Origin of the sequence: Streptomyces sp. NPDC007905 (assembly GCF_042959345.1) — a bacterium.
Taxonomy (GTDB): Bacteria; Actinomycetota; Actinomycetes; order Streptomycetales; family Streptomycetaceae; genus Streptomyces.
The window spans coordinates 312257-368479 of the sequence record NZ_JBIBKS010000004.1; the positions used below are offsets into that span (position 1 = coordinate 312257).

At 72.2% G+C, this 56223-nt stretch carries 48 protein-coding genes and 4 pseudogenes (1 of these 52 running past the window's edge); 19 read left to right on the forward strand and 33 right to left on the reverse strand.

Annotated elements, in window-relative coordinates; all coding sequences use genetic code 11:
- The 4 genes in view from ACFZDC_RS10130 to ACFZDC_RS10145 are tightly spaced (each overlapping or abutting the next) and all read right to left on the reverse strand, a layout consistent with a single transcriptional unit that may run on beyond the window.
- A protein-coding gene (locus tag ACFZDC_RS10130) for a hypothetical protein (protein ID WP_391322063.1) crosses the window boundary here: on the reverse strand, positions 1 to 237 show its beginning. The gene continues 849 nt to the left of window position 1, outside the view; only the first 237 of its 1086 coding nucleotides appear in the window; the start codon lies at positions 235 to 237; its stop codon lies off the left edge, out of view.
- On the reverse strand, positions 234 to 1091 hold the full coding sequence (locus ACFZDC_RS10135) for a protein phosphatase 2C domain-containing protein (protein WP_391322065.1): 858 nt from the start codon (positions 1089 to 1091) through the stop codon (positions 234 to 236). Before ACFZDC_RS10135 ends, ACFZDC_RS10130 begins: the two co-directional genes overlap by 4 nt.
- Positions 1088 to 1906, reverse strand: coding sequence for a VWA domain-containing protein (locus ACFZDC_RS10140; protein ID WP_391322067.1), 819 nt, complete (start codon positions 1904 to 1906; stop codon positions 1088 to 1090). Before ACFZDC_RS10140 ends, ACFZDC_RS10135 begins: the two co-directional genes overlap by 4 nt.
- Positions 1903 to 2244, reverse strand: coding sequence for a hypothetical protein (locus ACFZDC_RS10145; RefSeq protein ID WP_391322069.1), 342 nt, complete (start codon positions 2242 to 2244; stop codon positions 1903 to 1905). The genes ACFZDC_RS10140 and ACFZDC_RS10145 overlap by 4 nt, the downstream gene beginning before the upstream one ends.
- 1097 nt (positions 2245 to 3341) lie before the next feature.
- Between ACFZDC_RS10145 and ACFZDC_RS10150 the strand changes: the two genes are divergently transcribed.
- Entirely contained in the window at positions 3342 to 5363 is a 2022-nt protein-coding gene (locus ACFZDC_RS10150) for a caspase family protein (protein ID WP_391322071.1), read from the forward strand.
- 32 nt (positions 5364 to 5395) lie between these two features.
- On the opposite strand, the gene ACFZDC_RS10155 is transcribed toward ACFZDC_RS10150, so the two are convergent.
- The 5 genes from ACFZDC_RS10155 to ACFZDC_RS10175 form a co-directional block, all read right to left on the reverse strand.
- Entirely contained in the window at positions 5396 to 8263 is a 2868-nt protein-coding gene (locus ACFZDC_RS10155) for a CHAT domain-containing protein (RefSeq protein WP_391322073.1), read from the reverse strand.
- A gap of 98 nt (positions 8264 to 8361) precedes the next feature.
- Positions 8362 to 9750 carry a hypothetical protein gene (locus ACFZDC_RS10160; RefSeq protein ID WP_391322075.1) on the reverse strand — a complete coding sequence of 463 codons (1389 nt, stop codon included), beginning with the start codon at positions 9748 to 9750 and terminating at the stop codon, positions 8362 to 8364.
- 42 nt (positions 9751 to 9792) lie between these two features.
- A complete protein-coding gene (locus ACFZDC_RS10165) occupies positions 9793 to 10521 on the reverse strand; it encodes a cyclic nucleotide-binding domain-containing protein (protein ID WP_391322077.1) in 729 nt (242 codons plus the stop codon).
- 294 nt (positions 10522 to 10815) lie between these two features.
- A complete protein-coding gene (locus ACFZDC_RS10170; RefSeq protein WP_391322079.1) occupies positions 10816 to 12711 on the reverse strand; it encodes a caspase family protein in 1896 nt (631 codons plus the stop codon).
- 1 nt (position 12712) lies between these two features.
- On the reverse strand, positions 12713 to 16375 hold the full coding sequence (locus tag ACFZDC_RS10175) for a CHAT domain-containing protein (protein WP_391322205.1): 3663 nt from the start codon (positions 16373 to 16375) through the stop codon (positions 12713 to 12715).
- A gap of 686 nt (positions 16376 to 17061) precedes the next feature.
- On the opposite strand from ACFZDC_RS10175, the gene ACFZDC_RS10180 reads away from it, so the two are divergent.
- Genes ACFZDC_RS10180 through ACFZDC_RS10190 form a run of 3 tightly spaced genes read left to right on the forward strand, consistent with a single transcriptional unit; the run spans position 17062 to position 18892 of the window.
- Positions 17062 to 17427 (forward strand): transposase, encoded by a 366-nt coding sequence (locus ACFZDC_RS10180; RefSeq protein WP_391322207.1) that lies wholly within the window; start codon positions 17062 to 17064, stop codon positions 17425 to 17427.
- A 13-nt stretch (positions 17428 to 17440) separates the two neighbouring features.
- On the forward strand, positions 17441 to 18661 hold the full coding sequence (locus tag ACFZDC_RS10185; protein WP_391322080.1) for a cytochrome P450: 1221 nt from the start codon (positions 17441 to 17443) through the stop codon (positions 18659 to 18661).
- A gap of 24 nt (positions 18662 to 18685) precedes the next feature.
- A complete protein-coding gene (locus ACFZDC_RS10190; RefSeq protein WP_391322082.1) occupies positions 18686 to 18892 on the forward strand; it encodes a LuxR C-terminal-related transcriptional regulator in 207 nt (68 codons plus the stop codon).
- Here the strand turns inward: ACFZDC_RS10190 and ACFZDC_RS10195 are convergent.
- The gene (locus ACFZDC_RS10195; protein ID WP_391322209.1) at positions 18873 to 19160 is read right to left on the reverse strand and encodes a winged helix-turn-helix domain-containing protein; all 288 of its coding nucleotides are present in this window, start codon (positions 19158 to 19160) and stop codon (positions 18873 to 18875) included. The two genes, ACFZDC_RS10190 and ACFZDC_RS10195, sit on opposite strands and share 20 nt — an antisense overlap.
- A gap of 65 nt (positions 19161 to 19225) precedes the next feature.
- Here ACFZDC_RS10195 and ACFZDC_RS10200 point away from each other — a divergent pair, with 65 nt between their 5' ends.
- Positions 19226 to 19537, forward strand: coding sequence for a hypothetical protein (locus ACFZDC_RS10200; protein ID WP_391322084.1), 312 nt, complete (start codon positions 19226 to 19228; stop codon positions 19535 to 19537).
- A gap of 48 nt (positions 19538 to 19585) precedes the next feature.
- Here ACFZDC_RS10200 and ACFZDC_RS10205 read toward each other — a convergent pair whose 3' ends face one another.
- The 3 genes and pseudogenes from ACFZDC_RS10205 to ACFZDC_RS10215 all read right to left on the reverse strand — a co-directional run.
- The gene (locus ACFZDC_RS10205; protein ID WP_391322086.1) at positions 19586 to 19792 is read right to left on the reverse strand and encodes a hypothetical protein; all 207 of its coding nucleotides are present in this window, start codon (positions 19790 to 19792) and stop codon (positions 19586 to 19588) included.
- Positions 19793 to 19934: 142 nt separating this feature from the next.
- Entirely contained in the window at positions 19935 to 20435 is a 501-nt protein-coding gene (locus ACFZDC_RS10210; RefSeq protein ID WP_391322088.1) for a hypothetical protein, read from the reverse strand.
- 144 nt (positions 20436 to 20579) lie between these two features.
- Positions 20580 to 21129: pseudogene (locus ACFZDC_RS10215) on the reverse strand (energy-coupling factor ABC transporter ATP-binding protein); the annotation flags it as partial.
- On the opposite strand from ACFZDC_RS10215, the gene ACFZDC_RS10220 reads away from it, so the two are divergent.
- On the forward strand, positions 21041 to 21379 hold the full coding sequence (locus ACFZDC_RS10220; RefSeq protein ID WP_391322090.1) for a hypothetical protein: 339 nt from the start codon (positions 21041 to 21043) through the stop codon (positions 21377 to 21379). The pseudogene ACFZDC_RS10215 and the gene ACFZDC_RS10220 sit on opposite strands and share 89 nt — an antisense overlap.
- Before the next feature lie 136 nt (positions 21380 to 21515).
- Positions 21516 to 21652: pseudogene (locus ACFZDC_RS10225) on the forward strand (IS5/IS1182 family transposase); the annotation flags it as partial.
- A 52-nt stretch (positions 21653 to 21704) separates the two neighbouring features.
- Here the strand turns inward: ACFZDC_RS10225 and ACFZDC_RS10230 are convergent.
- From ACFZDC_RS10230 to ACFZDC_RS10250, 5 genes are all read right to left on the reverse strand, one after another.
- Positions 21705 to 21902, reverse strand: coding sequence for a hypothetical protein (locus tag ACFZDC_RS10230; RefSeq protein WP_391322092.1), 198 nt, complete (start codon positions 21900 to 21902; stop codon positions 21705 to 21707).
- A 107-nt stretch (positions 21903 to 22009) separates the two neighbouring features.
- Positions 22010 to 22528 (reverse strand): hypothetical protein, encoded by a 519-nt coding sequence (locus ACFZDC_RS10235; RefSeq protein WP_391322094.1) that lies wholly within the window; start codon positions 22526 to 22528, stop codon positions 22010 to 22012.
- 19 nt (positions 22529 to 22547) lie between these two features.
- Positions 22548 to 24176 carry an MFS transporter gene (locus ACFZDC_RS10240; protein ID WP_391322096.1) on the reverse strand — a complete coding sequence of 543 codons (1629 nt, stop codon included), beginning with the start codon at positions 24174 to 24176 and terminating at the stop codon, positions 22548 to 22550.
- A gap of 136 nt (positions 24177 to 24312) precedes the next feature.
- Positions 24313 to 26982, reverse strand: coding sequence for a LuxR C-terminal-related transcriptional regulator (locus ACFZDC_RS10245; RefSeq protein ID WP_391322098.1), 2670 nt, complete (start codon positions 26980 to 26982; stop codon positions 24313 to 24315).
- A 138-nt stretch (positions 26983 to 27120) separates the two neighbouring features.
- Entirely contained in the window at positions 27121 to 28524 is a 1404-nt protein-coding gene (locus ACFZDC_RS10250; RefSeq protein WP_391322100.1) for a hypothetical protein, read from the reverse strand.
- 192 nt (positions 28525 to 28716) lie between these two features.
- On the opposite strand from ACFZDC_RS10250, the gene ACFZDC_RS10255 reads away from it, so the two are divergent.
- The 3 genes from ACFZDC_RS10255 (at position 28717) to ACFZDC_RS10265 (ending at position 30378) form a co-directional block, all read left to right on the forward strand.
- Positions 28717 to 29442 carry a GAP family protein gene (locus tag ACFZDC_RS10255; protein WP_391322102.1) on the forward strand — a complete coding sequence of 242 codons (726 nt, stop codon included), beginning with the start codon at positions 28717 to 28719 and terminating at the stop codon, positions 29440 to 29442.
- 145 nt (positions 29443 to 29587) lie between these two features.
- Positions 29588 to 30046 carry a DUF6325 family protein gene (locus tag ACFZDC_RS10260; protein WP_391322104.1) on the forward strand — a complete coding sequence of 153 codons (459 nt, stop codon included), beginning with the start codon at positions 29588 to 29590 and terminating at the stop codon, positions 30044 to 30046.
- A 23-nt stretch (positions 30047 to 30069) separates the two neighbouring features.
- A complete protein-coding gene (locus ACFZDC_RS10265) occupies positions 30070 to 30378 on the forward strand; it encodes an SHOCT domain-containing protein (protein WP_391322106.1) in 309 nt (102 codons plus the stop codon).
- A 30-nt stretch (positions 30379 to 30408) separates the two neighbouring features.
- Here the strand turns inward: ACFZDC_RS10265 and ACFZDC_RS10270 are convergent, their stop codons facing one another.
- The 3 genes from ACFZDC_RS10270 to ACFZDC_RS10280 form a co-directional block, all read right to left on the reverse strand.
- Positions 30409 to 30954 carry an O-acetyl-ADP-ribose deacetylase gene (locus ACFZDC_RS10270; protein WP_391322107.1) on the reverse strand — a complete coding sequence of 182 codons (546 nt, stop codon included), beginning with the start codon at positions 30952 to 30954 and terminating at the stop codon, positions 30409 to 30411.
- A complete protein-coding gene (locus tag ACFZDC_RS10275) occupies positions 30951 to 32360 on the reverse strand; it encodes an FAD-dependent oxidoreductase (protein WP_391322109.1) in 1410 nt (469 codons plus the stop codon). Before ACFZDC_RS10275 ends, ACFZDC_RS10270 begins: the two co-directional genes overlap by 4 nt.
- An 88-nt stretch (positions 32361 to 32448) precedes the next feature.
- Entirely contained in the window at positions 32449 to 33294 is an 846-nt protein-coding gene (locus ACFZDC_RS10280; protein ID WP_391322111.1) for an inositol monophosphatase family protein, read from the reverse strand.
- Positions 33295 to 33713: 419 nt separating this feature from the next.
- Between ACFZDC_RS10280 and ACFZDC_RS10285 the strand changes: the two genes are divergently transcribed.
- Positions 33714 to 34181 (forward strand): cytochrome d ubiquinol oxidase subunit II, encoded by a 468-nt coding sequence (locus ACFZDC_RS10285; RefSeq protein WP_391322211.1) that lies wholly within the window; start codon positions 33714 to 33716, stop codon positions 34179 to 34181.
- A gap of 133 nt (positions 34182 to 34314) precedes the next feature.
- Here ACFZDC_RS10285 and ACFZDC_RS10290 read toward each other — a convergent pair whose 3' ends face one another.
- Positions 34315 to 34860 carry a hypothetical protein gene (locus tag ACFZDC_RS10290; protein ID WP_391322113.1) on the reverse strand — a complete coding sequence of 182 codons (546 nt, stop codon included), beginning with the start codon at positions 34858 to 34860 and terminating at the stop codon, positions 34315 to 34317.
- Positions 34861 to 35338: 478 nt separating this feature from the next.
- On the opposite strand from ACFZDC_RS10290, the gene ACFZDC_RS10295 reads away from it, so the two are divergent.
- From ACFZDC_RS10295 to ACFZDC_RS10315, 5 genes are all read left to right on the forward strand, one after another.
- Positions 35339 to 35839 carry an SAV_915 family protein gene (locus ACFZDC_RS10295; RefSeq protein WP_391322116.1) on the forward strand — a complete coding sequence of 167 codons (501 nt, stop codon included), beginning with the start codon at positions 35339 to 35341 and terminating at the stop codon, positions 35837 to 35839.
- A complete protein-coding gene (locus ACFZDC_RS10300) occupies positions 35836 to 36135 on the forward strand; it encodes a DUF6317 family protein (RefSeq protein WP_391322118.1) in 300 nt (99 codons plus the stop codon). The genes ACFZDC_RS10295 and ACFZDC_RS10300 overlap by 4 nt, the downstream gene beginning before the upstream one ends.
- Positions 36135 to 37418, forward strand: coding sequence for a WXG100 family type VII secretion target (locus tag ACFZDC_RS10305; RefSeq protein ID WP_391322120.1), 1284 nt, complete (start codon positions 36135 to 36137; stop codon positions 37416 to 37418). The genes ACFZDC_RS10300 and ACFZDC_RS10305 overlap by 1 nt, the downstream gene beginning before the upstream one ends.
- Entirely contained in the window at positions 37396 to 37950 is a 555-nt protein-coding gene (locus tag ACFZDC_RS10310) for a hypothetical protein (protein ID WP_391322122.1), read from the forward strand. The genes ACFZDC_RS10305 and ACFZDC_RS10310 overlap by 23 nt, the downstream gene beginning before the upstream one ends.
- A 150-nt stretch (positions 37951 to 38100) precedes the next feature.
- Positions 38101 to 38766 (forward strand): hypothetical protein, encoded by a 666-nt coding sequence (locus ACFZDC_RS10315; protein ID WP_391322123.1) that lies wholly within the window; start codon positions 38101 to 38103, stop codon positions 38764 to 38766.
- A gap of 7 nt (positions 38767 to 38773) precedes the next feature.
- Here the strand turns inward: ACFZDC_RS10315 and ACFZDC_RS10320 are convergent, their stop codons facing one another.
- The gene (locus ACFZDC_RS10320) at positions 38774 to 39316 is read right to left on the reverse strand and encodes a redoxin domain-containing protein (RefSeq protein WP_391322125.1); all 543 of its coding nucleotides are present in this window, start codon (positions 39314 to 39316) and stop codon (positions 38774 to 38776) included.
- 106 nt (positions 39317 to 39422) lie between these two features.
- Between ACFZDC_RS10320 and ACFZDC_RS10325 the strand changes: the two genes are divergently transcribed.
- Positions 39423 to 39917 carry a DUF3515 family protein gene (locus tag ACFZDC_RS10325; RefSeq protein ID WP_391322126.1) on the forward strand — a complete coding sequence of 165 codons (495 nt, stop codon included), beginning with the start codon at positions 39423 to 39425 and terminating at the stop codon, positions 39915 to 39917.
- 41 nt (positions 39918 to 39958) lie between these two features.
- Here the strand turns inward: ACFZDC_RS10325 and ACFZDC_RS10330 are convergent, their stop codons facing one another.
- The 9 genes and pseudogenes from ACFZDC_RS10330 to ACFZDC_RS10370 form a co-directional block, all read right to left on the reverse strand.
- Positions 39959 to 41512, reverse strand: a complete 1554-nt coding sequence (locus ACFZDC_RS10330) for an NCS1 family nucleobase:cation symporter (RefSeq protein WP_391322128.1) — start codon at positions 41510 to 41512, stop codon at positions 39959 to 39961.
- 127 nt (positions 41513 to 41639) lie between these two features.
- Complete coding sequence (locus ACFZDC_RS10335) at positions 41640 to 42659, reverse strand: TIGR03842 family LLM class F420-dependent oxidoreductase (protein WP_391322130.1); 1020 nt, start codon at positions 42657 to 42659, stop codon at positions 41640 to 41642.
- Positions 42660 to 42668: 9 nt separating this feature from the next.
- Positions 42669 to 44072 (reverse strand): dihydropyrimidinase, encoded by a 1404-nt coding sequence (gene hydA, locus ACFZDC_RS10340; protein ID WP_391322132.1) that lies wholly within the window; start codon positions 44070 to 44072, stop codon positions 42669 to 42671.
- A gap of 40 nt (positions 44073 to 44112) precedes the next feature.
- Positions 44113 to 44955, reverse strand: a complete 843-nt coding sequence (locus ACFZDC_RS10345) for a nitrilase-related carbon-nitrogen hydrolase (protein WP_391322134.1) — start codon at positions 44953 to 44955, stop codon at positions 44113 to 44115.
- 155 nt (positions 44956 to 45110) lie between these two features.
- Positions 45111 to 46694, reverse strand: a complete 1584-nt coding sequence (locus ACFZDC_RS10350) for a PucR family transcriptional regulator ligand-binding domain-containing protein (RefSeq protein ID WP_391322136.1) — start codon at positions 46692 to 46694, stop codon at positions 45111 to 45113.
- A 122-nt stretch (positions 46695 to 46816) separates the two neighbouring features.
- On the reverse strand, positions 46817 to 48100 hold the full coding sequence (locus ACFZDC_RS10355; RefSeq protein ID WP_391322138.1) for an aminotransferase class III-fold pyridoxal phosphate-dependent enzyme: 1284 nt from the start codon (positions 48098 to 48100) through the stop codon (positions 46817 to 46819).
- Positions 48097 to 48939, reverse strand: coding sequence for a nitrilase-related carbon-nitrogen hydrolase (locus ACFZDC_RS10360; protein ID WP_391322140.1), 843 nt, complete (start codon positions 48937 to 48939; stop codon positions 48097 to 48099). The genes ACFZDC_RS10355 and ACFZDC_RS10360 overlap by 4 nt, the downstream gene beginning before the upstream one ends.
- A 158-nt stretch (positions 48940 to 49097) precedes the next feature.
- Positions 49098 to 50528, reverse strand: coding sequence for a hypothetical protein (locus tag ACFZDC_RS10365; protein ID WP_391322142.1), 1431 nt, complete (start codon positions 50526 to 50528; stop codon positions 49098 to 49100).
- Between the two features lie 148 nt (positions 50529 to 50676).
- Positions 50677 to 50926 (reverse strand): annotated as a pseudogene (locus ACFZDC_RS10370) (XRE family transcriptional regulator).
- A gap of 86 nt (positions 50927 to 51012) precedes the next feature.
- On the opposite strand from ACFZDC_RS10370, the pseudogene ACFZDC_RS10375 reads away from it, so the two are divergent.
- Positions 51013 to 51479, forward strand: a pseudogene (locus ACFZDC_RS10375) (M24 family metallopeptidase); the annotation flags it as partial.
- Between the two features lie 217 nt (positions 51480 to 51696).
- Positions 51697 to 54306, forward strand: a complete 2610-nt coding sequence (locus tag ACFZDC_RS10380; RefSeq protein ID WP_391322144.1) for an AAA family ATPase — start codon at positions 51697 to 51699, stop codon at positions 54304 to 54306.
- Positions 54307 to 54316: 10 nt separating this feature from the next.
- On the opposite strand, the gene ggt is transcribed toward ACFZDC_RS10380, so the two are convergent.
- Entirely contained in the window at positions 54317 to 56119 is a 1803-nt protein-coding gene (gene ggt / locus ACFZDC_RS10385) for a gamma-glutamyltransferase (RefSeq protein ID WP_391322146.1), read from the reverse strand.
- Positions 56120 to 56223: the final 104 nt, after the last annotated feature.

Below are 56223 nucleotides of genomic sequence, written 5' to 3' on the forward strand. Positions count from 1 at the left end.
GATGATGCCGTCCCGGGCCGTCAGCTGCTCCGGCCGGGAGCGCAGCATCACCTCCAGTTTCTGGGGGAAGCGGTCGGCGTCGGGTCTGCGCTCCAGCTTGACGACGAGCCGCGGCCATTCGACGACACGCCACACACTGCCCTGAGATCCCGGCGGCCCGGCCCGCCCGCCGAGGGTGGCCCGCCGCCTCCTGCCGTCCGTCGCCTCGAGGACGATCTCCCTCGGTGTCGGTTTCACGTGCGCTCCACCGCCACGACCAGCGTCTTGTCGTCGTGCGTCAGCGCGGCGAGGCGCTCACCCGCGAGGAGGCGCGCGAGATAGGCGTCGTCCTCCGCGGCCTTGTCGGCGTGGGCGAAGAGCGGAGTGAAGAACCGGTGGTACGGCCGTACCGCCCGGGCCTCTTCGTGGACGAGTCCGACCTCGCGCAGCCCGTCACTGCTGACCGCCACGCCGGTGAGGTCGGGCAGCCGCGCCACCACCCGGCGGGCCCGGGTCTCGGCACAAGGTGAGGTGACGAACACCGTGCGCCCCGGCTCGGCGAACCGGCCCGCGCCCCACCGCCCTGCTCCGAGCGCCGTACGGTCCTGACCGGGTGCCTCGTCCGGGGGCAGGAGCAGGTCGAACTGCGACGTGCCGCAGCGGGTCACCACGAAGCCGTCTCCGATGGCGACGGCCGCGAGCCAGGGACGGCGGATCACCACGAGGGTGAGCGTGGTCCCCCACTGGTCCAGCCGGTAGCCCTGCCGGTCGGACAAGGAGGACGACATCGCCGCCGCGGCCCTACGGAACCTGTGTACGACGTTCCGGGTGCCCCGGTCGAGGCGGTGTGCCAGGGCCGCCGCCACGGCGGCCGGGGGGAGCCCGTCCCGGACGGACGGCAGCACCCGCCGGCCCTCGTCCGCGGCGAGGGTGACGGCGAGCGACGAGGCGGTGCGGGCCAGCCGTGCCCGGCTGGCGCCGTCCGCACAAGCGAGTATCAGGGTGTCCGCGTCCTGGTGAGTGGCGAAGCTGTCCTGGCAGTCGGTGACGGACCGGGTGTGCCGGCTGCCCATCACGGACGCGGCCGAGACCAGCCATGGCGTCGTGCTCATGGTCTGTCGTCCGGCTGCGGCCCGGCGGGCCCGTCCTCGGGCGCCGCCTCGTCGGGGTCCCAGTGGGCCTGCTCCCACACGGCGGTGTAGGGGTCCTCCGCCGAGGTCGCCACCAGCACGAGGTCGAGCAGCCCGGCGAAGTCCAGGTCGGTCAGGGGTATGTAACCCCGGTCGGTGGCGAGCGTCCGCAGCATCTCCTCGTCGGCGCCCGGAGCGCCGAAGGCCAGGAACAGCAGACGTCGCTGTCGGCGGCGGGCGCCGATCAGATCGGCGACGGAACGCCAGGCGTCGGCCGGCAGTTCGTCGTTCGGTTCGCCGTCGCTGAAGAGAATGAGCCGCACCTGCCCGGTCTGCAGACCGTGCTGGTCGGCCAGGTGCTGGACTCGGCGGTCGCCCAGCCGCAGGGCGAACTCCAGGGCCTCGACCATCGGTGTCGTACCGGAGGCGGTCAGGTCACCGAAGTCCAGGTCGGCGGCGGGCACGAACGCACCGCCGTCCTGGGCGAGTTCGGCCTCCGCCCGGCGGGGGTCGCCGGTCACCGCCCGGACGCCGTCGCCGCCGAAGGTCACCACCGCGAACTCGACCGCCCTGAGAGGGCCTTCTCCCTGTTTGCGGATCTCCGGCAGCCAGGCGCGCATGCTCCGATTGAGTTCGTCGATGGGACGGGTGCCCTGCTCTGCGAACCGCATCGATCCGGACACGTCGATCAGGAGGATGACGACCCGTCGGTGATAGGTGTCCGTGCTGAACTCGATGTCGTCGGTGGGTTCCGGGGAGCCGCGGAAGATGTCGTCGAAGTCGTCGAAGACGCTCATGCCGCCCGCCCCCCTTCCCGGGGCTCCTCGAGCGGCCAGGCATCCCAGATGCCGGCGCCGCCTTCCTTCCTGGTCAGCCGCACCGTGCCACCTCGTCCTGGCGGCTGGGCCGCGCCCAGCCAGCGGGCCGGCTCCACCAGTCCGTCGACGACCACCAGCCCGCGCGGGTCGAGGAGGGCGTGGACCGTGCCGCGTATCACTCCAGGTTCTGCGGGAGTGGTCTTCGCAACTTCCCGGCTCCGTGTCCGCCGCGACAGCACGGCCAGTGCCGCCAGCGCCACAGCGGTCCAAGAGACGGCACGCAGACTCCGGCCGAACAGGCCACAGGGACGGCCCATCGCACCTCCCCCGAGTATTCAGCGGCATATCCGCCCGGCAGTAGGAATTGATGTTACCTACCTGATGTGTCTTCTAATCCCGTATTACTGCGGGAAGTTGAAGAATCATTTCTTCCCTCATAATCGTTTTTACCAACGGTTCGGCATGGCACACTGGCCGTCCGTCCTGGCCGGGGAACCGGTCGCGGGCCGAGGGAAACGGGGCGAACGTGGTCGGTACCGGACGGAGTCATGTGGTCGTCGAGTGGGAGCACCGCGGTCACCCGAGTCCGGCGGCGACCGGGTCCGCGGGTAAGCGTCTGTCCGCGCCGCGCCGGTTCCCCGTATTCGGTGAAGCCCGCCGGGGCAACCGCGGAATTCGGATTCGATCTGGCGGCCGATTCCAGGAAACCGCGCAGACACAAAGCCGCCGGCAGCGGGTTCTTCGTGGGCCCGGGGTTCGCCCAGCCCTGCGCCTCTGTGCGCGACGCCCGGTCATGGCGGAAATCATCACCCGCAGCGGCCCGCAGGGCGATGCCGGGACCACACGCGGGTCGACGCCGACGACGACCCGTACACGCGCCGTCCCGGCCGGCCACCGGTCGGTGGCTGTGAGCGTCGGGGTGAAGCCGCCGCTTCCACGCGGGCGCCAGGAGAACACGGACGGCACAGGCGCCAAGATGTCGGCCTCGGCCTCGGTCGGCAACCGGCCCGGCCGCGAGGAACGCGGCGACGAGGCCCGTACGAAGCGGACCCGGCCGCCGTATGAGGGCCGGACCCGGCTTCGGGCCCACGACCGTACGACAGTGACTGCGTCCGGGGCCGGCGCGACGGTGAACCCGGCCCGGGCCGATCCGGCGCGCGCCATGGAGACGGGGTTCCGGAAGGGCCGGTTCTTCCCGGCCCCCGTGACCACCCGGGAGAAACGCACCGACGGCAGCGGTCGGCCGTCGGTCGACCGGTGGCTCGGGGCCGGGCGCCCATGCCCGCAGGGTGCCCGCCGGCCGGGCGTCCGTGCGGTGGGGCCTCCCCTCATCGGCCACCCCCTTCACGTCCGATATGCACACCCAGGCCCGTTCACGTTCCGTCCGTCCACATTCGGAAAGCAGGTGGGATGCGTGGCCCTGTACGCGCTCCTGGTGGGAATCGACGGCTACCGCGCGCCGGTCGCACCACTCGGTGGCTGCCGCAATGACATCGATGCGGCGAGCGCCCTCCTGGAAAGCCGGCTGCCCCCCGAGGAGTTCGTGCCGCTGCGGCTGACCGACGGTGCGGCCACCCGGGCCGCGGTGATCAACGGGTTCCGGCGCCATCTGGGCCGGGCCGCCTCCGGTGACAGTGTGCTCTTCTGGTTCAGCGGCCACGGCTCACAGGCGCCGGTGCCCGCGAGGTTCGCCCACCTTGAACCGACCGGGCTGCTGCAGACGCTGATCTGCGTCGACAGCCGGCACGATGGTGTGCCCGATCTCTACGACAAGGAACTCGCCGTGCTGATCGGCGAGGTCGCCACGCGGGGAGCCCATGTCGTCGCCGTGCTGGACTGCTGCCACGCCGACAGCGGCACCCGGGGACCCGTCACGCCCCACGGACCCGGCGGTCCCGAGGGAACGCTCCTGACGGTCCGGGGACAGCCGGCGCTCACCTCACCACCGCGGGCCGAGTTCCTGCTGGAGGCCCTCCGCGCGGAACGGGGCGGCCGTGGCATGGCGCCGGCCGGCCCTTCCGCCGCTCCCCATGTGCTGCTGGCGGCCTGTCACTCGGATCAGTACGCCGTGGAGGTGCCCACCGAGAGCGGTCCCCGCGGTCTGTTCAGTCTGGCGCTGCTGGAGCAGCTGGAGAACCTCGGACCGGCGGCAACCTTCCGGGAGTTGATGACCGGCACCAGATGCCGGGTCGAGGACGGCGCCCGTGGGCAGGTCCCCGTGCTGTCCCCGGCCGCCGACGCCGTCGTTGACCGCCCGTTCCTCGGCGGCGGGGTCAGGGCGGCGCGGTCCCCGGTGACGATGCGGTGGCTGCGTGGCGCCTGGGAGGTCGATGCGGGAGCCTGCCATGGAGTGCCGTCCGGAACCCCGCTGGACCCGACGCTGTTCGCCGTGCACGACTCCGACCCACCGCTGGAGGTGCGGGTGCTGAGAGTGCAGACCGACCGTAGTGAGGTGGAGCCCGTCGGCTGGACACCGAGTCCGCGCGAGCAGTACTCGATGGTGCTGACCTCAGTCCCACTGCCCGTCGGTACGGTCGCACTGGACGGAGGCCCCGGCGACGAGGGACGGGTGACCACCCGACTGCTCGCCGCCACCCTGGACACCGCGGGGCCGGCCGGTGGTCCCTCTCCGCATGTCCGGGTCGCGGATCCGGCAGCACAGACGCGGCGGCTGCCCGATGTGCGGGTCCACGTGCCCCGCCCCGCCACCGTACGGATCACCACTGCCGACGGGAGCCCGATCGTCCCCGACGCGAGGTGTGCAACGGCGGACGAGGCGGCCCGGGTAGTCATGGACCTGGAGCACATCGCCCGTTGGCGGCGGATCAAGGAACTGCACAACCCGGTCTCCACGCTGCCCGGTGCGGTGGCCGTGGAGATCGTGGCCGTAGGAGAGGGCGAAGCCGTCGACTCCGGTGTCCGGCCCCCGCTGCGACCGGGTCCGGACGGAGCCGTGCATCTCGACTACCGGTGGGGGCCGAACGGCTGGGAGGAGCCCGAGGTGTTCGTCCGGCTGCGCAACACCACGGACCGACAGCTGTACTGCGTCCTGCTGGACCTCACGGACCGGTTCCGGATCCACCCGGAGCTCTTCTCCGGCGACTGGATCGCTCCGTGGTACACCGCCTCGGCGGCCTGGGGAAGGGCGGTCACCATGTCGCTGCCACCGGGCCGGCCCGTCGTTCCGGGGGCGACGGGCACGGACTGGCTGAAGGTGCTGGTGGCGGAGAGGCTTTTCTCCTCCGAGGCGTTCGGTCTCGGGCGCCTCGGCGAGCCGGAGGCGAGGGCGGTGCGCCGCGGCCCGAGCGGCTACCAAGGCGTGCTCGACCGGCTCGGTCTCGTGGCGCTGCGTCGGGACGCGGAGGTACTGCGCCCGGAGGCGGCCGACTGGACCACGGGCATCCTTCCGGTGGTGGTCCGGGTCCCCGGGAACTGACGGGAACCGATGGCCGGCCGCCGCCGGGCCGCTCACCGTCCGGTGTGCACGAACGCCGCCCACGAGGCGATGTCCGACTCCTCCTGCGTACGGAAGTGCCCGCGCAGCCTGCTGGGCATCTCCTGCGGCGGCCTGCGGCGGCCGACCATGCACAGCTGTGCCTCGCGCAGCGCGTCCGCCGGTGGCATGCCGGCCTCCCGCAGGAAGTGGTGGAACATGAACATCAGGACGGAGGTCGCGGCGTCGGGCACGCTCCAGTTGGCGCTCACCACCGAGCGAACCCGTCCCGCCAGCAGCGTGGTGCTCAGGCTGAACGCCTCGTCGAGGCCACGCCCGGAGCGGCCGGTGCTGCACGCGGCGAGGACGGCGAGGGCGATCTCGCGATCGGGGCCCTCCCCCAGAGTGCGCACCAGTCGTTCCGCCGCGAGGTGCTCTCCCCCGTCCAGCAGCAGATAGGAACTGTCCCCGGCCGCGGTGCTCTCCTCGACGATGCCGTGGCAGGCCAGATGGAGCATGGGGCCGCCGTCGGGGTCCGCGAGCCAGCGCAGCACTTCTTCGCGGGTGCCGGCGCCCTCCGGGCTCGGAGCGCCGTCGGGCATCCGGCCGATGTAGCGGGCGTCCGGGTAGAAGCGGTCCTTGACGGCCAGCGCTTCGAGGCGTGCGGCGGGCAGGTCCCGTGCCGCGCCGGCCGGATCGGGGTCGCCGATGACCAGCCCGCCGCCGGTGAGGGACACGGGGCTGCGCCAGGCCGACTCGCACAGCAGCCGGGCGGAGGGCGCGTAGGAGAAGACGACGTCCTCCATCGCGTACCGCCGGCTCCCGTCCTCGCAGCGGGTGCACGCCGCGTGCCACGGTACGCGCGCCAACTCCCCCACCGGGATGAGCACCAGTCGTGCCGGGCGGCCCTCGGGGAGGGTCAGGTGGCGTTCCAGCAGTGGTCCGACGGCCGCCTCCCAGGCCCACTCGCAGATCCCGTTGAGCGCCCTCGGCGCTTTGACCCGGGCGTCGCGCAGTCTGCCGTCACGGGTGGGTGCGTCCCGTCCCGCCATGCCCTGCGCGGCGTCCGAGAGGAAGGCGTCGAAGGCGGCGATTCCGGCGTCGTTGAGCTGGGGCAGCAGCATCCAGCTCGCGGGGGCGTCCGCCGGGACCACCACGGCGGCGCCGTTGCGCTCGGCGCCGGGCAGGAGATAGACCAGTGCGTCGGCGCCGAGGGACCGCAAAGCGGCACGTGTCTCGGGAGGCGCGGGTGGGTCGAGCAGCCGTGTGGTGCCCTCGGCCGGGCTGGCCGCCGGTGAGCCGTCGTCCATGAGCTGGATGCCCGCGAGCGCGCCGACGACCCGCCGCCTGAGCTCGCCGGGCTCCTCGCCGGGGGCGTGGGTCTTCTTCGCCTGCTGCCACTCCCGGGCCAGGGCCGCGTCACCCGAGGCGGTGAGCCGTGCCACGACGTCCCGGGTCTCGGTGGTGGCGTAGAGGATGAGACCGCGTCCGGCGTCCAGGGCGGTGGCCGCCCCTTCCGCGTCATTGTCCATGAGACACCAGCGCGCGGTATCCAGGGCGTCGTCGGCCGCGTGGCGGGCGACGGCCTGCATCTCGTCGGGCGAGGATTCCAGCAGCACGCTCCACGCATGGCCGCGCAGTCCGCGCAGCGCCGTCGAGCGGCACAGCTCGCGGCGGCCGGACAACCGGTAGGCGTGGGCCAGCGGCATGGCAATGGTGGTCCACAGTCCGTGCGTGGTGGACTCGGCCAGCTTCTGGGCCTTCTCCAGCAGTTCGGTGCCGGTCCTCAGATCGTGCGGACTGCCCGATGTCTCGACCCGGCGCAGATGGGCGCTGCCGGCGGTGAGCAGGTAGTGGGGGCGGCGCGGGTCGTGCTCGGAGGTGATGGACAGCACCTCGGTGAGATGGCGCACCGCGTTGTCCACGCGCTGCGGGGTGTCCGCGGCGAGTTCGGCCGTCGCGAGCTGGCTCAGCCGCAGGGCGCGCTCGGTGTCCGGCAGTCCGGGCTGGTTCGCCATCTCCTCGAGAACGCGGAAGTGGGAGTCGGCAGGCGGCTGGACGGGCTCGGTCCGGCGCCCTGCGGTACCCGCGCCGCCGGGGCGGAGCATCTCCAGGAACGGGACGAGGGAGTTCACCGCCTGCTCCACCGAACTGCGCAGCGGGTCACCCGGGTCCATCCGGTGTGCGGCTTCCCGGAGTTGGCCGATCAGCTCCATGGCACCCTGGACATCGCTCCGCAGGATCTTGGTGTGCGCCTCCTGCATCAGGGCGATGACCGTACCGTGACCCTGCAGCGGTGATTCGGGGCCGAGGCCGTCGAGGAGAGCGCGGGCGTCGCGGCTCACCTGCTCGCTCTCCACCACGCTGCGGTCCTCCTGGGCGACCAGGTGCCGCAGTCCCAGCCGGGCCGCCCGGACGAGCGTGAGGTGGGGCTGGGTGTCCCCGACGATCTCCGCGTACCGTTCCAGGTCCCGGAGTGCGGCGCGCGGGCGGAATCCAGGGCGGCTCTCCTGCCAGGCCACGAGCAGGTCGCCCGCGCGCAGTGCCGCCGAGGTCACCGGCCAGTCCGGCAGCGGAGAGAGGTCCGTGTCGGCGACGTCGGCGAGAGCGACCGCTCTGGCCATGCGCGGGGAGCCCAGCAGGGTGCCGGACCTGAGCAGGGAGGTCGCCAGGACGGATGCCAGCTTGGCCCGTCCCGGAAGCTGTGCGGGCAACGCGTCGAAGTCCGCGAGGGCGCTGTCGATGTCGGTGGGGCTCCAGCCGAGGGCCTCGTAGCGGATGGCGTGCATCCAGCAGCGTGCGAAGAGCCACGGCACCCGGTCGTCCTCGCCGACCACCTGTATGGCCTGGGTGGTGCGGGCGATGACCGTGCCCAGCTCGTTCGTCGGCGTACTGTCGGTCATGGTGGTAGTCCTTGTCACTGGGGGCGGAACCGGGGTGGACGAAGCGGAGTCGAGCGGAGTCCCAAGACGGCCGGAAGCCTTGGCGACCCGGGCCGGGGTCAGCGTCCGGCGCCGCTCTCCGGTCGTACGGCACGGATCCAGGCCACCCCGGTGAAGTTCTTGCCGGCGACCTCGATCTCGGCCCTCTCGAATCCGTCGGCGGACAATCCCTCGTAACCGGTGCCCACGAGGTCCCGGTAGAGCGGGTCGGAGAAGGCGGCCACGAGATGAGTGCCGGGGGACTTGTCGAGGGCGCTCCGTACGGGGGCGGAGTCCAGTACACGGAAGAGGTCGACCACCGCCGAACCCGCGTAACCGCTGTCCGCCTCATGGACGATGCCCTGGTGGAGACTGGCCCTCATACGAATCCTGCGTGGGTTTCCCGCACTCTCCTCGATCGGCCTCGGGGTGATCCCCTCGGTACGGTCGTTGGCCGCCGCCAGCCCCTCGGCCAGCCCGTCCAGGAGACGGGGGACGACCCTCGTCTCGTCGGTGTCGGGTTCCAGAACCAGCAGGTAGCCGTCGCCCTGGGCCTGGCGTCCGCAGCGGTCCCAGACCACACCCGCCCCTTCGCACGCCGAGCGCAAGGTGCGCAGCAGCACCCGCTGCAGGTGGACCATGTCGGCGTTGTCGCGGGCACTGTACTTCTCGATGTCGACGGCCAGGCAGAGACGCCTGAGCCCCGGGGGCAGCCCCTCTTCACTCGGCCCCGAGCCGCCGTTCCCCTCCTCCGGCACGCCGTCCGTGTGTCCTCCGCCCTCTTCCCGGCCCTCCCGGCCCTCGTATGCGGGCAGTGCCCAGGCTCCCGGCAGGGCGGCCCGGAGTGCGCGTGTGGCGGCCGTCGGCCAGGCCTCGGCCGCCGGGATACGGAACGGCGTGTCGTGGGGAGTCTGCGCCGCTCGACGCCGGAGTGGTCCGCCAAGCACCCGTTGCACGGTCGTGGTGCTCAGACTCAGCCGCCCGGACACGTCCGCGCTGATCGACGGCATCCGCACCACCGCCTGCGCCCAGCGTCCGTCGGGGCGGAGAGCGCCGCCGCGCCCCGTGGCCCGGAAGGTCCAGCGCAGTCGGTGTCCGCCGAGTCCGAAGACGGCGATCCGGGTGCCGTCGGCGGTGACCGTGCCGGCGGCCGGGTGGAGGCTCAGCGCGTGCAGGTCGTCGGCGAGCCGGACGGTGAGGGTGACTTCCTCGTAGCGGCGTCCGCCGGGCAATTCCTCCAGGTCGAACGGGAAGCAGACGAGAAGCACGCGGTCCCGCCCGGCAGGGTCATGCCCGGCTGCGGTGTCCTTGAGCGCGTAGACGATCGGCCGGCCGAGGGAGGCGCCGCCGATCCGTTCGTGGACGGGATCCTGCCCTCCCTTGGGGATGGCGCCGTCGAGGGCCAGGAGGTCCGGGGTGGCCAGCACATCGACGAAATCCGATGCGTGCTCGTGTTTCTCGGTGTGCATGTGTCCCCGTTCTCCTGGTTGTACGGTGCGGTTGGCTCGTGGTCAGGCCTCGGACTCCTCGGTCAGCCGCGCGGCCTGGCGCAATCTCTCCGGCGACAGCACGGTCGTACGGCCGTACCCGACCTGGATCACTCCTCGGTCGGCGAGTTCCCCCAGGACGTGGTGGACCCGGCGTTCCTTGGCGCCGACGAGTCCGGCGAGCTCGGCCTGCGTGAGCCGTGGCCCGATCAGCACCCCGGCGCGCCGTGGTTCCCCGTAGTCCTCCATCAGGTCGACGAGGACCCGGGCCACCCTGGTTGCCACCGGGCTGCCGCTGAAGTCGCCCCGGCGCCGTACCGACCACCGGTTCTTGCGCACCAGCATCCGGCTGACGGCCAGTGCCGCGGCGGGGCAGGAGTCGAGACAGCCGAGGAAGTCCCGCTGGCCGACGCGCCGCGCGCTCACGGGTCCGGCGGCGGTGACGGTGGCCGACCTGGGCCGGTTGTCGAAGGCCGCGAACTCCCCGACCAGGTCCCCACCGAGCCGGATGGCCAGCAGTGCGGTATCGCCGTCCTCCGAGGTCGCGGTGACCTTGGTGACCCCGCTGAGCAGCAGCAGGACGAACGTCTCCCGCAGGCCTTCGATCAGCAGATGCTCTCCGGCGTCGTAGGAGCGTGCCGTCCCCAGGGAGAGCAGGGCCTTGGCGGCGGCCGGGGAGCGCCGCAGATCGGCCAGGAGCGTGCCGTTCGCCCACCGGTCGGATCCGGCTCCCTCCGTGTGTCCCTCCGCCATCACGACCCCCCGAACATGTCGGCCTTCTCCGGTATCAGAGACTTGTGGCATCTTATCGACTGCGCGGACAACGTCCCTTTTCTTTCCCCAAGTTGGGTGCAAGACAGCGGTGCGTTCGCTGCGCGTGCGGAGCGGCGGCAGAGTCGTCGCCCGGATTCCGCACTGCTGCGACGAGTACGGTGCGCCGGTTGCCGCACTCTTGCCGTGCGGGGGACGGTTCGGGGAGCCGGCCCGGCCCCACCGGCGAGTCGGCTCCCCGTGGCCGGGAGGCCCTCCGCCGCCCTGCCGAACCGGTCATCCGTCGGCCTCCCGGGCTCCGAACTCCCGGGCCCCACAGGCACGGGGCAGCGCGTCGGCGTGCACCGTCCACACGCGGTAGTGGAACTCCTCGCCCATGTCCATCCGTTGGTCGCGGGCGCCTTCCCATACCTCCTGCAGCAGCGCCACGAGCGCGGGAGCGGCCTTCGCCTCGGAGCGGGTGCGTGCTTCGCGGGACGCCAGACCGCTGAGGTCCATCGGACGGTCCCCCACGATCACGTGCACGGTCTCGGCGCGGGGTCCCTTCTCGGGCACGTCCTGCGGCCAGTACAGCATGACCGGTTTGGTGCTCCGTTCGGTGTAGGGCTCGACCCGGTAGCCACTGGGCTGGTCGTTCGTCACCAGCGTCGTTCGGCCACTCAGTCCGACGCCGAGGACCCAGAAGTACAGCGGTGCCCCGGCACCGTTGGTGACCCGGACCCGATATCCGTCACCGTCGTACAGGCGCTCCCCCTCCGATCGGAGCGGACGCCAGTCACCGCCGTCCTGCAGGGGGTGCCTCGCCTCGATCAGCACTTCGGCCGCGGCCTCGAGCCGGGCCGCCCCCTCCGGGTCCCTCAGCCGACGCACCCGTTCCCCGCGGGCGAGTTCGTCCATGAGCTCGGCCACCTGGCGGACCCCGGCGAGGGCCGGATCGGAGGGCTTGCGCACGGCGTGTCCGTCGCGGTCGAGCACCTGGGGTCCACCGGCATGCAGGCGTACGACGGCGAAGGCGTCGACCGCCGTGTGCGCCTCGGCGAGCCGCGGTGAGCGGGCGAGTTCCTTGCGCAGCGCGCCCGCGAACGGTTCAGGCGCGTCGATCAGCACATTGCGGCGGTCGTGCACCCGTACGGCGAGCGCATGAAGACCTGGTGGCAGCAGCGCCGTCGTCAACGCCTCGGCGAGGGAAGGGGGGACGGCCGAGGCGGTCACCCTCAGCAGCGCGTCACCCCCGTGCATCTCCTCCACGGTCGCCGGCACGGTGGTCTCCCGCTCCTCGTCCTCGGAGGCGTCGCCGGGGAAGACCATGATGACGCCGTCTTCGGGCCCGAGCCCGAACAGGGCGCCGCCCGGGATACGGAACCGGCCCTCGTGCCGCAGCAGGGGCAGCCGTTCGGGCTGGGCCGGCACTTCCAGGGAGAACGGCAGCCGGCCCGAGGGCCCGCCGACGTCGGGCCGTTGCCGCACCTCCTGCTGTGTGATGCGGTCCCGGGCCCGTGCCACCAGCACCGACCACGGGATGGGGCGGCCCGTGGTGGCGTCGAGCAGGTCGGCGAGCGCGGCCGTGAACACCCCCCGCCGGCCGGCCCCGGGCTCGGGCTCGCTCTCGTACGCCGAGCCGTGCTGCTCGCACGCCGTGAGCCGCACAACGTTCGGCACCAGCGGTTCGTCCCGGTGGGCGAGCGCCTCCGCACGGGCCAGCGCCGCGTCCGGGGGGACTTCGGGCAGCCGTACGGACTTCAGCGCCCGCCGGCTCGATGTGTACACCGCCTCCCGCACGGCTCCGCCGGAGTGGCAGCAGTCGAGGATGCAGGTGACATTGGGGGTCTTCACAGTCAACGCCCGTACGGCGGCCGTAAGTTCCTCCGCGAGGTAGCCGCGGAAGTCGGTCGCGGTGCTCTCGGCCATGTCGGAGGGCACCAGATACTGCACTCGGTCCATGAGCCCGCCGTGCCCGGAGTAGTAGACCACGACGCCGTCGCCGGGGCGGGTCGCGTTCCGGAGCCGTGCGAGGCCCTCCTTGATGCCCTCGTAGGAGGCCTCTTGTTCCGTGCGGACGTCCCCGTCTGTGAAGCCGCGGCCGGCCAGTACGCGCTCCATCCGCTCGATGTCGGCGTGCACCCCCTCCAGGCCGAAGGTCTGGGCGCCGATCAGCAGGGCCCTCAAGGTCATCTCATACCCCCACGTGGATGAAGGGCGCCCAGTAGTACGGGTGCGGGGCGCCGGCGGCGTGCGCGGGCCCGACCGGTTCGATGTCGCGCGGGTTCGCGGCCCATGAACGGGCTCGGTCCCCCGACTCCGGTTCGGCTCCGGAGCGGAGGGAGAGCTCGCGGAACTCCTCGTCGCGTTCGGCACGGGACCGGGCGCGGACCTCCTGCTGAGCCAGGGACAGCGCGGTGCCGACGTCCGCGCCCGGGTCCCCCACGAGGCGGCGGTACATCCTGGTCATCACCAGGGCGCCGTCGCCGTCGTGCACCGGCCACAGCGAGACCACCGCGTGCCGGGCCCCGGTGACCAGGGCGGCCCTGCTCAGCCCGAGGACGTCCCCGCCCGCGGTGGCCCGGCCGCGGCCGGTGTCGCACGCGGAGAGCACGAGCAGCCAAGGGGAGTCGGCGGAGGACAGCAGGTCGGCGAGGTCGAGGGAGTCGTCCCCCGCCAACGGCAACCGGCTGCGGTTCGGGGCGCGTTCGTCGATCACTCCGTGTGCGGCAAAGTGCAGCACCTCGTGGGCGGGGGCTGTGGCCAGCACCTCGGCGCGGGTGGCCCCGGCTCCGGTGAGCAGTCTGCTCCCGGGCAGCAGCCGGGCGATCTCGGCGGTCTCGGCGGCGGTGCCGGGCAGATGCGGCAATCCGCGGCGTGGATCAGTGGCGGGAGAGCCGACCAGCAGGGCGCTCAGTTCCTTCCACGGTCGCTGCGGCCGACGCGCCCGGAGTCGCGGCAGCAGCCCGGCCGCGGGAAGGTACGACACGGCACGGTTCGTGCCGAGGGCGTCGCCGTCCCAGGGCAGGACGTGGAACGGCAGCAGGGCGAGCACGGCGGGCGGCACGACGATCACCCGCCGGGCGCTACCGAGTTGGCCGGCGAAGGGTTCGAGCAGCCAGGTGGTGAGCCGGGTTCCGTCGTCCTGCACGTGCTCGCCGGCGGCCGGCCTGGCGCACCGGTCGCGGAAGCGGCGGGCTGCGCCCACCACCTGGTGCATGAGTTGCCGGCGCCCCGGGCAGCCCGTCAGGGCCTCCACTCGCAGTGCTTCACGGGTCATGGCCCAGCCGACCAGGGAGTCGTCGAAGAGGTGGTACGCGAGCAACACGGTGTCCGGCGGCAGAGCCTCGGCGACGGCCGCCGCGTCCGGCACCGCCTCGCCGCCCGACGTGGCGAGCGCTCGTGGGGCCCGGCGCTGTACGGCCGTCTCGGCCTCGCCCAGCCGGCGCGCGGCGTCGTCGATGCGCCGACGCCGCTCGGCCGCCTCCACCTGTGCTGGGGGTGGCGTCACCACCGGGTCGCCCGTCGTGTGCTCGGAACGCCGGGCGGCCGCCGACTCGGCGCGCAGCACGGCCATGTGTTCCTCGAACTCCGCGGCCCAGCGGACCTCGGCGGCCAGCCAGCCCCGGACGGCCGCGCGGGCCGCCGGGTCTTCGCCCGCGGCGTCCAGGGCGCGTACGGCGCCGAGGACCCCGATCCGGCCGCGCTCGGCCTGGGTGAACGCGATGGCGGCCGCGTCCCTCTCGCCGGAGGCCAGCCGCGCGAGCACGGCGGTGTGGTGCAACCGGGCCGGCACCGGATCGTCGGCGAAGGAAGCGCGCAGGCTGTCCCGGGCGAGCCTGAGGCGGTGTTCCTCGTACGCGGCGAGTCCGCTCAGGGCGTACTCGGCTGCGTCCTGCGGGCGGGACTCGTCGGCCAGCGCGATCTCCGCCTGCAGGCCGGCAAGCTGCCAGGAGTGTTCGGCGCCGGCGCCGGCGGTACCGATGAGCGGCAGATGCCGTCGGGCGCGCTCGGGGCTGCCGAGCCGTACCCACAGCGCGGCCGCCTGCAGGGCGGGGAGCCGGGACTCCACCGCCTCGGCCTCGGCGCAGGCCCGTTCCCTCTCGCCCAGGTCGGCGAGGGCGGCACAGCGCACATGGCACCGCAGGACCTCGTCCGGGATCGACCCAGCCCTGGTGAGCGCCTCGTTCGCCAACCGGTCGGCCTCTTCCCCGAGGCCCGCCTCGCGGGCCCGGCGGGAGCGGAAGAGGGACTCCTGGGCCGGGCATGCGGCGAAGTCGGAGCGGAGCGTGGCGAGGGTTTCCCGCATCTGCTCCGCGATCCAGGGTGGGGCCTTCGCCACGACGAGTTCACCGACACGCAGGGCGCGTTCGATGCGTGAGCGCGCGGCGGCCACCGCCTCCGGATCCCACAGGGCGGACGCCTGGGTGTGGAAGACCTTCGCGGCCTGGACGACACCGACGCAGCCGGTGAGGTCCAGTGAGACGTCCGGGTCGCCGTCGCGTCGGATGCGGGCGAGGTGTTCGCGCTGTTCCAGGTCGGTGAGGACCATGGTGGCCAGCCGGTGGCGGGCCTGGAGGACGGCACCCCTCGTCGGGACGGCTGCCGCGTTCCCCTGACCGCCGTCCCTCGCGTCCGTGAGGAGACGGGCCAGGGCCTCGGCCCGGTCACCGCGCCGGGCGTACCCCTGGGCGTACCAGGAAGCGGCGCGGTTGCGGACGAGCCAGGACAGTCCGCGCACCCACGAGGTGCTGCCCACGGTCCGGCCCCAGCCGGCCACCGACGCGGCGACTTCGGCTTCCGCCCCCTCGCCCGTGTCGGTGTCGATCAGGTCCAGAACCTGATGGACCCTCAGCAGGGCCGTGTACGCCCCGTCGCCCGCCTTCTGCGCCGCGCTCAGCGCCGAGGTCAGCTTCGCACGGCAGTCTTCGGCCTCGCCGCGGATCCGGTGGACATGTGCCAGCCGCAGCAGGGCCGCCGCCCGTCCGCGCTGGGACCCGGCCGCGGTGTAGGCGGCCTCGGCCGCCGCGTACCGGTCGGCGGCCCCGAGCGGCCCGGGCCGCCGCCACTGGTGCCGTGTACTCGGGGGGACAGTGGCCCCGGGAGCGGCGCCCGTCGGGACGAGGCATTCCTCCGCGATTCCCGGGGCGCCGAGTTGCCAGTCTCCCTGGAGGATTTCGGACAGGCCCGTCGAGGCCGGGTCTCCCGAGACGTACTGGAGTCCGGTGCGCACCAGCGGGTTGGCGGCCTCGCGGTCTCCGGCCCGGACGCGCAGATCCGCGGCGAGCAGCAGATGACAGGCGGAGGCCTCCCGATGGCCGGCCTCGGCGATCGTCTCGTGCAGTTGGTCGAACCACCTCAGCGCCTCGTCGACGCTTTCCCACAGGTCCTCGTTCCGCTCGCTCGCGACCTCGCCCCGCAGGGCGTGATGGGACTCGCATTCACGCTCGTCGCCGGCCCTGCCCGCGTGCCCCACGATCATCCGCGCGGAGAGCAGAACCGGGATGACGTGTCCGGCGAGATGCCATGGAAGCCGGAGGCTCCCCTCGGGAAGGTCGCCTGCCCCGTGTGCCATGGCCCGCGCCAGACCCTCCACCGGCGCCAGGCATGCTCCGGGCTGCCAGTTGACGTCCAGGTGCAGCGCGGCGGTGCGTAAGGCCCGTTCCAGCGCGGACCGTTCGCCTGCCGGGGAGGTGTCCAGAACGGCAAGTGCCCGTTTGGGCTCACCCGCGGCCAGGGCTGCCGCCGCCGCGAGCCGGATGCCGCAGGCCCCCGGCGGGAGTCGGTCCGGCTCGACGAGCAGCGCGGCGGGATCGGCTTTCCGCTGCTCGGTCAGCAGGAGCGCGGTCAGCGTCATCACGTCCACTCGTATTCCCCGTCCCTTGTGGCCTCGCCCTTTCCGGCGACGACCGCATTTCCGGTTCGCTCCCCGCAGCCCCGGCTCACAGACGGTAACGGCAATCAGACGGACGGGCGACGACTGTTTCCCCTGTAATTAAAACGGACCATTGGTAGTTCGAAATCCGTCAATCATGGGCACATTCATCAAGGGCGGGAAACAATCACGGTCACAATCCGACCTGACCTGCGGTCAGGCTGACGGCCGTCACAGCTTTGCACAGCCATGGATATCACCTGCCCAGTGGACGGATTCCGCACCACAACCGGTTCTTGCATCCGCCGCGGTCCGACACCCGGGATGCCGGACCAGTCGCCCGCCAACTCCCATTTCCTCCCACGGGTTGTACCCTCCTGGCCAGTGCTCCCGGACCAGTCACTGCAACGACACGCTCGGAGATGGCGTCCCGCGGGATGGTGTAGGCGATCACCGTGCGGGTGTGCACGGGCGGATGCGCGGGCGTGCATCCGGTGACGGTCTCCGCTCCCTGCGCATGAGGCAGCCACCGTGCAACTCTCCGTGTTGAACGGGAAGTTCAACGCAGGAGGTGCGCGGTGGCCTTGTCCCAGTCTGACTTACTCCGTCTGCTGGAGTCACTACGTTCGGTGCACGGACTCGAACCCGTGCGGAGTGTGGCCGAGCGGATGCTGCAGGAGCTGACCGAGGCCGCGGCCCGGATCGGCGCCGAGTGGAACGAGCACACCGAGGCCCGCACCGCCTACCGCAACGGGCACCGTGGCAAGACGCTGACCACGCGGGCCGGCGACCTCGACCCCACCCTGGGATCCCACCGGCCGCTGGGCAATCGGGCCCACCTCGCCCCGGGAGTCGGCCCGCACATCTGCCCGGGCCGGATCGCACGCGTACCTCATCGCCGAAGCCGCCATCCTCCACGTCCTCGGCGCTCTGCCCGGGATGGACCTCGACGGCCACCGGGACGACCTCGTCCGGCGTCCCGCTCCCTTCCACCGCTCCCTGGTCGCCCCGCCCGTCACCTTCCCACGAGCTGAAAGAGACCTAACCGTGTCCGAACAGCAGATACTCGTCCTCGACCCGACCGGATCCGACCCGGACGCCGAACACCAGGCCCTGCGCGAGCGCGGCCCGGCGACGCTGGTGGACATCCTCGGCGTGCGCGCCTGGTCCGTCTCCGACCCGGCCCTCCTCAAGCAGCTCCTGACCAGCAAGAACGTCTCCAAGGACGCCCGCGCCCACTGGCCGGCCTTCGCGGAGACCGTCGCCACCTGGCCGCTGGCCCTGTGGGTCGCGGTGGAGAACATGTTCACCGCCTACGGCAAGGATCACAGCCGCCTGCGCCGCATGGTTGCCCCCGCCCTCTCCGCCCGCCGCACCGCCGCCCTCCAGGCGGACATCGAGGCCCTCGTCGACGGCATCCTCGACGCCCTCCCGGCGGGCGAGACGGTCGACCTGCGCGAGCACCTCGCCTACCCGCTCCCGATCGCTGTCATCGGCAAGCTCATGGGCGTCCCCGTCGACCAGCGCACCGAATTCCGCACCCTGGTGGACAACGTGTTCGCCACCCATCTCTCCGCCGAGGAACAGGCCGCGAACACCGCCGCCCTCTACGGCCTGCTCGACGCCCTGATCGAGACCAAGCGCACTGAGCCCGGTGAGGACTTGACCTCGCTGCTGATCGCCACCCGCGACGAGGAAGACGGCTCCGCCCTCAGCCACGCCGAGCTACGCGACACGCTCCTGCTGATGATCAGCGCCGGATACGAGACCACCGTCAACGTCATCGACCAGGCCATCACCACCCTGCTGACCGATCCCCAGCAGCTCACCCACATCCGGGAAGGCCGCTGCACCTGGCAGGACGTCGTCGAGGAGACCCTGCGCCACCAGCCCGCGGTCAAGCACCTTCCCCTGCGCTACGCCCGCACCGACATCCCGCTCCCCGACGGGCAGACGATCAAGGCCGGCGAGGCGATCCTCGCCTCCTACGCCGCCGCCAACCGCCACCCCGACTGGCACAAGGATGCCGACCGTTTCGACGCCACCCGCCCCAGCATGGAACACCTCGCCTTCGGACACGGCGTTCACTTCTGCCTCGGTGCCCCGCTCGCCCGACTCGAAGTCGCCACCGCGCTGCGCCTGTTCTTCGAACGCTTCCCCGACGCCCAACTCGCCACGGAGCGAAGCGCGCTGAAGAGGCTGCCGAGCCTCATCAGCAACGGACACACCTCCGTCCCCGTGCGCCTGCGCCCGATGTCGAGCCACTGACCGATACCGACGAGGAAGACCACCATGACTGCCCCCGCCCCGACCACGCCGCTCACCCCGGCCGAGAGGCGCATCGCCCCGCACGTGGTGAACGGCCTGCCGGCACGCCAGATCGCCGACGCCGAGACGTTGTCGCACCACACGGTCCGCGCGCACTTGCTCTCTCTGCGCAAGAAGCTGCACTGCCCCGAACGCTGCTCCCCCGCCGTCGTCACACACCGCCTTCTGTAACAACTCCAGAAACACGTTCACTGGACAGACCCGGTCGGTACTGCATCCGTTCGAGCCGGGCCTTGGGCATCTGCACGCTCCAATTGGTGCCGTGCAGCAGCAGGTCCAGCCCGGAAAGGGTGTACTCGACGCCGAACCTGTGACGTACGACCTCGGTGATCCTGGCCGAGCTCCGGCACTGGTCGCTCCAAGCGACGGCGGGCCGGCCTCTGACACCGCCTGCGCAAAGCGCGGTCGAGCGGGCATCGCCGGGGCCGTTGGAGACCAGGGCCTGCCGACCGCCCGTAGCCGACGCCCGACGCTGGCGGTTCGCCGACTGCGAAGGCGGAGGCGGTGCTGGAGCGGCGGCCCATTGCCCGCGTGGAGCTCGCCGAGGCCCTGGCCGGGCCGGAGCCGGAGGCCGACCACCCGCCGGAGTCGGCGCCGGCCGTTACCGAGGCCCCGGTGGCGGGGTCGGTGGTGCCGCACTGGCGGGTGGGTCTGACGATGAAGGTGCTCGCGCCGGACTACCAGCGGCTGGTGGGCGTGCTGGAGGCGGAGGCGGGCGGGTCCGGGCTGCGGGCGCGGGAGTTGGCCGGGCGGCTGGGCCTGGAGTCGGCCTGGAGTCGGTGCCGGCGAAGGTCGAGGGGGTGCGGTCGAAGGTGAAGCGGCTGGTGGAGCGGGGCTGGCCGGCCGAGGAGCGGCCCGGGGTGTTCACGCCGAGGCGGGCTGCCGGGTGACGTTTCGGCTCCGGTGGCGGGCGAGGCGGCGTCCCATGAGCATGGTCGTCGACCACAGGACGGCGGCTTCGCTGCTTTCGGGCCGGGTCTCGTAGTCCCGGGCAAGGCGCCGCGAGCGCATCAGCCAGCTCAGCGTCCTCTCCACCACCCGCCGGCGTGGAAGCACTACGAACCCGCTCATGTCGTCGGTGCGTTCGACGATCCGAAGGGTGAGCCGCCCTGGACGTCCCCTTGACCCCCACTTCCTTTCGTACGACCGTCTCCAACGGTGCAACGCGAGGAGAGAAGGCCGGATTCCGGGGTCAGGTGGACGTCGGGGTCCGTCAGACGAGGTGGATCGTGAAGCGCCTCACGACCTTGGGGTCCGTGGCGATCGTGTCGGAGCGAACCGAGCCGCGAGCCTTCTCGTACTCCCCGGTGCCGCCAGTGATCGCGTTGTCGAAGGGACCCTGGTCGACGTAGTTGAAGTACATCCCCTGCACGGTGAGCTGGCCGCCCGGGAGGGTGTAGGTCACGACGCACTGCTCCGCTTCATCGGCGCCGCCCCGGGTGGTGGTGCAGGTGCCGTGGGTCTCGCCGACCTTGTTGTGCGCTTCGTCGAAGAGGTCCGAGCGGACGACGACCCGATCGCCCTGCGAGACACTGCCGGGGGTGACGGGGAAGCGGGTCAGCTGCTGCACCTCGGCCAGGAGTGTGATGATCCGGGCTTTGCCCCTGGCCTGGGCGGAGCCGGTGTCCGTCGCGGCGGCCGCGACGGGGGTGCAGGCGAGGAGGGTGACCAGCGTGGCCGTGCCGAGGCAGGCCGCTCTGAGGGGGCGCATCATGCGACTCCTGAGGTTGATGTTCGGGAATGACCGGATGGCGAACTTCCTTCCGATTCCGTTCGATTCCCTTCATAACCTCGACTCCGCCGCCGCACGGAGCACCCAGGCACGAACCACCGGCACATCCAGCCGGTCGGACCAAAGTCAGGCGGCGGAGCTCGGCACGAAGCCGAACGGCAGCTCCAGGCGATGCCGGGCCATGAGCTCCTCGTCGGCGACGATCCCGCACGTCGGCCCGCCGGCGGCGATGACGCCCTCGCTGAGGATGACCGAGCGCGGGCAGAGCTCCAGGGCGTACGGCTGGTCGTGGGTGACCATCAGGGCGGTGACGTCCAGGGAGCGCAGGATGTCGACGAGCTCGCGGCGCGAGGCCGGGTCCAGGTGGGAGGACGGCTCGTCGAGGACGAGGATCTCCGGCTCCATGGCGAGGACCGTGGCGACGGTGACCCGGCGGCGCTGCCCGAAGGAGAGGTGGTGCGGGGGCCGGTCGGCGAAGTCCGCCATCCCGACCTTCTCCAGAGCGCGCAGGACCACCGCCTCCAGCTCGGCGCCTCGGACGCCCGCCGCGACCCGGGCCGAAGGCCACGTCCTCGCGGACGGTCGGCATGAACAGCTGGTCGTCGGGGTCCTGGAAGACGATGCCGGCCTTCCGCCGGATCTCGGCCATGTGCTTCTTGCCGACGGGCAGCCCGGAGCTCCGCGAGGAGGCGGAGCGGGTGCTGGCCGAGCTTGCGAAGGCGGAGGCGGTGCCGGAGCGGCGGGCCATCGCCCGCGTGGAGCTGGCCGAGGCCCTGGCCGGGCCGGAGCCGGAGGCCGGCCACCCACCGGAGTCGGTGCCGGCGAAGGTCGAGGGGGTGCGGTCGAAGGTGAAGCGGCTGGTGGAGCGGGGCTGGCCGGCCGAGGAGCGGCCCGGGGTGTTCACGCCGAGGCGGGCTGCCGGGTGACGTTTCGGCTCCGGTGGCGGGCGAGGCGGCGTCCCATGAGCATGGTCGTCGACCACAGGACGGCGGCTTCGCTGCTTTCATCGTGGACTGTCCAGGCCTGCTGCTGATGGTGCTGGTCACGGCGGCCGAGGTGACCATGACGCACCGCCGACTCGCCCGAGACTACGAGACCCGCCCGCCAGCTCCAAAGCCATGATCCACGTCGCCTCGATCGACAACCTCGCCAAGCGCACAACGGACGAGACCACCCCCACCTGGCGAGGTACCTACTAGGAGATAAGGGGCAATCCGCCTACATCACACGCCCACTCACACCCGGCCCCGCTCACTCCGGCAGTTGCCGCATCTCCACGACCCGCAGTCCCAGCGACTGGCAGCGGATCAGCAGCCCGTAGAGGTGCGCCTCGTCAACCACGGGACCGAACAGGACCGTCTGACCGGACATCATCACGTGGTCCAGCTCCGGGAAGGCCTTGGTGAGGGTCTCGGACATGAGTCCATCGACGCGGATCTCGTAGCGCATGTGCCGTTCTCCCGCCGCGGGCCTGCTGCGGTCTTGGTTACGAGCGTGCTCCGTGCCGGGGCACCGGACCTCACCCGGCACAGGTGAACCGGCGCCAAGTCAGTGCGTCAGTGCGTCAGTGCGATCTTGAACGAGATGATCACCAGGCCGAGCAGCAGATTGACCGCCGCGGTGGCCGACACCAGACGCCAGGAGGCTCCCGCCCGCCGTGCCCCGGTCGCCGACCACCCCACCTGCCCGGCCACGGCCACCGCGACGGAGAGCCAGACGGCACCCTCCAGGTCCAGGCCCAGCAGCGGGCTCACGGCGACCGCGAGGGCGGGCGGGACGGCCGCCTCGACGATGGGCCACTCCTCCTTGCACACCCGCAGGACGGTCGGGCGGTCCGGGGGCCCTTGCGCCAGGAGGGCTCCGAACAGCTGGGCGTGCACGTGGCCGACCCAGAAGACGAGACCGGTGAGCAACAGCAGCACCACCAGTTCCAGGCGGGGAAACGTGCCCAGGGCGCCGGCGCCGATCACCACCGACGCGGCGAGCATCGATCCGTAGACCGCGCCCGTGTAGTCGGCGTGGCTGCGGCGCTCGCTACGGCGGGGCCGCGTCGTGGTGGGGCCGGTCGAGGACATCACTGTGGCCTTTCGCTCTTCACTCCGTGGCACCGGCCACGTCGGCCGGTGCGTCGCCCTGCGACGGCTGCGGACGGCGGGCCGGTGCGGACGGCAGGTGGGGCGTGACCAGGAAACTCGCGAGGGTGATCCCCGCGGTCGCGAGGATCGCCGCCTTCAGGCCGGCGAGCTGTGCCGAGGCGTAGGAGTCGGTGAGGGCGTCGACCTCTGGCGGCGGCAGCCCGGCGCGCTGCGCCGCCGAGCGCACCTGGTCGGTGGACACAAAGCTGATCCCCGCCTCCAGGGCGACACCGGTCTGCTGCCGGGCCTGGTCGGACAGCCGCGGGTTGCTCTCCACCTGTGCGGTGAACGCGTGTGCCAGCGCGCCGATGAGCATCGACCCGATGAGCGCGGTGCCCAGTGCCGAGCCGAGGTTCTGCGCCGTGAACTGCAGGCCGCCGACCTCGCTGCGCGCCTCCTCGCCCACGCTGGACTGGACGACGTTGCCGAGCTGCGAGGCCATCAGACCCATACCGATGCCGAGCACGGCCATGGCGCCGGCGAACTGCGCGTCGTCGATGACCGGGTCGATGGTGGCCAGCAGCCACACGATGGCCACGGTCAGCGTCAGCAGGGCAAGCCGGACGACCCGGCGCGGGCCCAGGGTCCGGCCGAGCCTGGCGGCGGCCAGGGAGGTGACGAGCATGGTGACCGACACCGGCAGCAGCCGCAGCCCCGTCTGGAAGGCGTCGAATCCCTGCACCACCTGCAGGTACAGCGGGATGGTGAAGAACAGTCCCAGCAGGATCAGGTTCTGGCTCAGCAGGGTCAGCAGACCGGATCGCAGGGGTGGTACGCCGAACAGGGACAGGTGCACCAGGGGGTCGGCGCCGGTGGCCTCACGGCGGCGGTCCCAGTGCACGAAGAGGGCCAGCACGGCGACCCCGGCGCCGACCACGAACAGGGTGGGCGCGAAGCCGAGGACGGTGAACGGCGGGTTGCGCGGCTGGACCCAGCCCCAGGTGCTGCTCTGCAGCACCCCGAGGACGCCGAGGCCCAGGCCGGACGCCGAGAGCACCGCTCCGATCCCGTCCAGCCGGGGTGGCGGTCCGGTCCGCGCGGACTCCACGATCACCCGGCGGAAGCACAGGACGGCGACGACGACCACGACCTCGCCGGCGAAGACCAGCCGCCAGGTCAGGTATGTCGTCACCCAGCCGCCCAGCAGCGGGCCGACCGCGATGCCGGCGCCGGCCAGTCCGCCGATCACTCCGTAGGCGACGGCCCGGTCCTTGCCGCGGTAGGTCTCGGCGACCAGGGCCGCCATCGCCGGCAGCACCATCGCGGCGCCGAGTCCCTCGATGACGGACCAGCCCAGCGCGAGGACCCACAGGGTGGGCGCCAGGGCGGTCAGGGCCGACCCGATGGCGTAGACGACCAGGCCGAGCAGGAACAGCCGCCGGCGGCCGTGGATGTCGCCGAGCCTGCCCCCGATGAGCATGAACGCGGCCATGACCAGCGCGTACAGGGTGATGACGGCCTGGATGGCGGTGACCTCGGTGTGGAAGTCCTCGACCAACTGGCTGATGGAGACGTTCATGACGGACGTGTCCAGGACCATCAGGAACTGGGCCGTCCCCAGCACCATCAGAGCTCGCCAATGTCCCACGGTGTCCACCTCGCCGAGTCCTCCGGGGGCCCGAGCGGTCCCGTCGGCGGCGGCCGGGGCGTACCGGGCCGCCACTCTCATCGCAGCGGAGCTGCCCGCTGTGCGCCTCACCCGCCACGGGCGAGCCGTCCGGAGATCACAGCAGCCCGCGCTCGCGGGCCTGCCGCACCGCGTCGCCGCGCCGGTTCACGCCGAGTTTCCGGTAGACGCTCTTGAGGTGCGTCTTCACGGTGTTGACCGAGACGTACAGGTCGGCGGCGATCTCTTCCGTGGACATCATCTGGGCGAGTCGGCGCAGCACCTCGCGCTCGCGTGCGCTCAGTTCCTCGACGACCAGCGACGGGGGATCCGCGGCCACGACCGGACCGCCGTGCGGCATGGGGCCGCCGGGGGTGAGCCAGCCCGCGGCCAGGGCCTGCAGGGGCGGTGTGTCCAGGAGGTGGCGGATGCGCGGTCCCGCTTCGAGGAAAGGACGGCGCAGCCGTTCCCGCCGGGCCTCCAGGAGAGCGCGGGCGAGCAGTTTGCGTGCGGTGGCGACGTCCCCCGCCTCCTGGGCGGCCCGGGCGCGCACCAGTGCGGCCCGGACCGTCACCCCGGGGCCGGTGCGGCCCCGGGCGGGCAGCTGGTCGAGCAGCTCGATCGCCGCGTCGCGGTTCCCGGCGGCGAGCCGGGCCCAGGCGATCTCCGCCGCGTACGCGGCCTCACCGTCCCAGGGCACGCCGTCGAGCACCTTCGCCGCACTCTCCGCCCGGCCCTCGGCCAGATGGGCCGCGGCGACGGCCAGCGCCCTGTGGGCCTCCGCCCAGGGGGACGCCACCAGGGCCGGTACGGCGAGGCCGGACGCCGCCGCGGCGGCCCGGGGCTCGCCCCGCGCCAGCAGCAGCCGGGCCGTCGCGAGAGACCGGCCGGCCGCGGTCACCGGATCGGGCGGGACCGCGCCGGAGCCGGCCGCCTCGTCCAGGAGGGTCTGGGCCTGCCCGAGGTCGTCACGATCGACGGCCACGGCCGCCAGCACCAGTTGCCCGAGCCCTGAACCGGAGGGGCGGCGCAGGCCGAACTGTTCCGTTTCGCTCATGGCCGCCAGTGCCTTGCGCTCCGCCCGGCCGAGCCAGCCGTCCAGGTAGTCGATCAGCGCCAGGTGCCCGAGGGAGTCCTCCCGGGGCAGCGCCGTCGAGGCGCCGCCGGGGCACCCGGCGGCCTCGGACAGGGCGGCACGCGCGTCGTCGAAGCGACCGGCCCACAGCCGGGCCGAGCCCAGATGGGTGAGCAGGAGGGCGGTGAGTTCGGGGTGTTTCTCCAAGAGCTGGGCGGGGACCTCGCCGCGCAGTTCCTCGGCCGTCGCCAGGGCCTCCTCGGCCCTGCCGGGCGAACCGGTCAGCCGGGCCGCCAGGGACTCCAGCAGCACACAGCTCAGCCGGCCGGCGGCGTCGGGCGGGTGCGAGTCCAGGCGTTCCTCGGCCCGGCGCAGATGGACCAGGCCGCGGTCCACGTCGCGCTCGGACAGGTCGCGCGCCGCGCGCACCAGGTCCGCCGCCGCGCTCGTGACCTCGGGCCCCATGGGTGAGAACAGTTCGACGAGGTCGTCCGCGCGCAGGCCGGTGAAGAGCTGGCCGATCGCCAGGTCGTCGACAAGGGCCCGGGCGGTGAGATCCCAGTCGCCCGCGGCGGCGCCGTGCGCCAGCGCTTCCGGCAGGGAGCCGGAGGCCCGCAGCCACTGCGCGGCACGCCGGTGGAGTTCCGGCTCGAGTCCGGGCGCGCGGACCCGTAGATGAGCCCGGAGGATCTCGCCGAACAGCGGGTGCAGGCGGTACCACGCGTGCCCGAGGTCCTCCACGAACGCGTTCTGGCCGTGCAGTTCGGCCAGGATCGGCTCGACACCGCCCCGGCCGGTCAGCGCCTCCGCGAGCGCGGGGCAGAAGCGCTCCACGACGCTGACGCGCAGCAGGAGGTCCTGCGTCCGGGGCGTCTGCCGTTTGAGCACCTCGGCGAGCAGGAAGTCGGCGACCGTGCTGCGGCCCGCCTCGAAGTCCTTCAGGTACGCCTCGGGATCCGGGCTCTCCTGGGCGGCCATGGCGCACAGGCGCAGCCCGGCGGCCCAGCCCCGGGTGCGCTCCACCAGGGCGCGGGTGGCCTCCGGGGCGAGGCAGAGGCCGTGCAGTTCCAGGAGCGCGGCGGCCTCGTCGGCGGTGAAGGCCAGCTCGGCGTCCCGGATCTCGGTCATGGTCGCGGCCGCACGGTAGCGGTGCAGCGGCAGCAGTGGTTCGGTGCGGGTGACGATGATCAGGCGCAGACCGGGCCCGGCGTGCTGCAGGACGAATTCCAGCTGTTCCGCTATGCGCGGGGTGGTCACCCGATCGAACTCGTCGAGTACGAGGAGGGCGGCCCGCTCGTGCCCGCTCAGCTCGTCGGCGAGGCGGGCCAGCAGCCGGTGATCCACCCGGTTCGCGTCCCCGGGACAGCCGATCTCGGCCGTAAGCGGTACGCCGGCGGCGCGCAGGGCCTGGAGCACATAGGCCCAGAACATTCCGCAGCCCTGGTCCCCCGCCTCGTTGGTGAACCAGGCGACCGGTTGTCCGAGCCGGGCGGCCCAGTCCGCGACCAGCAGCGTCTTGCCCGCACCGGCCGAGCCGTTGACCATCGTCAGCGGTGTCTCGAAGGCGTGGTCGAGGTGTGCCGCGAGCCGCGGGCGGCGCAGAAAGGTGGCCGGCCTGACCGGCAGGGCGAACCGTGTCTGCAGAAACGGCTCTCCCAGGGGATCGACGTAGCCGACAGCCGGTCCCCGCGTGTTCTCGTGCCGTGCATCCACCGGGTCACCACCCCTGTCCCTCAGGCCATGGACGGTGCACTACTGGATCAGCATCCCAGTCTTCCGGCTGCGGCGCAGTTCGCACAGGGACGGTGGGGCCGGCCACAGGTCCCCGCGGTGCTGCGGCGCGTGCTGCGGTCAGGGCTCGTCCCCGGGCGGCCCCTGCGCCCTGCGTGCCGCGTCGAGCTGGGTGCGGCCACCGGCCGCCAGCAGGGCGAGAACGGCCAGGACGCCGAGCAGCACGAGGACCAGCAGCAGGACGGTGAGTACCGTCGGATGGTTCCAGAGCGCGAAGACGAGCGCGATGATCAGCATGACGGCGACGGTGAGGGTCCGGCGGTAGGCCAGCGCCCACGCGCCGGCGCGCCCGGTGCTGATGTGATGGGCGGCGGCCCAGCGCGCCGCGGAGTCCGCCGTGTGGTCGGAAGCGCCACGGACGGCCACGGGCAGCCGCCCCGGCCCGACGAGATAGGCGCCCAGCGCCACGACCACGCCGAGCACGATGGCCGTACGCAGGCTGACCCGCAGGAAGCGGAGCAGCGTGTCGAAGACGGCCGCGGCGGCGGCCTTGGACAGCACCTGGGGCGGCAGGTGGTCGAGGTAGTAGTGGCGCGCCACGACCAGGGCGATGGCCACCACGAGGCAGGCGAAGGCGGCGCCGAGCGCGGTGCGCGCCAGGGCCCGGCGCCGCCGGTGGGCCAGGAACACGCCGGCGACGCCGAAGAGGAGGACGAGCACCGGGAACCAGTTCCCGACGATGTCGAGGAGGCGTGCGCCCTTGCGGAACTTGGCGAGCTGGTCGGACTGGAACAGCACCAACTGCTTGTTGACCTGCGGGATCTTGGCGGCGGGTTTCAGGCCCGCGTCGACCAGCTCGTTCTTGACCCGGTCGACGGCCGTACCCAGGTCCAGGGTGACCGTGCCGTCACTGACCCCGACCGCACCGCGTCCCTTGCCGGTCAGGGCGTGCACGACGGCGTTGTGGGCGGCGCGGTTGGCGGTGCGCCACACCGTCGCAAAGGCGTCGCTGCGGACGACGCGGGTGGCGATCTTGGTCGTAGCCTGGTTCGCGGCGGAGTCGAGCTGTGGTCCCAGCCCCCGGATCGCGTCGGCGGCGCGCGGCGGCAGGCCCTGTGACTCCAGCCAGGAGGCGATGTCCGCGGCGGCCTGCTGGCCGTTCACGTGGGCGCCCACGGCCCCCGTGATCCGGTGGACCGCCGCGTCCTGGACGGCGGGTTCACCGGCCAGCGGCGCGACCGTGGCCACGTAGCGGTCGGTGTCGAGCACGATGTCGTGCACCCAGGTGGCGAGCAGCGCGACGGGCACGAGGATGCAGGTCAGCACGATGAGCACGGCCGAGGAGGTACTCCGCGCGATGCGGCCCGCGGCGGCCCCGCCCCGGGTCGGCTTCGCCGCGCCGCCGTGCCCCGTGGCATCTCGGTCCGGATCCGGGGACCGCGGAGTCGGGTCGGGGGCCCGCGGGTCCCGGCCCGGCCGCTGCGGGTCCGGGTCCGGCGAGTGCGGGTCGGGCGGCTCGGTCACGGGGCCCTCCGGTGCGGTGGGTGCCTGAACACCCCCATTGCCTCAGCTCCGTGGACACGGCGCGCGCCGGGTCGACCGTACGGGCGATGCCGGGAACTGCTCGCGCGCCCGTCGGAGCACGCCGGCAGCCTCGAGATGTGGTCCTCACCGCGTCCGCCTACTCTCGTGGAGTTCCGACACGTTGGGGTCGCCATGGTGCTCGACCTGCTGCTCATCGCCCTGGCCATCACCCTCGACCCACTGCCCCTGATGGCTTTCGTCCTGGTGGTGGCGTCGGCGAGGGGGGTGTGGAAGGGGCTGGTCTTCATCCTGAGCTGGCTGGCGTGTCTGGTCACGGTGATCGCGCTCGTCCTGGTCCTGACGGGCGGCCAGCCGCCGCCACCGCGGTCTCCGCCCTCGACGGCCGTCCTCGCGGTCAAGCTCCTCATCGGGGTGTCGCTCATCGTCTACGGCGAGCACCGGCGCCGTCGGCTCGCCGCCGCCCGGACCCGGGTCGGCGGGGCCGCGCCCGGGCCGGGAGCGGGCCGGGGTCCGGCTTCCGCAGTCGGCGACGCGGGCGGCCGGGCGTCGTCCACGCAGCTGACCTCCGAGATGGACCGCAGCACGGCCTGGTCCGCCGCGGGACTCGCCGTACTCCTGCAACCATGGGGCATGGTGGCGGCGGGGGCGACGACCGTGGTGGAGGCAGACACGTCGCACTTCGCCACCTGGGTCGCCCTGTTCTGCTTCTGTCTGCTCGCCACCGCGAGCCTGCTGACCATCGAGCTGTATGTGGTGTTCTCCCCGACGGCGGCGAAGGCCCGGCTGCTGGGACTGCGCGCCTGGATGGAGCGTCACCAGGAGCAGGCGCTGGTGACCATCTGCCTGCTCCTGGGTTTCTGGCTGGTGGGAAAGAGCATCTATCAGCTCACCGGTTGACCCGCGGGGACAAAAGTGCGCGGCCCTGGGCCGCGTGCTGCAATGGGCACTGGAGGCTGACGACCGCCGACCGTGGGGGCACCGCCGGGAGACGGGACCGACGGGCAGACGGTCCCGACTCCCATCCGGCTCCAGAGGAGTGGTCATGGACAGCGTCGAAGACATGGGACCCGTCGACTACCTGGTCATCGAGTTCCCCGGCAACCGCATGACGGGCGAGGCGTTCCCCCTGCTGGTCGATCTCGCCGAGCGCGGCATCGTCCGGATCATCGACCTCGCCTTCGTCCGGAAGGAGACCGACGGCTCGGTCGTCGGGCTGGAGCTGAGAGACCTCGGTGACGAGGTGGATCTGTCCGTCTTCGAGGGAGCCTCGGCCGGACTGCTGGATCAGGGGGACATCGACGAGGCCGGCAACGCACTGGAGCCCGGCAACTCGGCCGCGGTACTGGTGTACGAGAACCTGTGGGCGGCTCCCCTCGCCCGCGCGCTCAGGCGCAGCGGGGCCCAGCTCGTGGCGAGCGGACGCATCCCCGTGCAGGCCCTGCTGGCGGCACTGGACGCCACGGAGGAAACGGTGCCGCCCGGCGGCTCCGTGGTTGCCTGAACACCCATGGGAGATGACCGAACATGCCAGGACTGCTTCGGGGCGTCGCACGCACCGCCGTCGTCGCCGGAACCGCCACCGCCGTGTCCAACCGTGTCTCTCGCCGCCAGGCGGGCCGATGGGCGCAACAGGACTACGGGCAGCAGCAACAGTACGAGCAGCAGCAGTACCCACAGCAGGCGGCGCCGACCGCTCCGGCCGCGCCGCAGACCCCTGCCGCCGACGAGATGACCCAGAAGATCGATCAGCTCAAGCAGCTGGCCGACCTGAAGGCGCAGGGGGTCCTGAGCGACGAGGAGTTCGAGAACCAGAAGCGCAGGCTCCTCGGCTGAGCCCGCGGAGCCGGGCCCGCCCGCGCACCCTCAGCGGAGCTGCGCGGCGAACGCCTCGTACGCACGGTCGTCGAAGAGGACGAACGTGACCTCCTCGACCCCGGTCTGCGCGGCGCGCACCGTCTCCACGGCGATGCGCGCCGCGTCCCGCATCGGCCACCGGTAGACGCCGGTGGAGATCGCCGGGAACGCGACCGTGCGGGCGCCGAGTTCATCGGCGACCCGGAGGGACTCGCGGTAGCAGGAGGCGAGCAGCCCGGAGCGGTCCTCGGTGGCGGACCAGACGGGGCCGACGGTGTGGATGACCCAGCGGGCGTCCAGGTCGCCCGCCGTGGTGGCGACGGCCCGGCCGGTGGGAAGGCCCTTGCCGATGGGGGTGCCCCCGCTCGAGCGAAGCCGAGAGTGGGGGAGGGAGGCGCGCAGTGCGCGGCACTCCGCCAGGATCGCGGGGCCGCCGCGGCGGTGGATGGCGCCGTCCACGCCGCCGCCGCCGAGCAGGGAGGAGTTGGCCGCGTTGACGATCGCGTCGGCGCTCTCCCGGGTGATGTCGCCCTGGGCGAGGGTGATGCTGGTCATGACTGCGTCAGTCTCCTCCATACGGCCTTGGCCGCGTTGTGCCCGGACATGCCGTGCACGCCGGGTCCCGGCGGGGTGGCCGAGGAGCAGATGAAGACGGCCGGGTGGGGGGTGTGGTACGGGAACGGGGACAGCCTGGGGCGCAGCAGGAGCTGCAGTCCGGAGGCCGCGCCGCAGGAGATGTCGCCGCCGACGTAGTTGGCGTTGCGGGCCGCCATCTCGGCCGGGCCGGCCGTGGCGCGGGCGAGGATGCGGTCGCGGAAGCCGGGGGCGAAGCGCTCCAGCTGTCGTTCCATGGCGTCCGTGAGGTCACCGTCCCAGCCGTTGGGGACGTGGCCGTACGCCCAGAAGACGTGCTTGCCCTCGGGGGCGCGGGTCGGATCGACCACGCTGGGCTGCACCGTGATCATGAACGGCGTGTCGGGGGCGCGTCCCTCGCGGGACGCGGCGCGCAGGGCGGCGCCGATCTCGGCCCGGCTGGCGCCGATCTGCACGGTTCCGGCGACCCGGGCCTCGGGGGCGGTCCAGGGGACCGGGCCGTCCAGCGCGTAGTCGATCTTGAAGACGCTGGGGCCGTAGCGGTAGCGGTCGTAGTACCCGCCGAAGCCGGCGATGCGGGCGAGCGCGGTGGGCGAGGTGTCGAAGACGTACGCGCGCGCGGGTGGCAGGTCGTCCAGGCGCTTGACCTCGTAGTCGGTGTGCACGGCGCCGCCGAGATCCTCGAGATAGGCGGCGAGGGCGTCGGAGATGGCCTGGGAGCCGCCGCGGGCCACGGGCCAGCCGCGAGCGTGCGCGGCCAGCGCGAAGACCAGGCCGATGGCGCCGGTGGCGAAGCCGCCCAGCGGGGCCATGACGTGGGCGACGAGACCGGAGAAGAGGGCCTTGAACCGCTCGTCGTGGAAGCGGCGCATCAGCCAGGTGGAGGGCGGCAGCCCGGTCAGGCCGAACCGGGCGAGGGTGACCGGGTCGCGTGGCAGCGCGGTCAGCGGCAGGGACATGAAGTCCCGGGCCAGCGTGTCCCACTTGGGCAGGAACGGCCTGACCAGCCTGCGGTAGACGCCCGCGTCGCGCGGACCGAAGGAGGCGGCCGTCTCGGCGACGGAACGGGCCAGTACGGCAGCGGTGCCGTCCGGGAACGGGTGCGCCATCGGCAGGTCGGCGTGCAGCCACTGAAGGCCGTAGCGGTCCAGGGGCAGGGCGCGGAACGCGGGCGAGTTGATGCCGAGGGGGTGGGCGGCCGAGCACGGGTCGTGCCGGAAGCCGGGCAGGGTCAGCTCCTCGGTGCGGGCACCGCCGCCGACCGTGGGCTGCGCCTCGAACAGGGCGACGGAGAAGCCCCGCCGGGCCAGCTCCACGGCAGCGGTCAGTCCGTTCGGTCCCGCACCCACCACGACCGCATCGAGCATCGACGGCACCTTCGGACTCCTTCGTCAGCCGATGGCCACTCGGGATCAGGATATGCCGCAGGCCTGACACTCCCCCGTGCCGGGTGCCTCAGGCACCCGTGCGCAGCAGTTCCGCGACCCGGCGGGCGGTGGCGGCGTCCCGGGCGGCGGTGAACGGCAGCGCGTTGGAGCCGGTCACGCGGAACGGCTCGCCGGCGAGGGTGAGGTGCGCGCCACCCGCCTCCTCGACGAGCAGCAGGCCTGCCGCGTGGTCCCAGGCGGCCTCCCAGGAGAACGCGACGGCGTCCAACTCGCCGCGTGCCACGGCGAGATACTCCAGGCCCGCCGAGCCGCACGGGCGCGGGGCGAGGCCGTCGGTCCACAGGGCGCGCAGCGCGTGCTTCTGCTCGTCGGTGGTGAAGTCGGGGTGGGAGGTGGCGACGACGAGGTCGCGGCCGGGTGCGGGCGGGCCCGCGAGCAGCCGCTCGCCGTCGAGGAAGGCGCCCTGGCCGCGGACGGCCGTGGCGAGTTGGTCGCGGGCGGGGGCGTAGGTCCAGGAGGCGAGGACGGCGCCCCGGTGGGCGAGCGCGACGAGGGTGCAGAAGCCGTCGTCGCCGTGCACGAACTGCCGGGTGCCGTCGACCGGGTCGATGATCCAGACCGGCGCGTCGCCCAGGATCGCCTCGTACGTCGCCGGGTTGGCGTGCACCGCCTCCTCGCCGACCACCACCGAGCCGGGCAGCAGCGCGCCGAGGGCCTCGGTGAGCTGCTGCTCGGCGAGGCGGTCGGCGTCGGTCACGAGGTCGTGCGGTCCGCTCTTCTGATCCACCTCGTGCTCCGCGAGGCGGCGGAAGCGGGGCAGGATCTCGGCCGCGGCCGCCTTGCGGACGGCTTCCTCGACGTCGGCCGAGCAGCGGGGAAGAAACTCTTCGATGGTTTCCGTGTCTTCGATCATGCGGTCCATGAGAGCACGCGCCGCTGACAATCCCCGCCCGGACGGTGAATGCCGGGTGGAGTCACGATGAAAATCAGGTGCCGATGGGGGCCACCGGGGAGAGCCCGCGCGCGTTGAGGTCGGTGGGGCCAGGCGGCGGAGCGGCGCACGGAACCGAGGCCGGGCGCCGAGGCTGAAGCCGGCGGGTCCGGCCGACGGGGGCGCCCACGCGCAAAATCGCCGGCAGGCGCCGCTGGGCCACCCGGCGACCTGCGCCGAGCCGAGCCACCGGCCAGGACCGACGCACGGAACCGACGGCGGCCGCCGAGGCTGGAGCCGGCGGCCCGGGCCGGTGGGAGCGCCCACGCGCGCGAGACCCCTGGCAGACGCCGCCCGGCGACCTGCGCCGGGCCCAGTCCTCAGCGGCCCACCGCGTACCCCTGCATCCCGCACGGGTCGGCCGCCGCCGACAGAGCTTCGCACGGCGGGCCGTCGTTACCGGTGCCGCGAGCGGTGCCCTCGCGCTGGCCGGTACAGCGGTGCTGCGTGCGGACGCTCCCGAACTGTTCCACGGGCTCACGCACCGGGCGCTGTGGCTGGTGGTGCTCAGCGCAGTCAGCGGTGTGACGGGCCTCGGGCTGCTGATGACGCGGCACTACCTCGCGGCGCGTGCGGCGGCCGCTCTGGCGGTCGCCGCAATCCTCTGGTCCTGGGGCGCCGCCCAGTACCCGGCCATGCTTGCCGGCAGCCTCACGGCCGACCAGGCCGCCTCCCAGCCAGCCGAGCTCTCCGCCTGCCTGATCTCCCTGGCCTGCGGGGCCGTCCTGCTGGTCCCGGCACTCTGGCTGCTCTATGGCACCTTCCAACGCGCGGACACCTCTCCCCCCAGGCACCGGCCGGCGCGATGAGTGGCGCGATCGAGCCCGCTGTCACTCCGCCGCGGCAGCGGGCGTGTCTGTGAGTTGCTTTCGCGGACTGCGGTGCGTTCCGTTGCCCCCTGCTCCGCCTCCGTCTGCTCTGCCATCTCGTGACTGCAGGCGCTCACCCGGCCGTCGTGCGCAGCGCTTCCTCGGCCTGGCGAACCCGCCACTCCTCGACTGTGTCCTGCTGTCGTCGGGCCCGTTCGAGCAGCGAGTCGAGCCGGGCAGGGTCCAGGCGCTCGTCCGTGACGGCGAGCCGGCGCAGGGTCTGCCATAGGGCCGCCTTCCCCTCAACCCCCAGCCGCAGCGCTTCCAGATCCAGCATGATGCCGAGCGGGGAGCGCCCCACCAGGCGACCGTTGAGCTTCAGCCGTCCCGCCTTCTCCCCCGCCCACCCCGCGCACACCTTGTAGCGGCGTACGGGAACGCCGAGATCCCGCATGATACTGACCAGCGCTGTCCGGTCCTGGGTGATCTCTGCTGCAACGGGCTCCAGTGCGCGGCCGAGCGCGGAGCCACGGGAGGTGCGCACCAGATGGGCAATGCGTTCGGTGCCCGCGGTGGCGCCGGCGAGGTGGTCGTTGAGATAGATGCCGAGCAACTTCAAGTCGACGCCTTGCCCGGTGTGGCGGCGCTGGGGCGCGCCGGAATTCGGAGGGGCGTTCATCTGCGGACTCCTTCGGTTGCCGGGGGATTTGCCCTGTGCGTGCGACGGATCAACGCGGAGCCGTGCGGGCACGCGCCCCAGTCCTCCAGGCCACCGGTGTCGAAGGCGAGCAGGTCATCGTCCGTCGGGGGCACCGTTTTCCTCCTCAGGTCGGTCTCCGCGGTCACGGGTACCGCGGTACCGTCCTTCGATGCCTCGCCCTATTCCTTCGCCGAAGGTGCCACCACCGGAGTGCTTGCCGGCCGGGACCACGTTCGCGGCCCCCGAGTGGACGGCGAGCGTGCCGTAGCCGCCGGCCTCCCGGGCGGGCACCGGTTCAGCAACGGGTCAAGGGACGGCCTGCCCTCGGCCAAGGGGTCGTATGAGTTCGGTGTACGTCCAGGTCACCACCCCGACATAGCCGGATTCGCCCCGTTGCCCCCTGGCTACCGTGGTCGCGCCCGATCGGCCACGCAAACACGGGGAAGAGGTGACGGCGGTGGGGGCGCCGATACGTTCACGCCTGCTCGATTTCGTGGAGCCGGACCCGCCGGAACGAGAGGTCCCGGAGCGGGGACCACGCCCTTCGCATCTGCTGGGCCTCGTGGAGGCGGCCCCGCCCCCCACCCCGGCCACGGACGACCGGCCACGTCCCAAGCCGGGTGTGCCCGCTTACCACACCCCGGTGTGCGTGCCGGCGCATCCGAGATCCGTCGCCGGGACCGGCACGGACGGCCGCCCCGCGCGCGTGCCCTTCATCGTCTTCGAGCTGTTCGAGCATCCCGCTCACGGCACCGTGGCCTTTGCGTTCACCACGCCGCAGAAGCTGGTGGAGGCGCTGGGCGAGGCACAGCCGTGGGTCGCCGCCTCACTCGGCCCTCTGGCGGAGGGCGTGGGCGAGCAGGGCGTCACGGTCCTCCTCGACCCGAAGGTCGCGCCCGGGCAGCACACCTGGAAGCCGGCCGACCTGGCCGCCTACGCGCAAGAGGTACGCCGGTGAGCGACTTCAAGGCGGTCTATGACGACCTCGCCACCATGGCGAAGACCTTCCACGAGCAGGCCGGCGACTACCGCACGTTGCACCCCGACGTGGCACCGCCCGTGGTCAGCGGCGGCGACGCGGGGCTGGACTCGGCCATCAAGGAGGTCGCGGACCTCATCATCTCCCTGCACATCGGCATGGCCGACCGGATGGACGACCACGGAGACAAGGTCGCCTACGCGCGGGACTCCTTCCACCGGCACGACGTGGACGTCCACGGTGTCTTCGAGGACCTGATGACGGGTGAAAGCTGATGGGTGAGAGCTGGGTCGGCGGCGACATCGGCGGACTGCGCACGATGGCCGAGACGTACAAGAACGCCAAGGACAAGCTCGACGACGTGGTCAAGCCGCTCAGCCGCGCCGTCGACAAACTGGTCGGTGACGCGAGCTGGAAGGGCGAGGCGGCCGAGAGCTTCCGCGCCAAGTGGAGCGAGGACGCGCTGGCCGCCGGCGGCTTCGCCGAACTGGTGCACGCGGCGGGCGAGATCCTCGAAACGCTCGCCAACGCCCTGTCCACGTGCGAGACGTCCCTGCAGAACGCGCAGCACATCGCCGCCCGCAAGGGCGTGGCGACGGACGCCAAGGGCGCGCCGCAGCCCATCATGACGGCGAGTCCACCGAGCGCGGACGACCAGAAGACCATCTCCGCGATGAACGAGTACGCCAAGGCGCGCGACGAGATCCTGCACACCGCCCAGCACGCGCGACTGGTAGCGGCGCAGCAGTTGCAGGGGCTGTACGACAAGGTGACGTCGAAGGACGACTCGGTGTCCCCGGGGGACAAGGTCACCCTGTACGACGCGTTGCGCGGCCTGTACGCGTACGACGCCGAGGACGCCCGGGCCGGGGGTATCGAGGCCCGCCAGCACATCGACGCGGCCAAGGCCGAGGCGCAGGCCGCCAAGAAGCAACTCCGCGCCGAGCGCAAGGTGTTCCAGCAGCAGGGCCGACGAATGCCCGACGACCTGCCCGCCAAGAGCGCCTACCGCGACGCGGTCACCAAGGTCGACGGGCTGGAGGAGGACATCGCCCGGGCCGACAACGGCAGCACCAAGTTGCCCTACGACCGTGCCCTGAACGTCAAGCTGGCCGACGCCGCCGACGCGCTGCGCATGGGCAAGGGGCTGGAGGCGCTGCCGGACGCGCTGAGGGAGCTTCCGGTCCTGGACGTCGCCGCGGCAGCCGCCTGCGGTCTGATCGAAGCGAAGGACGACCACGACAAGGGCTGGTCCTGGCAGCACTCCGTGGCCGTCGACGGCGGGGTCGCCCTCGGGGGCCTGGCCGCCGGTGCGGCGATCACGGCGGCTCTGCCCGTCGAGGGTGCCGTCGCCGTCGCCGCGGTCGGTGTCGGCACCGTGGTCGCCGCGACTTCCGTCCTCGATCACGCCTTCCACGAGCACTGGAGCGAGGACATTCACGACCACGGGGTGGTCGGTGGCGTGCTGACCGGGACGAAGCACGTCGTCACCGAGACCGTCGACGACGGAAAGCGACTGGCAAAGGATGTCTGGCATGGCGTCACGAGCATCTTCTGAGGCCCCGGACCCCGAGCTCCCCGTCCCTGTCCCTGCCCTGCCGAAGCTGGGGCGGACGTGGTACCGGCGCGGCGCGCTCTACTGGCTGTGCCGCGCCCGTACGACCGTCTTCGTCATCCTCGCCATGGCCCTGTTCTGCCTCTTCGCTCTGGGCCTGTACTCGGGGGTCCGCGACCTGCTGCCGTCCACCGTGCGTGTCGTGTGGGACGGCGTGCAGGTGGCCGCGTCCGTCGTGACCTCGGTATGGGGTTGGACGACGCAGCGCCGCGGCCACCGCGAGGCGCTTCTGGATCCCCCTGATCCCACCCGGACCCGCCAGGCCAAGCGCGACCACGACAGGCGTGTCCCGGGCCGGATCGCCTTGGGTCGCGGGCTGGTGCTGCTCGCCGCTCCCGTCATGCCGGCCTTCGCCGCGTACGTCGCCGGCTGGCTCGTCGCCTGGCTCACCGTCCGCGAGTACCCGAGTGAAGTCGGCGCCCGCCGCTGGCTCGAGCAGCACGGCGCCGGATCGGTGACCCGCGAGGGCGCATAAGGGGCAAAGCAGTGCATCCTCCGGGGGCTGCCGTGACCGGCCGGGTACGCAGCGAGTTGGCACTTCCGCCCCACCGGCAGCCGTGTGACACTGTCGTCCCCGCCCACCCCACGGACCCCTGCCCCGCCCCTCCCCCACGAGAAGTGCGCCGTGCGTTCTCTTCCTCTGCCGCTCGCCCTCATCGCGCGCCTCACGCCGGTCGCCGTGCTCGCCTGCGCGGGCTGGGCGCTGACGTCGGGCCCAGCCGCACCGACCGCCGCCGAGCACCTGCCGACTCGGCACGCCCCCACCGAGCAGGCCTCCGCGCCGTCCTCGACCGCGGAGTCGAAGACGTACGCCACCGCGCCCTCCCCTTGCTCCAGCGTGCCCGTGGCGACCATCAAGTCCCTGGTGCCGGGTGCCAGGACGGCGGGCAGGGAGATTCCCTCGACCGACACCCAACTGCGCCGCACCTGCTCCTGGAACGCCCTCGCGGGGTACGACTACCGCTGGCTCGACGTCTCCTTCGAGATCTCCGGCTCGGACCAGGAGGCGAAGAAGGAGTACGAGCAGCGCGTCACCGAGAAGAGCGGCGGAGGGGCCGTTCCGGGGCTCGGGGACACCGGCTACTCCATCGTGAACCTCTCCACGGAGGACAAGCAGCAGACCCGTGAGGGCGTGGTGTTGGCCCGCGTCTCCAACGCTCTGGTGATCGTCACCTACAACGGCAGCGACTTCGAGACGAAGAAGGCTCCGAGCACCGACGAGATCAACAAGGGGGCCATCAAGGCCGCCAAGGCGGCCGTGGCCGCGCTGCAGGGCGGCCGGTCCGGCTGACCGCCCCTCAGGAGCGTACGAGGGGCAGTGCCAGGTCGCGCAGCTCCCGCTCGGTGACGAGGCCGGAGTGGACGGCCGCCATCCTGCCCCGGGTGTCGATGACGACCGTGAACGGCACGCCCTGCGGCACCGAACCCTTGGGGAACCTCAGCACCTTGCGGCCGGCGGGGTCACTGAAGCTGGGGTAGGCCAGGTGGTGGTCCCGCTGGAAGGACCGGCCGCTGCCGGTGTCCGAGTCGGTGTTGAGTCCGAGGACCTGAACGCCCCTGGCCGCCAAGTGCTTCTGCGCCGCGTTGAGTTCGGGCGCCTCGGCACGGCAGGGGCCGCACCAGGAGGCCCACGCGTTGAGTACGACGACTTTGCCGCGGTAGTCGGACAGCCGCAGCGGCTTGCCGTCCAGGCTGTCTCCGGCGAACTCGGGCGCGGCCGCGCGCTGTCCGGCGGGCAGGGGCCCGCTCTTCTCCTCGGCCGGGCTCGGAGTGGCCATTCCCGCGTGGCAGGAGGCCAGCGCCAGGCAGGCCGCGGTCCACAGCAAGGGTCTCGTCTTCACGACGAACGAGTATCGCAACAGCCGGGTGCGGCAGGGACATTGGGGTGTTGTAGGTTCCGAGCGGGGCGATCTCCGGCGGACGCCGGGACCACGACACACGGGGGCTGTGGTGGGGAAGCGGTACGCGATCGGGGCCGGAGCGCTGGCCGTCGTGGTGGCGGCGGCCGGTTGGGGGTGGTGGGCCGGGCACGACAGCGGTCCGCGGTACGGGCTGCGCGCGGCCGAGCGGGCGTCCGGCGCGGCGTGTGCGGGCCTGGCCGGTCGGTGGCCCGCACGCCTCGACGGCCACGGCCGCGAAGGGGTGGGGGTGACCGGCGCCGAGGCGTGGGGCGGGGGCGCCGTCACGGCCCGGTGCGGGCTGACCTCGCCGGGACCCTCCCTGGATCCGTGCGTGAGCGTGAACGGTGTGGACTGGCTGATCGAACAGGCGGGCTCCCGGCAGTCGGGGAGGAAGGTCCTCGTCTCCTACGGCCGTGACCCCGCCGTGGAAGTGACGATCGCGCCCGGTGTGCGGGCCGTGGACGAGGTGCTGATCGGCCTGTCCGAGGCCGTCGCCCCGCTCGCGCAGCGGTCGCACTGCCTGGACTCCCAGGGCCACTGACGCGTCCGGCGGCCACCGGCCGCCGGACGCCTCGTCACCGCTCAGACGGCCTCCACCGGGTGAACGGGCTCCGCGGTCTCCTGCTTGCGTCCGGTCAGCAGTGTCAGCACCAGGTACAGCACCAGCGAGGTGCCGAGGCCCACCGCCCAGCCGTAGCCGGCGAGAGGCTTGAGGGCGGGAACGGGACGGCCGTCGATCAGCGGATGGAAGTCCGCGCCGCCGATGGCCAGGACGCCGCCGACCAGGAAGGCGACCACCGCCCGCCAGTTCCAGCCGCCCGCGTACCAGTAGCGGCCGCCCGTGCGGTACAGGTCGGCGAGGGTGAGGCGGGTGCGGCGCAGGACCCAGTAGTCGGCGACGAGGATGCCCGCGACCGTGCCGAGCAGGCCGCCGACCAGACCGAGCCAGGTGAAGATGTAACCCTGCGGGTCGGAGTACAGCTTCCACGGGAAGATCAGCACGGCGAGGACCGAGGTGATCAGGGCGCCCGTGCGGAAACTGACCTTGCGGGGCGCGACGTTGGAGAAGTCGAAGGCCGGGGAGACCAGGTTGGCCGCGATGTTCACGGACAGGGTCGCCACCAGCACGGTGACCAGGGCGTAGAGCAGACCGACCACATTGTCCGTCTTGGCGGCGAGCTGGACCGGGTCCCAGACCGGCTTGCCGTACACCGCCTGCGAACCGGAGGTGACGAGCACGGAGAGGAAGGCGAAGAGCGTCATCGTGGTCGGCAGGCCGAGGGCCTGACCCCAGGTCTGCGCCTTCTGGCTCTTGCCGTACCGGGTGAAGTCGGGGATGTTCAGCGACAGCGTGGACCAGAAGCCGATCATGCCCATGAGGGAGGGCCAGAACAGCTTCCAGAAGTCGCCGCCCCAGCCCAGCCTGGACGGCTGGTCGAACAGTGGGCCGACGCCGCCGGCCTTGCTGCTCATCCACCACAGCATCACGAACGCGCCGACCAGCACGAAAGGCGCGGCCCAGTTCTCGAAGCGGCGGATGGTCTCCATGCCCCGGTAGATGATGGCGACCTGGACCACCCAGAAGATCGCGAACGACAGCCACATGGTCCAGGCGTAGCCGCCGATGTGCGAGGCGTTCGCCCAGCTGTCGCCGATGAGCTTGCCGGCGAGGAAGTAGATGGCCTCGCCGCCGATCCAGGTCTGGATGCCGAACCAGCCGCAGGCCACCAACGCCCGCACGACGGCAGGGAGGTTGGCGCCGCGCACGCCGAAGGAGGCGCGGGCGAAGACCGGGAAGGGGATGCCGTACTTGGGCCCCGCGTGCCCGGTGAGCAGCATGGGCACCAACACGATGAGGTTGGCGAGGGCGATGGTGAAGACGGCCTGCTTCCAGTCCATGCCGACGGCGATCAGACCGGAGGCCAGTGTCCAGGAGGCCGTGTTGTGGGCCATGCCGACCCACAGCGCGGAGAAGTTGTACGTCGTCCAGGTGCGCTTCGCCACCGGGACGGGGAGCAGGTCCTCGTTGGCGTAGGGGCCGCTGGGCTGCGGCGAATCAGGGGCGATTTCCACCCGGCCGTCGGCGAGGGTGACTTGAGCGGTCGGCGGTATGGCCGTGGGAGCGGTGTCGGTCATGGGCAGGCCAATCGAAGAGGGGTGGGACGGGAGAGGCCGTGCGGGTGGCTCCGAGGGGGGTGCGCGGGGAAGCGCCCTGGCCCCCTCCCGGGACGGCGGGAGGGAGAGATCGACTCGTGTACGTCGCTCAGGCGTTGACGGCCGGGATCACCTTGGCGCCGTAGGCGTCGATGGTGGCTTCCTGGGCGTCGTGCATGTCGTACACCGCGAACTGGTCGACGCCCAGCTCGCGCAGCGCGTTCAGTTTCTCGACGTGCTTCTCGGCGGGGCCGATCACGCAGAAGCGGTCCACGATCTCGTCGGGCACGAACTGGGTGTCGGGGTTGCCACTGCGCCCGTGGTGGGCGTAGTCGTAGCCCTGCCGTGCTTTGATGTAGTCGGTGAGTGCGTCGGGGACCTGGGAGGAGTGCTCGCCGTACTTGGCGACCAGGTCGGCGACGTGGTTGCCGACCATGCCGCCGAACCAGCGGCACTGCTCACGCGCGTGGGCGAGTGCCTCGGGCGAGTCGTCCTCGGTGACGTAGGCGGGGGCGGCCACGCAGATGGTGACCTCGGACGGGTCGCGGCCGGCGGCCGCGGCCGCGTCCTTGACGGTCTTCACCATGTATTCGGTCAGGTACAGGTCGGACAGCTGGAGGATGAAACCGTCGGCCTCCTCGCCGGTCATCTTCAGCGCCTTGGGCCCGTACGCGGCCATCCAGACGGGGAGTTCGGCGCCCGGCCCGATCCAGGGGAACCTGATCTTCGTGCCCCCGAGGTCGGCCTCCTCGCCGCGGCCGAGGGCGCGGATGACCTTCATGGCCTCGCTGATCCTGGCCAGGGTGTTCGGCTTGCGTCCGGCGACGCGCATCGCTGAGTCACCGCGGCCGATGCCGCAGACCGTGCGGTTGCCGAACATGTCGTTGAGGGTGGCGAAGGTGGAGGCGGTGACCTCCCAGGTGCGGGTGCCCGGGTTGGTGACCATCGGGCCGACCTTCAACTTCGAGGTGTTGGAGAGGATCTGGCTGTAGATCACGAACGGCTCCTGCCACAGCACGGCGGAGTCGAAGGTCCAGCCGTGGGTGAAGCCGTTGCGCTCGGCCCGCTTCATCAGGCTGACGACGCGGGAGGCCGGCGGGTCGGTCTGCAGGACGAGTCCGAAGTCCATGGCGCACTCCTAGTTGAGGTACTGGCAGGTGGAGCGCGGGGTGTAGACGCCGTGTCCGGCGCGTCCGGTGTACTCCCGCTCGGTGATGACGGGTTCGCCGCGCGAGAGGACGGTCTCGACCCGGCCGGTCGTCCGCCTGCCCTCGTAGGCCGAGTAGTCGACGTTCATGTGGTGCGTCTTCGCGGACATGACCTGCTCGGCGTGCGGGTCGTAGATGACGACGTCGGCGTCGGCGCCCGGGGTGATGGTGCCCTTCTTCGGGTACAGGCCGAACATCCGGGCCGGGGTGGCGCAGGCGATCTCGATCCAGCGGCGGCGGGAGATGTGCCCGTCGACGACGGCCTGGTGGAGCAGGTCCATGCGGTTCTCGACACCGGGCAGACCGTTGGGGATCTTGGAGAAGTCGCCGCGGCCGAGTTCCTTCTGACCGACGAAGCAGAAGGGGCAGTGGTCCGTGGAGACGACCTGCAGATCATTCGTCCGCAGGCCCTGCCAGAGCTTGGCCTGGTGCTCCTTCGGCCTGAGAGGTGTGCTGCAGACGTACTTGGCGCCCTCGAAGTCCGGCTCGGCGAGGTTGTCGGTGGACAGGAACAGGTACTGCGGGCAGGTCTCGCCGAAGACGTTCAGCCCCTCGTCCCGCGCCCGCGCCAGCTCGGCCACCGCCTCCATGGCCGAGACGTGCACGACGTACAGGGGCGCACCGGCGACCTGCGCGAGCCGGATGGCACGGTGGGTGGCCTCGGCCTCCAGCAGGGCCTTGCGGACCTCCCCGTGGTAGCGGGGATCGGTCTCTCCCCGGGCCAGCGCCTGCTCGACCAGCACGTCGATCGCGATGCCGTTCTCGGCGTGCATCATGATCAGGCCGCCGTTCTCGGCCGAGCGCTGCATGGCCCGCAGAATCTGGCCGTCGTCGGAGTAGAACACCCCGGGGTAGGCCATGAACTGCTTGAAGCTGGTCACCCCCTCCTCGACCAGCAGGTCCATCTCCTTGAGCGTCTCCTGGTTCACATCGGAGACGATCATGTGGAAGGCGTAGTCGATCGCGCAGTTGCCCTCGGCCTTGCCGTGCCAGGCGTCCAGGCCCTCCCGCAGGGTGTGGCCGACGCTCTGCACCGCGAAGTCGATGATCGTGGTCGTACCGCCCCAGGCCGCGGCCCGGGTACCGGTCTCGAAGGTGTCGGAGGCGAAGGTGCCGCCGAACGGCAGCTCCATGTGCGTGTGGGCGTCGACACCGCCCGGGACGACGTACTTCCCGGTGGCGTCGATCAGCCGCTCGGCGGTGAACGCCTCGGCGGAGGGCGTGCCCGAGGCGGCGAGGGCGGCGATGCGGCCGTCCTCGATCAGGACGTCGGCGTGGATCTCGTCGGACGCGGTGATGACGAGACCGCCGCGGATGACGGTACGGCTGCTCATGGTCCCTCTCCTGCCGGGGTGAACGGGGCGGTCGGTGCGATCAGGGTGCCGTCAGCGGCGTGTAGGCCCCCGGTGCCCGGTCGCGGTAGAACTGCCAGCGGTCGCGGACCTCGCGGAGCCTGGCCAGGTCGAGGTCTCGGACGACGAGTTCGGTCTCCTTGTCGCTCGCCACCTCGCCGACGAACTGGGCCTCGGGGTCGACGAAGTAGGTGGTGCCGTAGAAGTCGTTGTCGCCCAGGTCCTCCACACCGACCCGGTTGATCGCGCCGACGAAGTACTCGTTGGCCACGGCCGCCGCCGGCTGCTCCAGCTGCCACAGGTAGCGGGACAGGCCGCGCGAGGTGGCCGAGGGGTTGAAGACGATCTCGGCACCGGCGAGGCCGAGCGCCCGCCAGCCCTCCGGGAAGTGGCGGTCGTAGCAGATGTACACGCCGATCCTCCCCACGGCCGTGTCGAAGACGGGCCAGCCGCTGTTGCCGGGGCGGAAGTAGAACTTCTCCCAGAACCCCTGGACCTGGGGGATGTGGGTCTTGCGGTACTTGCCCAGGTAGGAGCCGTCCGCGTCGATCACGGCGGCCGTGTTGTAGAGGACGCCCGGCTGCTCCTCCTCGTACATCGGCAGGACGAGGACGATGCCCAGCTCCTTCGCGAGCGCCTGGAAGCGCTTGACGGTGGGGCCGTTCGGGATCTGCTCGGCGTACTCGTAGAACGCCTTGTCCTGGACCTGGCAGAAGTAGGGGCCGTAGAACAGCTCCTGGAAGCACAGCACCTGGGCCCCCTGCGCGGCCGCGTCGCGGGCCGCCTGCTCGTGGACCTGGATCATGGATTCCTTGTCGCCGGTCCAGGCGGTCTGGAAGAGGGCGGCACGGATCACTCGGCTCATCGGGACCTCCGGTAGCTCGGTGTACGGCGAGCGTAGAAAGCCCCGAGGAGCCGTTCGATGGGCAGCGTGTCACGTCTGCGGGCGATCGGCGTGCCACTGTGTCACGCGTTCGCGAACCCATGTTTCACCGCCGTTTTCCCGGGTCGTGGCATGTTTCACCCCTGTTGCGCGTCATGCGCGAGCAGCGCGATGTGCACCGAGGCCGCCTGCTCGAAGTCGTCGAGGTCGACGCCGAGACGTGCCTGTATCGCCTCCAGGCGGCGGTACAGGGCGGGCCGGGAGACATGGTGGAGCTGGGCCGTGCGGGACTTGTTGCGCCCGGTCGCCAGATAGGTGCGCAGCACGTTCAGCAGCTGCTGGTCGGAGCCGCACAGCAGTCCGTCCAGCTCCCGCTCGGCGAAGGACTGCACGTGCGGGTCGTCCCTGAGCAGCCGGATCAGGCCGCGCAGATGGACGTCCCGCAGGCGTACGACGGCCGGCAGGTCGAGAACGGCGGAGGAGTCGGCCACCGCGTCGGCGACGTGCCGCGCCTCGCGCAGCCCGGCCGGCACGTCGTCCCAGTCCGTGCGTGGATCGGCCGCGGCGACCACCGCGTTCGGCATCCCGGTCTCGGCCCGCAGCCGGGCCGCGAAGTGCCCGGTCAGCACCTCTGCCTGCTGGTCACGGGGAAGGCTGAGCAGGACGGCGGTGGCGCCGTCGGCCAGCTCGGCGACGAGCCCGGACATCCCCAACACGCGTAGCAGCCGGTCGAGTTGGTCCGGCTCACCGCCCGGGACGACGAGGGGCACGAAGGTCCGCCGGTTCACCGCCAGCCCGGCCGCCCGCGCCCGGGGCAGCAGTTGCCTGGCCGGTACGACCCCGGAGACGAGGTCGGTCAGCAGGCCCTGCGCGGACTGCTCCTCCCAGGTGTGCGCGGATCCGCCGAGCATGCGGTGCAGGACCAGGGCCTCGGCGGCCCGGTCGGCGAGCAGCCGCCCGGTGGCCGCGTCACCCCGGTACCCGCACAGCAGCAACCGGCCCCACCGCTCCCCGCGTCCGCCCAGTTCGGCGCGGATCCAGCCGTCGCCCTCGCTGCCGCCCGCCTGCCGGGCGATCCGCTCCCAGTCGCGCAGCACGTCGTCGACCGCCGGCCGCTCCCCCGCCGTGGCGAGCACGCGGTGGGCGAGGTTGGTGACGACGACCGGGCAGCCGCTGTGCTGGGCGACCTCGTCGAGCAGCCGCCCGAGCGGAGCGCCCGCGGTGATCAGCCCGGTGAGGGCGGTCCGTACGGTCTCCGAGAGGCTCACGGCGGCGAACTTCCGCCGCACCAGCCGGGACTGGACCTCCTCCGTCAGCTCCGCGAAGGGGAACGGCCGGTGCAGGACGACCAGGGGCAGGCCGCACCGCTCGGCGGCCCGGCGCATCACCTCGGGCGGCGTCGGAAAGGCCCGGCCGAGCCCGAGCACGACGGCCGCGGCCTCGGCGCGGTGCAGGGACTGGATGTACTCGGCCTGCCTGGCCTCGTCGCCGGCGAGCAGCACGCCGGTGGTGAGCACCATCTCGCCGCCGCTGAGCATCACGCCCACATCGGCGGCCTCGGCGACGTGCACCCAGCGCACGGGCCGGTCCAGTTGGCCGGCACCGGCCACCACCTCGGGCTCCCCGGCCTGGACCCGCTCCAGGGTCAGCACCTGGCGAACCGACAGGGCGGATTCCGGGGGCTGCCAGGCGGCGTGCCGGATGTCAGAGATGGTGGCCATGGCCGTATCCCTTGCTCGGGCGGTACTGGGGGCAGCGCCCCGAAGGGGCGCGGGGAACTGCGCGACCGGCGACGACGGCCCGCGGACGATGACGGCCCGTCACGACGCCTCCCGCGGAGCGCTCAGTACGTGCTCCGCAGGGCGCTTTCGAGGATCGCCGCGCCCTCCTCGGCCTCCGCGACGGTCAGCGACAGCGGCGGGGCGATGCGCAGGGCGCTGGTGTTGTGGCCGCCGCCCTTGCCGATGAGCAACCCGCCCTCGCGGGCCGCCTCCAGGACAGCCGCGGCCGCCGGCGGATCGGCCTCGTCGGTCCCGGGCCTGACCAGCTCGACGCCGATCATCAGCCCACGCCCGCGCACCTCTCGGACACCGGGCAGCTGGGCGGCGACGGCCCGCAGCCGCTCGATGAGCAGTCCGCCGACCCGCCGGGCGTTGCCCTGGAGATCGTGTTCGAGGAGGTAGGTGAGGTTGGCGAGACCGGCGGCCATGGTGAGCTGGGTTCCGCCGAAGGTCGAAATGCTGTTGGCGTCCAGGCAGTTCATGATCTCGGCGCGAGCGATCACCCCGCCGATGGACGTGCCGTTGCCGATGCCCTTGGCGAAGGTGACGATGTCCGGCGGCCCGCTGCGGGCGTGCGCCTGCCAGCCCCAGAAGTGCTCGCCGGTCCGTCCCCATCCCGTCTGCACCTCGTCGGCGATCCACAGGACCCCGTGTGCGTTCAGCACGTCACGGAACGCCGCGTACAGGCCGTCCGGCGGTGCGGTGAAGCCGCCGACACCCTGGATCGGTTCGGCGATCAGGGCGGCCGGCGGGCGGGTCTGCCCGAGGATGTCCTGCAGATCCGCCACGCATGCGTCGATGAACGCGCGGTCGTCCAGCTGGGCGAACGGGCCCCGGCTGCGGACGCCTCCGTGGACGTACAGGGTCTGCAGCGGGGACAGCGAGGTCGGGGACCAGCTGCGGTTGCCGGTGATGCCGACCGTGCTGAAGGAACGGCCGTGGTAGCTGTTGCGCATCGCCAGGACCGTGTTGCTGCGCCGGTAGGTGGTGGCGAGCAGCAGGGCGGTGTCGTTGGCCTCGGTGCCGGAGGTGGTGAAGAACACCCGGGCGTCCGGGATGCCGCTCAACTGGGCGATGCGCTCGGCGAGTTCGACCATCGGCCGGTTGAGGTACAGCGTCGAGGAGTGGATGATCCGGCCGGCCTGCTCGGTGACCGCCTTGGTCACCTCGGGCAGGGCGTGCGCGGTCATGGTGGTGAGGATGCCGCCGAAGAAGTCCAGGTACCTGTTGCCGGCGGAGTCCCAGACATGACGGCCCTCGCCGTGCGTGATCTCCAGCGGCTGGTCGTAGTACAGCGCGAGCCAGTCCGGCAGGACGTTGCGGTGGCGGGCGTACAGGTCGTTCACGGCTGCACCAGTCCTTCGTAGGCGTCGGGGCGGCGGTCGCGGTAGAAGGCCCACTGCTGCCGCACCTGCTCGATGAGGTCGAAGTCCAGGTCACGGACGACGAGTTCCTCGGCCTTGTCGCCGGCGACGTCGCCGACGAACTGCCCGCGCGGGTCGACGAAGTAACTCGTGCCGTAGAAGTCGTTGTCGCCGTACTCCTCCTTGCCGACCCGGTTGATGGCGGCGACGAAGTACTCGTTGGCGACGGCCGCCGCGGGCTGCTCGAGCTGCCACAGGTGCGAGGACAGGCCGCGGTGGGTGGCGGACGGGTTGTAGACCAACTGGGCGCCGTTCAGGCCGAGTTGCCGCCATCCCTCGGGGAAGTGCCGGTCGTAGCAGATGTAGACGCCGACCTTGCCGACGGCCGTGTCGAAGACGGGCCAGCCGAGGTTGCCCGGTTTGAAGTAGTACTTCTCCCAGAAGCCCTTGACCTGGGGGATGTGGTGCTTGCGGTACTTACCCAGGCAGGAGCCGTCGGCGTCGACCACGGCGGCGGTGTTGTAGTAGAAGCCGGACTGCTCGATCTCGAAGACCGGTACGACGATCACCATGCCGGTCTCGCGGGCGAGGTCCTGCATCCGGCGGACGGTCGGCCCGTCGGGCACCGGTTCGGCCCAGCGGTAGTGCTCCGGCTCCTGGACCTGGCAGAAGTAGGGCGCGTTGAAGACTTCCTGGAACCCGATGATCTTCGCGCCCCGCTGGGCCGCCTCGCGGGCGTGCTTCTCGTGTTTCGCCACCATGGACTCGGTGTCGCCGGTCCAGGTGGCCTGGACCAGTGCGGCACGTACGACGTTGGCCATGAGCTGCTCCTTCGACGCGACGTCCGAGCCTCTACGCCCGTAGAAACGGCCTGTAGAGGGTCGAAAGTAAGCCTCGCCGAGGCCCTTGCCAAGACCATCGTCGTCAACCCGCGGAGTCGATCACGTTTCACACTCCTTAGGGTGATCCGAGCGGCCGGTCAGGCGGTGAATCCCGCGACCCGGAGGGCGTGCACCAGGTCCCACTCGCGCTCCTTGGACACGCCCCGGGCGGCCTCCAGCAGGAGCGGCACGAGGCGGCGCGGGTCGGCGGCGACGCTGAGGGCGGCCGCCTCGGGGGTGCGGACGCGGACGTAGGCGTCCAGCAGGGCCCGCACCTCACGCCCCCGCCCCTGCGCGTCCAGCCCCAGCACTGCGGCGCCGATGTCCTCGGCCGGCCTGGCCACCCCCTGCCGCAGCATCTGCTGCCCGTCCGCCGCCCTCCCGGCCGCCTCCAGCGCGTCGGCTGCGGCGACCAGCCGTTCGGCGGGCAGCGAGGCGGCCTCCCAGAGCAGCGTGGCCCAGTCGGCGCCGAGCCCGGCGCGCTGCAGGCCGTCCGCGAGCAGCGGGAAGCGGGCGGCCGGCCAGTGCGTGATCTCGACCAGCAGCGCATGCGCCTCGCCACTGCGCCCCTCCGCCCGCAGCCGTACCAGGCTCTCCAGGGCCACGGTGACGGCCGAGCCCGCCTCGGCGTCCACGACCTCGACGGGTGCCCGCACCGGCGCGACAGGCTCCGCCGCCCCGGCGAACCGGGCACCGCGCGGGGCACGCCGCCCTGCCTGCGCCTCCGGCACGACCGCGGCGGGAGTCTGCGGTACGACGACGGGGGCGGCCTCGTCCTCGACCATCCCGGCGAACCGCGCACCGCCACGGCGGCGCTTGCGGGGATGCGCGGGGGGCGCGGCCGCGGGAGCGGCCTCAGGGGAGGGAGCCCCGCCCGTGCCACCCCCCACCCCGGCGCCGTCGAAGGCCCCGGAACCGGCCGTACGGTCCTCCGCCGGCGTCCGTGACCCGTCGGGTTCCGGCACTCCCCCGTCACCGCCACCCCGCGCAGCCGGTACCTGCCCGCCCGGCCCTCCCAGCCCTCTGCGGTCCACCTCGGCCATGCGGTTGCGGAGTTCGGCACACCGGGCGGTGGCCCTGTCGTGGTCGTCGCGGGCCCAGGCGATGTCCAGACGGAGGGCGTCGGCCTCCTCCCGGGAGGTCGCAGCGGCGAGCAGGCGGTTCAGTTCGGTCTGGCGTTCCACGGCGTACCGCTGTTCGCGGAGCATCACGTCGAGGCGGTCACCGAGGGCGTCCCGGGCGCCGGGCCGGGCGTCGTACGCCGTGACGGCGGCGGCGTGCAGGGCACGGGCCCTTTCCCGCTCGGCCGCGGCCGCGGCGGGGCCGTACGCCGCGGCGAGGTCCTGCAGCAGCGCCTCCAGCACGTCCCACGGCGGCACCTCGCGCCCGTCGAGGCAGGCCTGCATGCCTTCCGGGTCGCGCTGCCAGAAAACCCCGCACCAGCCTCCGCCCTGGTCCAGGCGCCCCAGGAGGCCGTCCAGGTAGTTCGCGAACTCCCCGATCCGGGCAGGGAGTTGATCCACGGCCATGTCCGACTCCCACCCGACTGCCAGCACTCCGCTCGGTAGGCAACACCAGCCGTGTTACGGGCCTGCTACGCACAGTTTTCGGGGAGCATGCGAGCACCTCATCGCACGATCCCGGCCCCTGCGCGCACCGGCCCTCCGGAGGGGTACGTCAGACGCCCACCAGCGCGCACCGCGCCACCAGCTCGTCCATGGAGAGCCCGAGCAGCCGGGCCGGCGCGGCCACCGTGAAGAACGCCTGGGCCGGCGCCCGCCGGTCTCGATTTCGCGGAGGTCTCGGCCGAGATGCCCGCGCCGGCCGCGACCTCGGTCATGCTCCGCCCGCCGCGCGCCTCGCGAAGCAACCGCCCGAGCTGCTCACCGCGTTCGCGCCCTTCGGGAGTGAGAGGGGTGCGCACCATGACCGGCATTCTCCTACCGACCCCATCCGCCTCCCAATTAAAATACCGGTATAGCAATGGGCACGGTGGAGCTGACGTCGGACACGTCGATCGCCTGCGGCGCCGAGCTGAACGGCCGGGCGGGCGACTCGGCGATCAGCTTCGTGACCGGCCGCCCACGCCCGGCGGACCCCGCGCCTGATCGACACCGCCGAGCGTGCCCTGGCGGCGGGCATCGCGGCGGCCGTCGTCGGCCACCGCGCCGGCGACATCACGCATGCCATCGGCCGCGTCTGCCGCACCGCCGGCCACCACATCCCGTACGGCTGTCTGCGGCCACGGCGTCGGCCGCCGCATGCACGAGGATCCGGACCTCCCGAACGAGGACCGGCCCGGCAGGGCCTTCCGCTGCGCCCGGCACGGTCCTGGCGATCGAGCCGATGCCGATCGCGAGCGGCGGGGACGGCCACCACACGGCGAGCGAACCCTGCGTACGGCCGACGGCTCCCGGGCGGCCCATACGGAGCACACGGTGGCGATCACGGAAACGGGACGTCACGTCCTCACGGCGAGGGCACCACCCCGAGCCCCGCGGCGCCGAATCCACGCGCGGCTGCACCGCGGAGCACGGACGCCCTCACGCGAGCCACACCCGCCCGCCGGGCAGCCGCACCCGACGAGGGGGCGTTGGTGCACATGCCCTTCGCAGAAGCTCGTGTCATCGTGGCATGAGCGGCCCGCCCCCGGGTTACCCGGCCGCTCCGCACGTCGTCTGCGAAGGAAACGAAACGATGACCAGCGGCTACATCGGCCCGGAGGATCCCTTCGGAGAATTTCTCGCCCGCTTCTTCAGCGGAGCCGGCGGCGACCGGCCCGGCCCGAGGCACATCGACATCGGCCGGCTGCTCAGCCAGCCGGCCCGTGAGCTGGTCAGAGGAGCCGCCCAGTACGCCGCCGAGCACGGCAGCCGGGACCTGGACACCCAGCACCTGCTGCGCGCGGCCGTGGCGGCCGAGCCCACCCGGACTCTGCTGAGCCGTGCCGGCGCGGATCCGGACTCCCTCGCGACGGAGATCGACCACCGCTCGGGCCCGGTCCAGCATCCACCGGGCGACGTGCCGCCGCCGACCTCCCTGTCGCTCACCCCGGCCGTCAAGCGGGCCCTGCTCGACGCGCACGACATGGCGCGGGCGAGCGGTGCCGGGTACATCGGCCCGGAGCATGTACTGAGCGCGCTGGCCGCCAACCCGGACTCGGCGGCCGGGCACATCCTGAACGCGGCCCGCTTCTCGGCGGGCGGCCGGCCGCCGGAGGCCCCGGAGGCGCCCCAGACGCGCCCGGAGCGCCAGCGGCCCACCTCCACGCCCACGCTGGACAAGTACGGCCGGGACCTCACCGACCTCGCCCGCCAGAGCCGTATCGACCCCGTCATCGGCCGCGACTCGGAGATCGAACAGACAATCGAGGTGCTGTCCCGGCGCGGCAAGAACAACCCCGTGCTGATCGGCGACGCGGGCGTCGGTAAGACGGCGATCGTCGAGGGGCTCGCCGAACGGATCGCGGACGGGGACGTGCCGGACGTGCTGGCCGGGCGGCGGGTGGTGGCCCTGGACCTGACCGGTGTGGTCGCGGGCACCCGCTACCGGGGTGACTTCGAGGAGCGCCTGAACAACATCGTGGAGGAGATCCGCGCCCACTCCGACCGGCTGATCGTCTTCATCGACGAGCTGCACACCGTCGTCGGTGCCGGCTCGGGCGGCGAGGGCGGTGCGATGGACGCGGGCAACATCCTCAAGCCCGCGCTCGCCCGGGGTGAGCTGCACGTCGTCGGCGCGACCACGCTGGAGGAGTACCGGCGGATCGAGAAGGACGCGGCGCTGGCCCGCCGGTTCCAGCCGATCCTGGTGCCGGAGCCGACGGTCGAGGACACGATCGAGATCCTGCGCGGCCTGCGCGACCGGTACGAGGCCCACCACCAGGTCCGCTACACCGACGAGGCGCTGCTGGCCGCCGTGGAGCTGTCGGACCGCTATCTGACGGACCGGCGCCTGCCCGACAAGGCGATCGACCTGATCGACCAGGCCGGAGCCCGGGTACGGCTCGGCGCCCGGACCAAGGGCACGGACGTGCGCACGATGGAGCGCGAGGTCGAGCAGCTCGTCTGCGACAAGGACCAGGCGGTGGCCGACGAGCAGTACGAGCAGGCCACCCAGCTGCGCGACCGGATCGGGGAGCTGAAGCAGCGCATCGCCGAGGCGAGCGGCGGCGACAAGGCCGACGAGGGGCTGGACCTGGAGGTGACGGCGGAGGCCATCGCCGAGGTGGTGTCCCGGCAGACCGGCATCCCGGTCAGCCGTCTGACCCAGGAGGAGAAGGAGCGGCTGCTCGGCCTGGAGGATCATCTGCACCAGCGGGTGGTCGGCCAGGAGGAGGCGGTGAGTGTGGTCGCCGAGGCAGTGCTGCGCTCCCGGGCCGGGCTCTCCAGCCCGGACCGGCCGATCGGCAGCTTCCTCTTCCTCGGCCCGACCGGCGTCGGCAAGACCGAGCTGGCCCGCGCGCTCGCCGAGGCCCTGTTCGGCAGCGAGGACCGCATGGTCCGGCTCGACATGAGCGAGTACCAGGAGCGGCACACCGTCTCCCGGCTGGTCGGCGCCCCGCCCGGGTACGTCGGCCACGAGGAGGCCGGTCAGCTCACCGAGGTGGTGCGCAGGCACCCGTACTCCCTGCTCCTGCTCGACGAGGTGGAGAAGGCCCATCCGGACGTCTTCAACATCCTGCTCCAGGTGCTGGACGACGGCCGCCTCACCGACTCGCAGGGCCGGACGGTGGACTTCACCAACACGGTCATCGTGATGACCAGCAACCTCGGCTCCGAGGCGATCACCCGGCGCGGTGCCGGGATCGGCTTCGGGCCGGGCGGCGCGGACGCGGACGAGGAGGCGCGGCGCGAGCAGATCCTCAGGCCGCTGCGGGAGCACTTCAGGCCGGAGTTCCTCAACCGCATCGACGAGATCGTGGTCTTCAGGCAGCTGACGACCGACCAACTGCGCCGGATCACCGACCTGTTGCTGGAGCGCACCCGCCGGCTGCTGGACGGCCAGGGGGTCTCGGTGGAGTTCACCGACCGGGCGGTCGACTGGCTCGCCGAGCGCGGCTACCAGCCCGAGTACGGTGCCCGCCCGCTGCGCCGCACCATCCAGCGGGAGGTGGACAACCAGCTGTCCCGGCTGCTGCTGAACGGCACGATCACCTCGGGCAGCCGGGTCACGGTGGACGTGGCGGACGGGCGGCTGGACTTCCGTACGCGGGAGGCGACGCCGCCCGCCCCGGAGCCGCGGGAGGCGACGCCGCCCGCCCCGGAGCCGGCGGAGGAAGCACCGCCGCCGGCACCCGAGTTGTAGGCGGACAGCGCTACGGTGCCGGATCCACCACCATCGCCGAGCCGCCGCCGCGTCGTACCTTCTCGGCGGCGGCGAGCCACTTCCCGTCCGGCAGCCGCTGCACGCCGGTCGCGGCGCCGATCTCGGGGTTGAGCTTGAAGCTGTGCCCGATGGCTTCCAGCCGGGTCCTCACGTCACTGTTGTACAGGCCTGGTTCGAGTTCGGTCTGGGCCGCGTTGCGCTGGCTGGCACGCGGTGCGGCGATGGCGTCGACCAGCGGCAGATGCCGGTCGAGGAATCCGGTCAGCGTCTGCAGCACGGTGGTGATGATCGTCGCACCACCGGGCGAACCGAGCGCCACCACCGGCTTGTTGTACCGGTCGAGCACGATGGTCGGCGAGATGGACGAGCGCGGCCGCTTGCCCGGTCCCGGCAGGTTCGGGTCGTGCACGGCCGGGTTGGCCGGGCTGAAGGAGAAGTCGGTCAGCTCGTTGTTGAGCAGGAAGCCCCGGCCGGGCACGGTGATGCCGCTGCCACCGGTCTGCTCGATGGTGAGCGTGTAGGAGACGACGTTGCCCCACTTGTCGGCCACCGTCAGATGGGTGGTGTTCTCGCCCTCGTACGTCGTCGGGGCCGCCTTGCCGCCGGTGCCGCAGGCGGCCGGGTGGCGCGGGTCCCCGGGGGCGATCGGGCTGGTGAGGACCGCGTCGTCCTTGATCAGGCAGGCGCGCGAGTCGGCGAACCGCTGCGACAGCAGCTGCTTCGTCGGTACGTCCTCGAAGGCGGGGTCCCCCACCCAGCGGCCACGGTCGGCGAAGGCGATGCGGCTCGCCTCGATGAAGTGGTGCAGGTACTGCACCTCGCTCGCCTTCGAAAGGCCGGTCTTCTCCAGGATGTTGAGGGCCTCACCGACCGTCGTGCCACCGGAGGAGGAGGGTGCGATGGAGTACACGTTCAGGCCGCGGTACGACGTCCTGGTGGGTGCCTGGAGCTTGGCGTGGTAGACGGCGAGGTCCTTCTCGGCCAGCTTGCCGGGGCGGGCGTTCCAGCCGGAGGCGGGGTCCACGGGCGGGTGTTCGACGGTGTCGACGATGTCGTCGCCGATGTCTCCGCGGTAGATCGCGTCGACGCCCTTGCGGCCCAGCTCCTCGTAGGTGCGGGCGAGTTCGGGGTTCTTCAGCGTGGAGCCGGTGACCGGGAGCTGCCCGTTCGGCAGGAACAGTTTCGCGGTGGCCGGGAAGTAGCGGAACCGGGTCTCGTTGGACGCGGTCTGCGAACGGAAGGTGTCGTCCACGGTGAAGCCGTCGCGGGCGATCCGCTCGGCGGGCCTCAGGACCGTACCGAGCCCTCTGGTGCCCCATTCGTTCAGCGCCGTCTGCCAGGTGGCGGGCGTACCGGGGGTGCCGACGCTCAGGCCGCTGCTGACGGCGTCGCCGAAGGCGAGCGGTTTGCCGTTCTCCACGAACAGGTCGGAGTCGGCGGACAGCGGCGCGGTCTCGCGGCCGTCGATGGTGTGCACCGTACGGGACCTGGCGCCGTAGTAGACGAAGTAGCCGCCCCCGCCGATGCCGGCCGAGTAGGGCTCCGTGACGCCGAGCGCGGCGGCCGTGGCGACGGCCGCGTCGACCGCGTTGCCGCCCTTCTTGAGGACCTCGATGCCGGCGGCGGAGGCGTCGGCGTCCACGCTGGCGACCGCGCCGCCGTAGCCGACGGCCACCGGGACCTTCGTGGCCGTGCCGCCCGTCGTCGCGGCGGGCGGCGCCGCCGCTCCCACCGACACCATGGCGGCCGTAACCGCCAGAACCGCCAGTTTCCGCGTGCCAGGACGACCCATCCGTACCTCCCGTCGGGACAGTCCGCGCAGCGTAACCAGATTGCCGTAGTACCGACAGTACGCCTCGGGCACTCCCCACACGAACGTCACACATCGAACACCGG

Excerpts from the sequence above, each read along its gene's own strand:
- ACFZDC_RS10140 (WP_391322067.1), bottom strand. The coding sequence starts at position 1,906 with ATGAGCGTCTTCGACGACTTCGACGACATCTTCCGCGGCTCCCCGGAA.
- ACFZDC_RS10175 (WP_391322205.1), bottom strand. The coding sequence starts at position 16,375 with ATGACGCTGACCGCGCTCCTGCTGACCGAGCAGCGGAAAGCCGATCCC.
- ACFZDC_RS10350 (WP_391322136.1), bottom strand. The coding sequence starts at position 46,694 with ATGGCCACCATCTCTGACATCCGGCACGCCGCCTGGCAGCCCCCGGAA.
- ACFZDC_RS10210 (WP_391322088.1), bottom strand. The coding sequence starts at position 20,435 with ATGATGCGCCCCCTCAGAGCGGCCTGCCTCGGCACGGCCACGCTGGTC.
- ACFZDC_RS10155 (WP_391322073.1), bottom strand. The coding sequence starts at position 8,263 with ATGACCGACAGTACGCCGACGAACGAGCTGGGCACGGTCATCGCCCGC.
- ACFZDC_RS10290 (WP_391322113.1), bottom strand. The coding sequence starts at position 34,860 with ATGAACGCCCCTCCGAATTCCGGCGCGCCCCAGCGCCGCCACACCGGG.
- ACFZDC_RS10365 (WP_391322142.1), bottom strand. The coding sequence starts at position 50,528 with ATGGCCGTGGATCAACTCCCTGCCCGGATCGGGGAGTTCGCGAACTAC.
- ACFZDC_RS10360 (WP_391322140.1), bottom strand. The coding sequence starts at position 48,939 with ATGGCCAACGTCGTACGTGCCGCACTGGTCCAGGCCACCTGGACCGGC.
- ACFZDC_RS10345 (WP_391322134.1), bottom strand. The coding sequence starts at position 44,955 with ATGAGCCGAGTGATCCGTGCCGCCCTCTTCCAGACCGCCTGGACCGGC.
- ACFZDC_RS10135 (WP_391322065.1), bottom strand. The coding sequence starts at position 1,091 with ATGAGCACGACGCCATGGCTGGTCTCGGCCGCGTCCGTGATGGGCAGC.
- ACFZDC_RS10145 (WP_391322069.1), bottom strand. The coding sequence starts at position 2,244 with ATGGGCCGTCCCTGTGGCCTGTTCGGCCGGAGTCTGCGTGCCGTCTCT.
- ACFZDC_RS10230 (WP_391322092.1), bottom strand. The coding sequence starts at position 21,902 with ATGCGCTACGAGATCCGCGTCGATGGACTCATGTCCGAGACCCTCACC.
- ACFZDC_RS10335 (WP_391322130.1), bottom strand. The coding sequence starts at position 42,659 with ATGGACTTCGGACTCGTCCTGCAGACCGACCCGCCGGCCTCCCGCGTC.
- ACFZDC_RS10170 (WP_391322079.1), bottom strand. The coding sequence starts at position 12,711 with ATGACCTTGAGGGCCCTGCTGATCGGCGCCCAGACCTTCGGCCTGGAG.
- ACFZDC_RS10220 (WP_391322090.1), top strand. The coding sequence starts at position 21,041 with ATGAACAGCTGGTCGTCGGGGTCCTGGAAGACGATGCCGGCCTTCCGC.
- ACFZDC_RS10160 (WP_391322075.1), bottom strand. The coding sequence starts at position 9,750 with ATGCACACCGAGAAACACGAGCACGCATCGGATTTCGTCGATGTGCTG.
- ACFZDC_RS10305 (WP_391322120.1), top strand. The coding sequence starts at position 36,135 with ATGGGTGAGAGCTGGGTCGGCGGCGACATCGGCGGACTGCGCACGATG.
- ACFZDC_RS10265 (WP_391322106.1), top strand. The coding sequence starts at position 30,070 with ATGCCAGGACTGCTTCGGGGCGTCGCACGCACCGCCGTCGTCGCCGGA.
- ACFZDC_RS10270 (WP_391322107.1), bottom strand. The coding sequence starts at position 30,954 with ATGACCAGCATCACCCTCGCCCAGGGCGACATCACCCGGGAGAGCGCC.
- ACFZDC_RS10255 (WP_391322102.1), top strand. The coding sequence starts at position 28,717 with ATGGTGCTCGACCTGCTGCTCATCGCCCTGGCCATCACCCTCGACCCA.
- ACFZDC_RS10380 (WP_391322144.1), top strand. The coding sequence starts at position 51,697 with ATGACCAGCGGCTACATCGGCCCGGAGGATCCCTTCGGAGAATTTCTC.
- ggt (WP_391322146.1), bottom strand. The coding sequence starts at position 56,119 with ATGGGTCGTCCTGGCACGCGGAAACTGGCGGTTCTGGCGGTTACGGCC.
- hydA (WP_391322132.1), bottom strand. The coding sequence starts at position 44,072 with ATGAGCAGCCGTACCGTCATCCGCGGCGGTCTCGTCATCACCGCGTCC.
- ACFZDC_RS10165 (WP_391322077.1), bottom strand. The coding sequence starts at position 10,521 with ATGGCGGAGGGACACACGGAGGGAGCCGGATCCGACCGGTGGGCGAAC.
- ACFZDC_RS10310 (WP_391322122.1), top strand. The coding sequence starts at position 37,396 with ATGGCGTCACGAGCATCTTCTGAGGCCCCGGACCCCGAGCTCCCCGTC.
- ACFZDC_RS10205 (WP_391322086.1), bottom strand. The coding sequence starts at position 19,792 with ATGAGCGGGTTCGTAGTGCTTCCACGCCGGCGGGTGGTGGAGAGGACG.
- ACFZDC_RS10280 (WP_391322111.1), bottom strand. The coding sequence starts at position 33,294 with ATGATCGAAGACACGGAAACCATCGAAGAGTTTCTTCCCCGCTGCTCG.
- ACFZDC_RS10235 (WP_391322094.1), bottom strand. The coding sequence starts at position 22,528 with ATGTCCTCGACCGGCCCCACCACGACGCGGCCCCGCCGTAGCGAGCGC.
- ACFZDC_RS10190 (WP_391322082.1), top strand. The coding sequence starts at position 18,686 with ATGACTGCCCCCGCCCCGACCACGCCGCTCACCCCGGCCGAGAGGCGC.
- ACFZDC_RS10275 (WP_391322109.1), bottom strand. The coding sequence starts at position 32,360 with ATGCTCGATGCGGTCGTGGTGGGTGCGGGACCGAACGGACTGACCGCT.
- ACFZDC_RS10180 (WP_391322207.1), top strand. The coding sequence starts at position 17,062 with ATGCTGCAGGAGCTGACCGAGGCCGCGGCCCGGATCGGCGCCGAGTGG.
- ACFZDC_RS10260 (WP_391322104.1), top strand. The coding sequence starts at position 29,588 with ATGGACAGCGTCGAAGACATGGGACCCGTCGACTACCTGGTCATCGAG.
- ACFZDC_RS10330 (WP_391322128.1), bottom strand. The coding sequence starts at position 41,512 with ATGACCGACACCGCTCCCACGGCCATACCGCCGACCGCTCAAGTCACC.